Annotated in this window: 53 protein-coding genes (2 of these 53 cut by a window edge); 11 read left to right on the forward strand and 42 right to left on the reverse strand. The window is 65.1% G+C overall.

Annotated features, from left to right (window positions below; genetic code table 11):
• From F3N42_RS02430 to deoC, 20 genes are all read right to left on the reverse strand, one after another.
• A protein-coding gene (locus F3N42_RS02430) for an amidohydrolase (RefSeq protein WP_150862793.1) crosses the window boundary here: on the reverse strand, positions 1-67 show its beginning. 1,841 nt of this gene lie to the left of the window's left edge; 67 of the gene's 1,908 nt are visible here — the first part of the coding sequence; its start codon is at positions 65-67; the stop codon falls past the left edge of the window.
• A 25-nt stretch (positions 68-92) separates the two neighbouring features.
• Complete coding sequence (locus F3N42_RS02435; RefSeq protein WP_150862794.1) at positions 93-2,222, reverse strand: amidohydrolase family protein; 2,130 nt, start codon at positions 2,220-2,222, stop codon at positions 93-95.
• 157 nt (positions 2,223-2,379) lie between these two features.
• Positions 2,380-2,859 carry a type II toxin-antitoxin system VapC family toxin gene (locus F3N42_RS15880; protein ID WP_406600455.1) on the reverse strand — a complete coding sequence of 160 codons (480 nt, stop codon included), beginning with the start codon at positions 2,857-2,859 and terminating at the stop codon, positions 2,380-2,382.
• Positions 2,801-3,046 (reverse strand): FitA-like ribbon-helix-helix domain-containing protein, encoded by a 246-nt coding sequence (locus F3N42_RS02445; RefSeq protein ID WP_224784641.1) that lies wholly within the window; start codon positions 3,044-3,046, stop codon positions 2,801-2,803. Before F3N42_RS02445 ends, F3N42_RS15880 begins: the two co-directional genes overlap by 59 nt.
• Positions 3,047-3,345: 299 nt before the next feature.
• Positions 3,346-5,334, reverse strand: coding sequence for a hypothetical protein (locus tag F3N42_RS02450; RefSeq protein WP_191621194.1), 1,989 nt, complete (start codon positions 5,332-5,334; stop codon positions 3,346-3,348).
• Positions 5,335-5,363: 29 nt separating this feature from the next.
• Entirely contained in the window at positions 5,364-7,559 is a 2,196-nt protein-coding gene (locus tag F3N42_RS02455) for a hypothetical protein (RefSeq protein WP_150862796.1), read from the reverse strand.
• 689 nt (positions 7,560-8,248) lie between these two features.
• On the reverse strand, positions 8,249-12,112 hold the full coding sequence (locus F3N42_RS02460) for an ExeM/NucH family extracellular endonuclease (RefSeq protein WP_150862797.1): 3,864 nt from the start codon (positions 12,110-12,112) through the stop codon (positions 8,249-8,251).
• Positions 12,113-12,213: 101 nt separating this feature from the next.
• Complete coding sequence (locus F3N42_RS02465) at positions 12,214-14,238, reverse strand: hypothetical protein (protein ID WP_150862798.1); 2,025 nt, start codon at positions 14,236-14,238, stop codon at positions 12,214-12,216.
• A 116-nt stretch (positions 14,239-14,354) separates the two neighbouring features.
• Positions 14,355-15,416, reverse strand: coding sequence for an ACR3 family arsenite efflux transporter (gene arsB, locus F3N42_RS02470; protein ID WP_150862799.1), 1,062 nt, complete (start codon positions 15,414-15,416; stop codon positions 14,355-14,357).
• Between the two features lie 12 nt (positions 15,417-15,428).
• Positions 15,429-15,851 (reverse strand): arsenate reductase ArsC, encoded by a 423-nt coding sequence (locus F3N42_RS02475; RefSeq protein ID WP_150862800.1) that lies wholly within the window; start codon positions 15,849-15,851, stop codon positions 15,429-15,431.
• 23 nt (positions 15,852-15,874) lie between these two features.
• On the reverse strand, positions 15,875-16,207 hold the full coding sequence (locus F3N42_RS02480; RefSeq protein WP_150862801.1) for an ArsR/SmtB family transcription factor: 333 nt from the start codon (positions 16,205-16,207) through the stop codon (positions 15,875-15,877).
• A gap of 76 nt (positions 16,208-16,283) precedes the next feature.
• A complete protein-coding gene (locus F3N42_RS02485) occupies positions 16,284-16,805 on the reverse strand; it encodes a DUF411 domain-containing protein (protein WP_150862802.1) in 522 nt (173 codons plus the stop codon).
• Position 16,806: 1 nt separating this feature from the next.
• Positions 16,807-17,409: a hypothetical protein gene (locus F3N42_RS02490; RefSeq protein WP_150862803.1), complete on the reverse strand. Its 603-nt coding sequence runs from the start codon at positions 17,407-17,409 to the stop codon at positions 16,807-16,809.
• Positions 17,406-18,314, reverse strand: coding sequence for a hydroxymethylglutaryl-CoA lyase (locus tag F3N42_RS02495; protein WP_150862804.1), 909 nt, complete (start codon positions 18,312-18,314; stop codon positions 17,406-17,408). The genes F3N42_RS02490 and F3N42_RS02495 overlap by 4 nt, the downstream gene beginning before the upstream one ends.
• Before the next feature lie 67 nt (positions 18,315-18,381).
• A complete protein-coding gene (locus tag F3N42_RS02500; RefSeq protein WP_150862805.1) occupies positions 18,382-19,785 on the reverse strand; it encodes a sodium/proline symporter in 1,404 nt (467 codons plus the stop codon).
• Positions 19,786-19,840: 55 nt separating this feature from the next.
• Complete coding sequence (locus tag F3N42_RS02505) at positions 19,841-20,041, reverse strand: dodecin family protein (protein WP_150862806.1); 201 nt, start codon at positions 20,039-20,041, stop codon at positions 19,841-19,843.
• A 54-nt stretch (positions 20,042-20,095) separates the two neighbouring features.
• On the reverse strand, positions 20,096-20,671 hold the full coding sequence (locus F3N42_RS15710; RefSeq protein WP_224784642.1) for a LysM peptidoglycan-binding domain-containing protein: 576 nt from the start codon (positions 20,669-20,671) through the stop codon (positions 20,096-20,098).
• 65 nt (positions 20,672-20,736) lie between these two features.
• Positions 20,737-21,168 carry a YidB family protein gene (locus F3N42_RS02515; protein ID WP_150862807.1) on the reverse strand — a complete coding sequence of 144 codons (432 nt, stop codon included), beginning with the start codon at positions 21,166-21,168 and terminating at the stop codon, positions 20,737-20,739.
• Positions 21,169-21,311: 143 nt separating this feature from the next.
• Entirely contained in the window at positions 21,312-23,702 is a 2,391-nt protein-coding gene (locus tag F3N42_RS02520) for an aldehyde dehydrogenase family protein (protein WP_150862808.1), read from the reverse strand.
• 7 nt (positions 23,703-23,709) lie between these two features.
• Positions 23,710-24,708 carry a deoxyribose-phosphate aldolase gene (gene deoC / locus F3N42_RS02525; protein ID WP_224784643.1) on the reverse strand — a complete coding sequence of 333 codons (999 nt, stop codon included), beginning with the start codon at positions 24,706-24,708 and terminating at the stop codon, positions 23,710-23,712.
• Positions 24,709-24,770: 62 nt separating this feature from the next.
• Here deoC and F3N42_RS02530 point away from each other — a divergent pair, with 62 nt between their 5' ends.
• Entirely contained in the window at positions 24,771-25,127 is a 357-nt protein-coding gene (locus F3N42_RS02530; protein ID WP_150862809.1) for a hypothetical protein, read from the forward strand.
• Here the strand turns inward: F3N42_RS02530 and tadA are convergent.
• The 5 genes from tadA to F3N42_RS02555 all read right to left on the reverse strand — a co-directional run bounded on the left by tadA (position 25,047) and on the right by F3N42_RS02555 (position 31,691).
• Positions 25,047-25,619 carry a tRNA adenosine(34) deaminase TadA gene (tadA, locus tag F3N42_RS02535; RefSeq protein WP_150862810.1) on the reverse strand — a complete coding sequence of 191 codons (573 nt, stop codon included), beginning with the start codon at positions 25,617-25,619 and terminating at the stop codon, positions 25,047-25,049. The two genes, F3N42_RS02530 and tadA, sit on opposite strands and share 81 nt — an antisense overlap.
• A gap of 7 nt (positions 25,620-25,626) precedes the next feature.
• Complete coding sequence (locus tag F3N42_RS02540; protein ID WP_150862811.1) at positions 25,627-26,775, reverse strand: 2OG-Fe(II) oxygenase; 1,149 nt, start codon at positions 26,773-26,775, stop codon at positions 25,627-25,629.
• A gap of 11 nt (positions 26,776-26,786) precedes the next feature.
• Positions 26,787-28,364, reverse strand: coding sequence for a glutamine-hydrolyzing GMP synthase (gene guaA, locus F3N42_RS02545; RefSeq protein WP_150862812.1), 1,578 nt, complete (start codon positions 28,362-28,364; stop codon positions 26,787-26,789).
• 24 nt (positions 28,365-28,388) lie between these two features.
• Positions 28,389-29,846, reverse strand: a complete 1,458-nt coding sequence (guaB, locus tag F3N42_RS02550; RefSeq protein WP_150863144.1) for an IMP dehydrogenase — start codon at positions 29,844-29,846, stop codon at positions 28,389-28,391.
• Between the two features lie 147 nt (positions 29,847-29,993).
• Positions 29,994-31,691, reverse strand: a complete 1,698-nt coding sequence (locus tag F3N42_RS02555; protein WP_224784644.1) for an amidohydrolase — start codon at positions 31,689-31,691, stop codon at positions 29,994-29,996.
• Positions 31,692-31,719: 28 nt separating this feature from the next.
• On the opposite strand from F3N42_RS02555, the gene xseA reads away from it, so the two are divergent.
• From xseA to F3N42_RS02575, 4 genes are read left to right on the forward strand one after another with little or no spacing between them, the layout of a single operon-like run.
• Entirely contained in the window at positions 31,720-33,096 is a 1,377-nt protein-coding gene (gene xseA / locus F3N42_RS02560) for an exodeoxyribonuclease VII large subunit (RefSeq protein WP_224784645.1), read from the forward strand.
• Between the two features lie 33 nt (positions 33,097-33,129).
• Positions 33,130-33,726, forward strand: a complete 597-nt coding sequence (locus tag F3N42_RS02565; protein ID WP_224784646.1) for a sigma-70 family RNA polymerase sigma factor — start codon at positions 33,130-33,132, stop codon at positions 33,724-33,726.
• Positions 33,713-34,360 carry a hypothetical protein gene (locus F3N42_RS02570; RefSeq protein ID WP_150862814.1) on the forward strand — a complete coding sequence of 216 codons (648 nt, stop codon included), beginning with the start codon at positions 33,713-33,715 and terminating at the stop codon, positions 34,358-34,360. Before F3N42_RS02565 ends, F3N42_RS02570 begins: the two co-directional genes overlap by 14 nt.
• Positions 34,357-34,950 (forward strand): IMPACT family protein, encoded by a 594-nt coding sequence (locus F3N42_RS02575; RefSeq protein ID WP_150862815.1) that lies wholly within the window; start codon positions 34,357-34,359, stop codon positions 34,948-34,950. Before F3N42_RS02570 ends, F3N42_RS02575 begins: the two co-directional genes overlap by 4 nt.
• Before the next feature lie 16 nt (positions 34,951-34,966).
• Here the strand turns inward: F3N42_RS02575 and F3N42_RS02580 are convergent, their stop codons facing one another.
• From F3N42_RS02580 to recO, 10 genes are all read right to left on the reverse strand, one after another.
• Positions 34,967-36,013, reverse strand: coding sequence for a saccharopine dehydrogenase family protein (locus tag F3N42_RS02580; protein ID WP_150862816.1), 1,047 nt, complete (start codon positions 36,011-36,013; stop codon positions 34,967-34,969).
• Between the two features lie 18 nt (positions 36,014-36,031).
• On the reverse strand, positions 36,032-36,508 hold the full coding sequence (locus tag F3N42_RS15555; RefSeq protein WP_191621195.1) for a helix-turn-helix transcriptional regulator: 477 nt from the start codon (positions 36,506-36,508) through the stop codon (positions 36,032-36,034).
• 72 nt (positions 36,509-36,580) lie between these two features.
• Positions 36,581-38,638 (reverse strand): NADPH-dependent 2,4-dienoyl-CoA reductase, encoded by a 2,058-nt coding sequence (locus F3N42_RS02590; protein WP_150862817.1) that lies wholly within the window; start codon positions 38,636-38,638, stop codon positions 36,581-36,583.
• Positions 38,631-39,362 (reverse strand): S-methyl-5'-thioinosine phosphorylase, encoded by a 732-nt coding sequence (locus F3N42_RS02595; protein ID WP_150862818.1) that lies wholly within the window; start codon positions 39,360-39,362, stop codon positions 38,631-38,633. Before F3N42_RS02595 ends, F3N42_RS02590 begins: the two co-directional genes overlap by 8 nt.
• Positions 39,363-39,368: 6 nt before the next feature.
• Positions 39,369-39,935, reverse strand: a complete 567-nt coding sequence (locus tag F3N42_RS02600) for a hypoxanthine-guanine phosphoribosyltransferase (RefSeq protein WP_150862819.1) — start codon at positions 39,933-39,935, stop codon at positions 39,369-39,371.
• Complete coding sequence (nagZ, locus tag F3N42_RS02605; RefSeq protein ID WP_191621196.1) at positions 39,926-40,951, reverse strand: beta-N-acetylhexosaminidase; 1,026 nt, start codon at positions 40,949-40,951, stop codon at positions 39,926-39,928. The genes F3N42_RS02600 and nagZ overlap by 10 nt, the downstream gene beginning before the upstream one ends.
• Positions 40,948-41,418 carry a CYTH domain-containing protein gene (locus F3N42_RS02610; RefSeq protein ID WP_150862821.1) on the reverse strand — a complete coding sequence of 157 codons (471 nt, stop codon included), beginning with the start codon at positions 41,416-41,418 and terminating at the stop codon, positions 40,948-40,950. The genes nagZ and F3N42_RS02610 overlap by 4 nt, the downstream gene beginning before the upstream one ends.
• On the reverse strand, positions 41,418-42,743 hold the full coding sequence (rlmD, locus tag F3N42_RS02615) for a 23S rRNA (uracil(1939)-C(5))-methyltransferase RlmD (RefSeq protein WP_150862822.1): 1,326 nt from the start codon (positions 42,741-42,743) through the stop codon (positions 41,418-41,420). The genes F3N42_RS02610 and rlmD overlap by 1 nt, the downstream gene beginning before the upstream one ends.
• Positions 42,744-42,751: 8 nt before the next feature.
• A complete protein-coding gene (gene pdxJ, locus F3N42_RS02620; protein WP_150862823.1) occupies positions 42,752-43,477 on the reverse strand; it encodes a pyridoxine 5'-phosphate synthase in 726 nt (241 codons plus the stop codon).
• Positions 43,474-44,214, reverse strand: coding sequence for a DNA repair protein RecO (recO, locus tag F3N42_RS02625; RefSeq protein ID WP_191621197.1), 741 nt, complete (start codon positions 44,212-44,214; stop codon positions 43,474-43,476). Before recO ends, pdxJ begins: the two co-directional genes overlap by 4 nt.
• A 126-nt stretch (positions 44,215-44,340) precedes the next feature.
• Between recO and F3N42_RS02630 the strand changes: the two genes are divergently transcribed.
• From F3N42_RS02630 to asnB, 6 genes are all read left to right on the forward strand, one after another.
• Positions 44,341-45,627, forward strand: coding sequence for a Zn-dependent hydrolase (locus tag F3N42_RS02630; RefSeq protein WP_150862825.1), 1,287 nt, complete (start codon positions 44,341-44,343; stop codon positions 45,625-45,627).
• Between the two features lie 224 nt (positions 45,628-45,851).
• Positions 45,852-46,256: a hypothetical protein gene (locus tag F3N42_RS02635; RefSeq protein WP_150862826.1), complete on the forward strand. Its 405-nt coding sequence runs from the start codon at positions 45,852-45,854 to the stop codon at positions 46,254-46,256.
• Positions 46,253-47,686 carry a sodium:solute symporter family protein gene (locus F3N42_RS02640; RefSeq protein ID WP_150862827.1) on the forward strand — a complete coding sequence of 478 codons (1,434 nt, stop codon included), beginning with the start codon at positions 46,253-46,255 and terminating at the stop codon, positions 47,684-47,686. The genes F3N42_RS02635 and F3N42_RS02640 overlap by 4 nt, the downstream gene beginning before the upstream one ends.
• Positions 47,683-47,805, forward strand: coding sequence for a hypothetical protein (locus F3N42_RS15825; protein ID WP_263595888.1), 123 nt, complete (start codon positions 47,683-47,685; stop codon positions 47,803-47,805). Before F3N42_RS02640 ends, F3N42_RS15825 begins: the two co-directional genes overlap by 4 nt.
• Positions 47,793-48,869: an aspartate/ornithine carbamoyltransferase family protein gene (locus F3N42_RS02645; RefSeq protein ID WP_406600456.1), complete on the forward strand. Its 1,077-nt coding sequence runs from the start codon at positions 47,793-47,795 to the stop codon at positions 48,867-48,869. The genes F3N42_RS15825 and F3N42_RS02645 overlap by 13 nt, the downstream gene beginning before the upstream one ends.
• A gap of 15 nt (positions 48,870-48,884) precedes the next feature.
• A complete protein-coding gene (gene asnB, locus F3N42_RS02650; RefSeq protein WP_150862829.1) occupies positions 48,885-50,903 on the forward strand; it encodes an asparagine synthase (glutamine-hydrolyzing) in 2,019 nt (672 codons plus the stop codon).
• 55 nt (positions 50,904-50,958) lie between these two features.
• On the opposite strand, the gene era is transcribed toward asnB, so the two are convergent.
• From era to F3N42_RS02685, 7 genes are all read right to left on the reverse strand, one after another.
• Complete coding sequence (era, locus tag F3N42_RS02655; protein WP_150862830.1) at positions 50,959-51,891, reverse strand: GTPase Era; 933 nt, start codon at positions 51,889-51,891, stop codon at positions 50,959-50,961.
• Entirely contained in the window at positions 51,891-52,568 is a 678-nt protein-coding gene (gene rnc / locus F3N42_RS02660) for a ribonuclease III (protein WP_150862831.1), read from the reverse strand. Before rnc ends, era begins: the two co-directional genes overlap by 1 nt.
• A gap of 36 nt (positions 52,569-52,604) precedes the next feature.
• Entirely contained in the window at positions 52,605-52,973 is a 369-nt protein-coding gene (locus tag F3N42_RS02665; RefSeq protein ID WP_150862832.1) for a DUF4845 domain-containing protein, read from the reverse strand.
• A gap of 72 nt (positions 52,974-53,045) precedes the next feature.
• The gene (gene lepB, locus F3N42_RS02670) at positions 53,046-53,846 is read right to left on the reverse strand and encodes a signal peptidase I (RefSeq protein WP_150862833.1); all 801 of its coding nucleotides are present in this window, start codon (positions 53,844-53,846) and stop codon (positions 53,046-53,048) included.
• Positions 53,847-53,858: 12 nt separating this feature from the next.
• On the reverse strand, positions 53,859-55,658 hold the full coding sequence (gene lepA / locus F3N42_RS02675) for a translation elongation factor 4 (protein ID WP_150862834.1): 1,800 nt from the start codon (positions 55,656-55,658) through the stop codon (positions 53,859-53,861).
• Positions 55,659-55,792: 134 nt separating this feature from the next.
• Complete coding sequence (locus F3N42_RS02680; protein WP_224784647.1) at positions 55,793-57,241, reverse strand: DegQ family serine endoprotease; 1,449 nt, start codon at positions 57,239-57,241, stop codon at positions 55,793-55,795.
• Between the two features lie 43 nt (positions 57,242-57,284).
• On the reverse strand, positions 57,285-57,322 hold the end of the coding sequence (locus F3N42_RS02685; RefSeq protein ID WP_150862835.1) for a SoxR reducing system RseC family protein. Its footprint extends 442 nt past the window's final position; only the last 38 of its 480 coding nucleotides appear in the window; its start codon lies beyond the right edge, outside the window; the stop codon is at positions 57,285-57,287.

Here is a 57,322-nt window from a genome sequence, read left to right on the forward strand (position 1 = left end):
CGCCCCCCATCACAGTTGCAGCGACCCCGAGCAGCACGGGGAACGCGTGACGAATGCCGAAATTCATTTGCCTCTCCTCGGGGCGAAAGCCCTCATTCCGCGGCCTGGAAAACCGCGACGACCTTCCCGTCGCTCAAGAGGGTCAGTTCATCGCCGTGGACATGAAACGCGTCAACGGCCTTGAGCGTCCTCGCGAAGCTGCCTTCGAGTTCCATGAGATCCGGTGGACCGGCCATCCGTGTGCTGGCAAGATCGCCCATGGTCACGCTGTCGCGCACCAGGGCGTAAGACCCGGTCAGCCGGTTGACGCCACCAAAGATGGCGAGCCTGCCGCTTTCGAACAGCATCGTGGGCGGTTTCGCCACGTCGATCTGCGCGCCATTGAGCGCCGTCAGCGTCCAGGTACGGCCACCGGCGGTGTTCACACCGGCCATGTCGCAGACGTGGGTTGTCCACGAATAGGTCTTATCCGGGTCGGTCACGGTGACATTGAGCGGCGGCAGCTCGCCGGCGGACGCCGGGTAGATGGTGCGGCCCTCCTTGATCGTCTCCACGACCCGGATGTCCCTGATCGCCATCGGCTCCACCTGGAGCGGATCCCTGTCGAGGATCACGAGATCGGCGAGCTTGCCGACTTCGAGGGTGCCTTTGCTATCCTGTTCACCGTATTGCTCGGCCGCCCATTCGGTCATGGATTTCAAACCCTCATAGGCCGTTACCCGCTGGCTTGGGCCGATTTCCGCGCCAGCGCGCGACACCCGGTTTACCGCCGACCAGAGCATCATCATCTGGTCGAGGGGCGCGACGACGAAGTCCGTGTGGTTGGTCGGGCGCAGGCCGGCGTCGATCGCATCGCGCATCGGGCTGATGTAGCTGCCCTGTTCCTTGCCCCGATTCGCGATGTGCGTTTCGGCGAAGTAGAAGGTGTGCAGGGTGTAGAAAGACGGGCGGACCTTGTATTCGACGAACTTCGGGATCTGGTCCTTGCGCATGAACTGGGTGTGGATGGTGGTGACGTTCCACGGCCGGTCGTGGTTGCCGTCGCGGGCATACCCGTAGGCGTCGAGGAACATATCGATTGCGGCATCGCCATTGGTGTGAACGATGACCGGCACATTGAGGTCGTAGACCTTTTTCATCGCCTTGTTGACGAGGTCCTGCGGGAAGGTGGGCTCCCCGGTCCAGTCCTTCTCGCCGGCCGGCCCGCCCTGCAAGTAGGGCGTGGTGAAGAATGCCGTACGGCCCTGCGGCGAGCCGTCCAGAGTGATCTTCACGCCGCCGATCTTGAAGCGCTTGTCGTACCTGCCCCAGTCACTGACCGGAAACTCGGCGAGCACCTTGTCGAGATCGGTGATGAACGGGTAGGCGACTACGTCGATGATGTTCGCGCCTGCATCGGTGGCGCGCTTGATCGTCTGTAGCTGACCGAGATGTGTGGCTCCCTCATGGGCGGTCGTCATTCCAGCTTCGGCATAGAGCATCTGGCCCGCTCGGGTCCATTCAATCTCCTGCTGCGCGGTCAGCGGCTCGGATTGCTCGAAGACCGGCAGGAAGGCCGTCTCCATGATCAGGCCCCAGGGCTCCTCGGTGCCCGGCTTGCGCACGATCACGCCACCCGGCGGTGTCTCGGTTTCAGCGGAGATCCCGTACTTCTTCAGGGCAAGGCTGTTCATCACCGCGCCGTGCATCGAAACGTGGTCCACCCGCACCGGGTTGTCGGGAAACGCGGCGTCCAGGTCGTCGCGGTTTAGAAGCCGACCGTCCGGCATGACGGAATCGTCATACCCGTAACCGATGATCAGTTCGCCCTTCGGAATCTTCCGTTCGGCGGCATAGCGCTTCAGCTCGGCGATGATGCTCGATACGTCCTTCCCCGGTCCGGACGGCGGCGGATAGAGCTTGGCCTGGTTGGCGACCAGCAGCGAGTTTATGTAATGGCCGTGGCCATCGATGAAGCCGGGAAGCAAGGCCTTTCCCTCGAGGTCGACGACCCTCGTCGCCTCTCCTCGCATCGCCAGTGCCTGGTCCTTCGCCCCGGCGAAGGCGATCCTACCGTCCTTGACCGCGAGAGCCTCCACATAGGCCGGCTCGTCACCGACCATCGTCAGGATGCGTCCTCCGTGGTAAAGGAAATCCGCCGCTTGCTGTGCGTTTACCACGACGGGCGCGGCACCCGCGAGCACGAGCATCGACAGCGCCAGCCGTCGCATCAACCTTTTCATCCTCTTTCCCCCTTGGACCACCAGCCCCCCATACCGCCCTATGCGGGAGCGAGGCTCTGGCTCATTGATTGAAAGCCGCTTGACAACCTCCGAGCGCGAAAAATCGCGATACGCACCGATCGGCCAGGTCGCAGCAACCACACGGTCGATTCCTGCATCAAGGCGTGAACTCAAACGGATTGATGACTTCGATGCCGCAGTGCTCGAAGTCGAGGACATTCCGGGTCGCTATCGCCAGATGGTCGCGACGAGCGATGGCGGCAATCTGGCCATCAGGCACGCTCATCGGGAGCCCGAGTTCCCTGCGATCACCCATCAGCTCGCCATAGAGGCGCGCCGCGGGTTCGTCGTAGCTGAGCACCCGCTGATCAAAAGCCAGGGCAACAAATCGTTCGAATCGCTCGCGCAGGCCGGATCGGCGTTTGCCATCCGGCAGGATACGAAGTCCGTAGGCGATCTCACCGATGGTAACGGCTGAGAGTAAAGTTTCTCGGAGGGCTGACCGTTCAGCCAGGCCAGGACGGCTTCCGCCGGCCGGCTCTTCATCAGCTCTGAAACGATATTGGTGTCCAGCAGGATCATTCGGCCAGGTCCAGGGGCTCGTGCGCTGTCCTTTCAGGGAGCTGCAGATCGACACCGTGCTTCAGGCCAAAGATCCGAAGCGCGAGATCGCCGAGGTTTTCTGGAGCGCAGACGGCCTCCTTCAGGATCCGACGCGCCTCCTCCTCCATCGACACCCCATGCCGTGCGGCGCGGATCCGCAACCGCGACAGCGTCTCGTCGTCGAGTTTTCGGACACTCAAGCTCGCCATGATCGACTCCATAGATTTCCACAACACCAACGGCACAGATGCTAGCATATGCAGGCATTGCTTGCATATGGCAACAACAACGGCGTTTTCAGGTATCGCGAGTGTCGGAGGAGCGCTAAGATCGAGACGAATTAGGCGTTAGGACCAGTCGATGCGTTCTGGGGGTATTTATGGGGGCATTTCTGGCGTTTAGCACCGCAACCAATTGATTAATAAGGCGATGTGATTGTCGCCGCCTCCACCACTCAAGCACCAGTGGCCGCCGTTGCGAAATCAACGGCGGCTTTCTAGTTCAGTATTTTTCGAACGAATCAAGGCACCGTGGAGGTCAGGATGACCCTTCCCCTCAACACCTTGGCTATCTGATTCATGTCTCGGCGGCGCGCCGCTTGCGATTGATCACCAAAATCGCCCGAGTGGCCTTCGACTTTGATCGTCCAGCGCGCCCCACTCTCCGGCGAAGACACCGAGGCTTCGACCCAGTCGGCGCTGATATCTTCGAAACGGGGCCAGGACTCTACTTGCCATCCCTCAGGCACATTCAATTCGACTTCGCCCAGTAGCCGGGTCTGTTTAGCTGAACAGCAACGAGCCGAGCGAAAATCCGGCCCAGCCTCTTCATCTGACCACCGCGAGAAATCGTCATAACCTTCGAGTGGAATGTCGAGTGAAACCGCCAAGGCCTTCAGCAAGCCACCAACCGCATAGCGATCTCCCGATAATCGAGCCGCCGGAAGGTCAATGTAACCGGACATAACCAGGCTGGCCGGAGATGCTAAAAACTGATCCGCCGCCATGTACATAATTTCGTCAGGCACCAGGCCCGAAACGGTCATCGAGAACCGTTGCTGGATGATTCGCCGTGACCGATTTGTCAGTCGCCCTGAGGCCGCATCGACATGTTGGCCCACTAGTCGGACGAGCTCTGCTCCTCCGGTAATTTCCAGTCTGAATCGTGCTTTTTCAAACCCGTCCATGTCGACCGTCAGACGGGCATGTTGTTGGCTCGGCGGCGTACTGACTTCGATCTTGAACAGTCCGCCGCCCTCGCCCAGCCAGAGCCCCTCACTTCCGAGTAAACCATAGGGAGTTGCACCCAGTAGCGCGATCGGGTCCGTTGCATCGATCAACACGCTGCCCCGACCTGGCCCCTGTTTCAGCCGGGTTGACTCTTCAGGCATAACGCCATCATGGATCGCAAGAACGACGTGATTAAAAATCGAAACGGTCGGCGGTCCTGAGTAAGCCAGATATTGCTGATCCAGGCGCACAAGGACAGGTGTCGATGCAACGCCGATCTGTTCCAGCAAGCCGTGCAGGAGCAGGGTTTTTGCCTTGCAGTCCGCGCTCATGGTTCGAAGCACTTCCGTGGGATGATCAGGTGTATACGCTCCGGCACCCCAGGCAATGTTCCGATAGGTCAGCGACTGCACAAATGCCGTCAAAGCCGCGATCTTTTCGTCGCGACTTTCCAAATGCCCGCTAAGCTCATGCGCCAGGTTCGGATAGTCCGGACCGCCGTGATCTGCCTCCTCAAGTAACGCCTGATCAAACAGCGCCCGCACCCGCAAGGCCAGGTCCGGCCACGATTGCTTCGCGACATCACCGCGCATAACCGTCACGATCGGGAAGGCATCGAGTGGAGAACGCCGCCACGCATCAGCGCGGGCATCCGCTGGAGAGGCAGACGGCAACCCCCATAACTCCAGGCCACCGGTCGTGACATCTCGCACAGCCCCATCGACAGGATTGTAGAAGAGACGAACATTTGAATCGGCGGTGACCTTGAAGCGCTCAACAGAAAGTGTCTCCAGGGGAGAAAACACTCGAGTCGACGGAAATTCCAGGCGGTCTGTCAATGTCCAGCTTGCGGCCACGACCCGTCCCGGCGCGACTGCGTCAGTGGAAATGACAAGACGCCGCCCGCCGGTGACTAACGGTCCCGAGAGATCCGGAACGTCGACACTCTGGCCCTTCAGTTTCTGATTCTTCCAGGACCGCCGTTTCTGCACCCAAACCATCGGCCCGCTCAGCGCTTGCTGAGTGTCGTCATAGGGCAACAAGATGCTCAGCGACTGCTCTTTGAGGTCGTTCAGTCGCCATATTTTTCGGTATGTGAACGACAGTCGACCCTGCTCGTTCAGGGCAACGTGAATTTCACTACTCAGGATCGTCCACCCGACTTGGTCAGAACTGGGGACAGGCGCGTGGGACGAAACGTAGTTGATTTGTTCCTTCACCCAAGTCGGTGGACGGGCCGAGTGGGCCTTTACCGGCAACCCCAACAACACCAGGATCAAAACCCAGGCGATCCGGCATGGATACTGGGTCAATTCACAGACCTCACAAGCACAGGAGCGTTGGTCAATGCCTCTAGCTCCCGGAAAAACGCCGCTACCTCGAAATAATCCTGGACAGGCAGCACATAGGGCTGTGTCATGGACAGCATCAATACCAGGTTTCTCGCGGTGCCATCCCATTCGCGCCGGAGTTCAAATTGCAACCCGGTTGGCCCCGAACGCTTCACCGGCGGCATCGACTCCGGCACCCATCCTTCGGGCAATGTCCATTCCATGGTCACGTTGACTTCGCCACCCGGCAACCAGACAGGATGACGCCGGGTTTGTGCGACCAGGAGGTTTTCGAACAAGCTGACTCGCGGAAACGAAGGTAGTAATCGCTCGCCGTCCATTTCGAAAATGTCTGGCCGCCACTCAACATCACCAGCAATCCTGTAAGGCTCTGCCAAGTTGTCCCTCGGATCCGAGAGCTCGACTTCAGTTACGGCGCCTTGCTCCAACCCCATCCATGCTTTAACCCAAAGGTCGACTGCCAAATCCCGCCGCTCTTGCAACTCATCTGCAGTGAAGTTTTCATTCGGGTAACCCATCAGCCATCGCATCTTGTTATCGGCGCTACCGAGAAAACGTCCACTGAACTCAAGCGTCTGTTCCTCGTTGTCGATAAATTCAGGCATCTGTGTGCGAAAGGTGACATCGGTTCGGTCGAGCACACCAACATCCATAGGCATCCGCTCCAGTTCCCAGTTCGCTTCTTGCTCCGAAGGCTCCCGAAAGAACACGCCACCCAGGTAGCGCTCGTCCATGGACCGGGGCGTGGCCATCAGGTCATGTGGCTGAATATAGCGCCGCTGACCACCCGGGCCGGTCAACTCGAGATGGAGTTCGGAAGAATATGCGTCCCAAGTGTCAAATACGGGAACAAGAGGAACGGAATCTCGCGACATGAGCATGGCCATGCGACTGTCCATTCCGGCGCGGTCGAACACCCACTTTGCGTACCAGAACAACGGCAAGCCAGCGCCCCGACCTTGTTTCTTCAACCGGTCCAGCTTGGTTCGGTGCTTGGCTTCAGAATCCGGAACGACCTGTTCGCGAACATAATTAAAAATCCAGTCGACCTTCTCGTCCCAGGAAATGTCTTCGGGAACCAGGGCGTCCATATCGTCTGACCGTTCTCCGCGACGGTTATTCATTACGAAGGAACGGTAATTGGCGTCCAGGCTGCGCATCGACAGTTGCAAGGCTTCCATATCTCCCGCCAACGAAGGTGATACCGCCTGGAGCCCCAGGGAATCAATGCTGGCCAGAGGCTTGGTTGAAACGGGTGCAGATGCCCAGATCACATCATCACCTTCTTCCGACTCTGGAAATGGGGTTTCCGATGGCATCAGGTAAAGGTGATCTCTCCAGTCACCGCTGGTCATTTGCTGAGGCAGGATCCCAAGAAGCGCGCTCGTCCGGGATTCAGGTGGCGCGAACAACTCCGGCTCATCTACGGGAAGGTTTTCAGCCGTCAGGTGCATGTCGAGCTGGTTCGACATCCTGACAGTCATGCCCTCCGGCACCCTCGCAAGCAGAAACGGCACCCAGGCGAACTGGCCCGTACCGAGTAGAATCGACTTACCCAGGCCAATCAGGCGTCCCTGGGAGCGGACCTCCAGCTTTCGGACCGGAAACACCCCCTCCAGCCGGATGGTTTCGAAACCCGGAAGGTTTTTGGACGTTGATTCCCAGGCGAGATCAAGAACGGCTCCTGGTTCCACTCGGGGAAAATTGACAGTACGGAGTAAATCGTCGGCCTTGCCTTGAGCTCGAATATCAAGATTACGGATATCCTTTTCCGGGTCGACCAGATGAATCGTTCCGTCCGCGCTAATCGTCCTGCCCCGAATCTCACCAATGACCACATTCGATTCGTCACCAAAAAATGTGTGCTGTTTGAGCACTTCAACACCACCCTTAGCGCGAACCCAGAAACGCGCAACATGTCGAGTCGTGACTTCGCCCTGGACGCTCCAGTTTGAAATTTGAGATTCAAATTCGATTTCATGCAGCAGGACCACCACCCCGGCTTGCCGCTCTTCGGGTGTGTTGGCGACCAATTCTCCAGTATCAGGAGGGGGCGGAAATGGGGAGTTCTCGTTTGAGGCAAACAGATTGGTTGCAAGACTCGTGAGAGCAATCACCAAGGCCGCTGTGCCGACATGAATACGTTTAATCATTGTTATTTTCCTACGTGGTGCCACCCCCCCAAAATACACGCGCCACAATTCGTGCGGGACGAAATCATGACCATGTTCAGAACGAGTCAGGCGGGGTCGTGACGGACGTTCTGCAAAGTGTGGAACGATCGATACCCAACCCTTTGTGTTGAGGTCAAAAATCGCGACAAGTATGACGCGCTCGTGCCTGTCTCTCAAAACCATATTCTGACAAGCGGTACCGGTATCGTCGAAGTTCACATCGGGAATCATGTCAGTTATAACCAAATCAACACCAACGTTGCCTCAATGCCACTACGGCCGCTGGATAAGACAGACCCGCACACCACACGATGCGATACAAAATCAGCCCACCCCAATTGACGCAGCAATGGCGCGGTTCAGGGTTGGTCAGCCACCGCCAGTTGCCTTCCCTGCTCTTCTGAGAACCCCGCCCTTAAGCCGATGAACTAACTGGTTTCCAGTTACACGTCGGCCTCGATGGCCACACACCGATTCTCCCTTCAGCCAACCATGGACAACAACTTGGCAGTGCGGCGCCGGGCGCCGCGCAGTCATTCAACGTGGGGTTCCGCAAATACGCTATCCACGCTTGCGGATGCAGGTTCAATTCTCATCGCCACCACCACTCAAGAAAAAGGCCCCGTTTCCGGGGCCTTTTGTCGTTATGGGCGAGTGCCGAGTGACCGCTACTGCGCGGACACCCAGTCGCGGATCTCGCCAATGCTGCAGCCGAACTTCGCGTGGCCGGCGCCCAGGTCCGCGGCGGCGATGATCTGCTCGCAGGAGCAGCCGGCGGTGTCGTGGATCGTGAACGAGACGCCCGGGCCGCCACCTTCGGTGGTGTCGAAGACGCCGTCGTCGTCGAGCAGCGCGAAGCGGTTGTTGCCCAGGCCCCTGGTCGGCGGGGTTTCGGGGATGACCGTCGCCGGGCAGGCGTCGATCGTGTCCCAGACGCCGTCGTCGTCCTCGTCGTTGAACAGGCCGACGACCACGGCATCGTGGTCCGAGGCGCGGTACGGGTCGGGGCTGAACAGCACGTCCTGGTTGTGGTCGTTGTAGTCCAGCGCCGCGGGTTCGTCGGCGTTGATGTGCCAGGCGGTGGCGCCGGAGGCGTCGGCGGCGAAGGCCGCGCTGGCCAGGGCGTGGTCCAGGTAGCCCATCTGGCCGCCAAAGCCGTAGCTGTAGGCGCCATCGGCGTAGCCCACGCCGTTGTAGACCTCGACCAGGTCGACGAAGCCGGCGTCCTTCAGCACCACGATGGGATCTTCCTTGGCGTAGGCGTTCAGGTCGCCGATGATCAGCGAGCGCTCGCTACCGCTGCCGGTGGGGTCGGCGGCCAGCCAGGTGGCCAGGGCCGAGGCGGCGGCGGCGCGGATAAGGTTGCAATTACCCTGGCCGTCACCGGTGTCCGGGTCGCCCAGGCCGTCACAATCCGAGCCTTTCGACTTCAGGTGATTGACGGCCACGGTGAAGACCTCGCCGGTCGAGCCATCGGTGAACGACTGCGCCAGCGCCGGGCGGTTGGCGGTGTCGATAAACGCCGGGTCGTCACTGCTGTCGAGCGTCTCGAAACCACCCACGGGGGTGACCGCATCGGGCTTGTAGATCAGCGCCTGGCGGATCGCGTCAGTGCCGATGGCGCCGGTGGCGATGTAGGCGTAGGTGTCCGCGCCCAGGATGTCGTTGATACCGTCGACCAGGTCGGCCACCGGGCCGTCACCGGCGGCGTTCTCGACTTCCACCAGGCCGACCACGTCGGCGCCCAGCAGGCTGAGCGCGGCGACGATCTTTGACCGTTGGCGTTCAAACTCGAACGCGTTTTCGGCGCCACGGCAGTCCATGCTGGCCGAGGGCCCACACACGGGCGTGTTGTCATCCAGCGTGGTGAAGTAGTTCAGCACGTTGAAGCCGGCCACCGTGACCAGCGGGTTGCCCACGTCAGGCGCATCGTCCGGGCGCTCGTTCTCGCGGCTGAAGGCCACCACGTCGGTGGGGTGAATCTCGTATTCGCCAAAACCAAAGCCCAGCACACCGGTCACGGCGCTGGTCGCGTCACCCACGCGCAGTGTGCCGTCCGGCGCGAAGTACGGCGGCACCGGTACCGGGTTCTGCAGGCCGCTGCCGTCATCCAGCTGGATGCGGGACAGGTCGTTCTGGGCCTGCAGGGCCTGGGCCGCCGCACCGGGCGCGACCACGTTGGTGGGAATATCCAGCGGGCCACCCACGGCCAGCCCGACTTCGCCGTAGCGCCCCAGCGTGAAGTTGTCGGTCACGAACAGCGTCTGCGGCAGGTGCACGCTCATGCCCTCAAGGGCCTCGAGCGCGTCCGGGCCGGCCAGCGGCAGCAGGATGTCCTGCGTGTCCGCGGTGCCGGTGCCACAGGTGACCAGGTTGATCACCGGGCTGATCTCGGTCAGGTCGAAGAACTCGATGACCGTGCCCTGCACGCGCACCACGTCGCCGACATTCACGTCGACGCCGAAGTTCTCGTCGTAGACGAAGATGCCCTCGGAGGTGGCCGGGTCACCATCTACATCCGCTGACTCTTCCTGCACGAAGAAGCCGTTCAGGCGGTCGCCGCCCTGGAAATCACCGACAACCACGCCCTCGATGATCACGCCCGCCGAACCCGCGATCGGGCTGGCCAGGCCGTTGCCCTGCACGGCATGAATCTTCGTGGCCGCGTCACCGCAGGCGCCGAACTCGGGGATCAGCACCTCGCAGGAGTTCGCCACGCCCGGTGTGCCGCGGTCGCCGTCGCCATAGGGGTTCTGCGACTCGCACCAGTTGTTGCCGTCGTTGTTGTCCAGCGCCAGGTCGATGAGCGCCATGGACGCGCCGGTCGGGTCAGGCCACACCGGCCCGCCGTCCCAGGCGACGCCGTCGACTTCGAAGCCGGCCGCGTCGAACAGCACCAGTTCATCGTCGCCGTTGGCCAGGAACACGCCGCTGTAGGCGTAGTCCACGACCAGGCCGCCATTGCTGCCGCTGTCGGCGTTGTTGCCCAGCACCATGTAGCCACCCGCTGGCACCACCAGTGGGCCGCCGGCGTTGATGACGTGGCTGTCAGAGCCCAGGTCGGCGATGGTCCAGCCGTTGATGTCGACGTCGACATCGCCGGCGTTGTGAATCTCGAACCATTCACCGGACGAATCACCCACGGCCGCCGGGTTCTGCATGACCTCGGTGATGACCAGGTCCGGCGTCGGCGGCACGTAATCGCTGTTGGGTGACGGCGTCCGCGACGCCCAGGTCACGGACAGGTTCTCCGAGGTCTCGTCGGCGCCATTGACACCGTTGCCGCCCGACTGGGTCTCGCTGCCCTCGGTGAAATCAATGCGGGTGAACGACTCGCCAAACGCGTGCGCGCCGCCACTGATGACATCCTGGGACGCAATCGGCGTGTCCGCCGCGTACTCGGACACCAGGGTGTCGCCATCCGGGCCATCCAGCGCCACGCCGGTCTTGTCCACGGCCTCGTCCTTGTCACCCCAGACCGCGTAGTCCAGGTCCGCGACCAGGTCGCTGGACTCATCCCAGTGGTACAGCACCACGACCTCGCCGCTGTTGGTCAGGCCACCCTGGGCATTGATGCTGCCGGGCAGCGCTTCCCGCATGTCGGGGATGGCATCGGCCGCGCCGTCCTCGAACAGTTCGTAGGTGGGCTGCACGCCATACTCGGCGAAGAAGGCTTCCGACCCCGCCAGTGCGACGGTCTGGAAGCCGCCGGCCGGAATGCTCGCGCCGGCCGGGAAGCGGGCGTGAAAATCGCTGAAACCACCACCGCCGGCGTTCGCGCCCAGGACGATGTTGTAGTAATACGTGTTACCCCCGGCGAACGTGGCGTCGGTCAGGTAGACATCGGACAGGTCGACCGCCGAGCCGCCCGGGTTGTGAATCTCGATGAACTCACCTCCGGTGGGCGTGACCACCAGCTCGCTGAGCAGCAGCTCCGGCACTGACGGCTCGCCACCAAAGTCCTGGCCGGTGTTCGGCTGGCCCGGGGTGGCCGCCATGGCCTCGGCCCAGGTGAAGTCGTCGTAGGCCAAGCCCGCGCCTACCAGCTGCAGGGAATGGCCCACGGGGGTGCCGCTGCCCTCTTCCACGCCGATGTCGGTGCTGGTCATGCCGGCCGCCGGCCCGGAGGCCGCGGTGAATACGCCCTCATAGCTGAGGAACTGCACGACGTTGTTCGAGCCGTCCACCAGCGCCAGCCCATCCGGCGAACCGTTCTGGATGCCGGCCCGGTTAAATGCCAGCGTGCCCATGCCACCCGCCTGGTCGGCAAAGGTCCCGGACAGGTTGATGGTGTCGTACACATTCAGTTGCGAAGCGGAACCGTTGTACAGCGCCACCGTCCAGCCCGCCAGGCTGGTACCGGCCGGGCCCGCCAGCTCGACCATCTCACCGCTGTCACCGCTGACGTTGTCGTAATGCAGTTCGTTGATGAACACCTGCGCCTCAATTGGCCCGGCAAGCAAGAGCAGCGTCGATGTCAGTGCCAGGGAAAAGCGATGTCGGGAAGCAGTCGCAACAACGGTGGGTGTCATGTATCAGGCCTCGATAAGTGTGAATGTGAACGATGAAAATAGTTTCATCCAGCATGCCACATTCATGCTATCGGAGGAATATGACAGGATCAGGAAACTGGTTACTCCCTGGGGACCAGGGTCATGATTCCCGATCGTTCAGGCGGCGAATCCTGGCTGCCCGCCTGGTACAGGTTGATGAGCACACGGGCTCCGTCAGCAGACACATCCACCGAGCGAGAGTCGTAGCTGAACCCGTCCCATAATTCTGCATTCCCGCTTACCTCGTCATTCTTGAAGGCGAGCAGTTCAATCCCGGTTCGCTGTGTCCAGAGAAACGCCTGCACGCTCGCCGGCGCGGGCGTGGCCGGAATGAACAGCTCGGTAACGGTACCGACGATCTGGGTGCCGTCGCCGCTGATCGCCACCGGTTCCTGCTCAACGTTATCAATGCCAAGCGCGGGTTCAAGCACGCCGAACCGGCCGTCCGGTGTCCAGAACCAGGCCATCGGCGAGATCAGCCGCGGGTCATCGTTCTCGAGCCGGCTGAAGCCCTCACCAATAACGACGCTGCAGTCGGTGCTACAGCCGCGGGCGATTGACAGCGGAGTGTTATCCGGCGCACGCATGCGCCTGGCACCGGCATCCGACCAATGGACCGCATTAAACCCCGAGTACAGGGCGATCGGGGGTGGTGGCGTGCCTATGGTTGGAAAGGACCGATAGCCCACCGCGACGGCGGCGTCTGTTGCAGCGGCAACGGGTGTGTAACCCAGCGGGTCCGTTACATCGGTGAGCAGCGGTAATGCGCGCTGCCCGTCGACCGGGTCCCATATCCAGGGGTACTCATCCTGCGTGATGCCGCCGGCCCAGGCGTAACCGACCAGGACATTGCCTTCGCGGTCGCCGCCGGAAAGGACGGAGTGGTCGTCGTCGATGCCGTCCAGGTTTTCCCAACCGGAGTCCGCCCACCAGGCAATGGGTTCAAATGGATTCAGCTGATCCGGGTCAGGAACCTCGCTGGCGACCACGCGATCCGCGGATTCATTGCTCAACAACGGGCCGTCATTCCACACGACCTGGCTGTCCAGCGTCACCCATTCCGTGGCACCGGGCGAAAGCATGACCACTTCACCCTGGCCTTCGCCGGTTAAAGCACGCATGCCGATGACTGCGCCGGCATTGGTCAGCCGGCGAACGGAGATGCTCCCGTCTTCCGGCAGTGGAATCTCGGTCCACTGGAAAGTGTACAGGTCATCCAGGCCCGGCCTGTCATAAGGGCACGCCAGGCCGGCCAGGTTGCTCAGGCGTTGCAGGTCCTGGCTGCCGCTGCCAAAGTCAGCCAGGGCCGATTGGTAGTTCATGCCCCCATCGTTGCAGGCCAGGGACATGTCCATCTGGCCCCAGGCGATACGTTCAACTCCAGCCGGGTCAAAGGCCGATCCGAAAAGGCCACCCGTAGTGGTTGTCAGTTCGGGAACGACAATCACGCCGTCCTGCTCGTGGCCCAGTCCCGTCATCCAGACCTGGTTGCCCTGGCCGTCATAACTGAACCAAAACACCAGGGCCTGGTCACGGCTCAGCCACTGCACGGTGAAGCCCTCGCCGTCATGGGCCAGGTCAAACCAGTCGCCGCTCTGGCCAGCGTATACCTGGACCGGCTCGCCGGGAACGCCATTGATGGTTTCGCAATCAACGCCCATTGTGCGAGTCAGGCGGGTCAGGTTGGTGACAGCACTCTCATTAAACGCTGACCAGGCCACGGTACCGGACTGGCAATCGGGGAATCGGAAGGTGGCGCTACCGGCGACTTCCCGCACCACGTCATCGGGGTCGAAATCTTCCCCAAACACGGCACCGCGAGTAACCAGCAACTCCGGCACATCAATGTAATCACCATCGGCGTCGGACAGAACCTGCCCTGTACCGGTGAGCCAGCGCTGACCACCTGATTCGTCGTAGGTATACCAATACACTGAGGCGCGATCATCCTCGAGAATCTCGAGAACCCAGCCCTCACCATCGCGCGCCGGGTCGTACCAGGCAGCGGTATGGCCGGGGGTAATCCCGTTTGATTCAGCCTGCGCTCCCATCGCCGCGCAGACGGCGCAAAGCGCGAAGCCGGACATCCATTTTCCATTCGTCATGGGTCACCACCCTGTTGCATTCCAGTTCAAAATATCAGCTGCGCATGACATTTCAAGCATATTGGACATGCAACAAAGCCTGTTCAAACGGTCGCATCAATGGCCGACGACGGCGCCTAAAGCGTGTCGGTGATACCGGCACGGGCGTCAAATCGGGCCCGTGTCCGGTTGGCCAGCGCCACCAGCGACAGCATCACCGGCACTTCCACCAGCACGCCGACCACCGTGGCCAGCGCCGCGCCGGAGTTCAGCCCAAACAGGCTGATGGCCACGGCCACGGCCAACTCGAAGAAGTTGGACGTGCCGATCAACGCCGCGGGTGCCGCGGTGTTGAACGGCACCCGCCAGGCCCAGGCCCAGCCGTAGGCGATGGCGAAAATGCCGTAGGACTGGATCAGTAGCGGGATGGCGATCAGCACGATCACGCCCGGCTTCGACAGCAGGGTTTCGGCCTGCAGCGCGAACAGCAGCACCACGGTCGCGACCAGCCCCATCACCGACAGCGGCTTGACCTTCGCCGTAAAGGCGGCAACGGCATCGGCCGTGTCCTTACCCGCTCGGCCGGCGTGCTTTTCAAGCCAGGTGCGCGTCGCCCAACCAGCCGCCAGCGGCGTGACCACGTACAGCAGCACCGACAGCAGCAGCGTGTTCCATGGCACCACGACGTCGGCTACGCCCAGCAGCCAGGCGGCAATGGGCGCGAAGGCGAACACCATGATGATGTCATTCACCGACACCTGTACCAGCGTGTAGTTGGCGTCACCCTTCACCAGCTGGCTCCAGACGAACACCATGGCCGTGCACGGCGCCACACCCAGCAGGATCATGCCGGCGATGTACTCGCGCGCCATCGTCGGGTCGACCCAGTCGCGGAACAGCACCTCGAAAAACAATACGCCCAGCGCGGCCATCGTGAACGGCTTGATCAGCCAGTTGACGACCAGTGTGATGCACAGGCCCTTCGGCCGCCGGCCCACCTGCGCCAGCGAGCCGAAATCGACGTTGACCATCATCGGGTAGATCATCAGCCAGATCAGCACGGCGATGACCAGGTTGACGCTGGCGTACTCGAATCCGGCGATCAGCTGGAACACGCCGGGCATGACACTGCCCAGCACCACGCCCAGGATCATCGCCAGGCCCACCCAGACGGTCAGGTAACGCTCAAAAATGCCCATGGTGGTCTCGCCTCAGAGCAGCTCGGTTTCGACGCGCTCGCGCAGCATGCCAAAAGCCTGGTCGAAAGCGGCCTCGATCTCGGCCTCCGTGCCTTCCACGTGCGACGGATCCGGGGTGCTCCAGTGCTTGCGCTCGAACTGGCCCGGGAACAGCGGGCAGGTCTCGGCCGCGGCCGAATCACAGACCGTGATCACGTAGTCGAACGGCTGGTCGGCGTACTCGTTCCACGACTGGCTGACCGGCTCGCCCGGGTCGAAGCCATGGCGGCGGATGGTCTCGATGGCGCCCGGGTTGGTGCGGCCCAACGGGCGGCTGCCGGCACTGAAGGCCTGGTAGCGACCCTTGCCCAGGTTGTTGATCAGCGCTTCGGCCATCACGGAACGGCAGGAATTGCCGGTGCACACCACCAGCACGCGGCGCGGTGAATCAGTCATGTCATGTCTCTCCGGTTATCGAATCATGAAGGGGATTGCAGTCGGTCAAGCAGTGGCCCGCACACTTCCGGCGCGCCCTGGCAACAGTCTTCGAGCAGGTAGTCCAGCATCCGCCGGACACCCTGGAAATCGGCCTGGTAGAACACGTTGCGCCCTTCCCTGCGTGAACTCACCAGCCCCGCGTTGGCGAGGATCGACAGGTGGGTGGACAGGGTGTTGGCGGGCACGCCCAGCTCGCGAGCCAGGTCGCCCGAAGGCAGGCCCTCGGGGCCGGCCTGGACCAGTCGCCGAAAGGCCGCCAGCCGGCTGTCCTGGGCCAGCGCCGAGAATGCGCGTGTGGCTTCATTTATTTCCATATTTCCAGAATAATGGAAATATTAACGCCAGGCAACAGGTACGGGCCGCCTCGCCCGCTTCAGTCAGTGAGTCTGTTCAGGATCCGGCGGTGGACGGGTACTGGTCCGCCGCGGTTTCGACGCGGGCGAACACCGTGGTCGTGCCGTCGGCCATCAGCAGTTGCACATCGTAGGGCATGAACCGGTCGCCCACCTCCATGCCAGGGCTGCCGACGGGCATGGCCGGCACGGCCAGGCCGATCGCATTGGCCGGCGGGTCGGCGAGGAACTGCAGGATAAAGCGCGCGGGCACGTGACCCTCGAACACGTAGCCCGACGGTGTAACGCCGGTGTGGCAGGAACGGCTGCGGGCCGGGATACCCTTGTCGTCCTTCAGCGCCAGCAGGTCCGCCGGGTGCTCCGTGGTGGCCGTGAACCCGGCGGCCTCCACGTGATCCACCCACTTGACGCAGCAGCCACAGGTGGGGCTCTTGTACACCACCATGGTGTTAGCGGCTTCGGTGCTGGCTTCACTGGCCAGGCCGGTTGATGCCACAAGGACGGACGCGGCGACCAGGGCCAGTGAGCAGGCAAACAACCGGCGTTTCAGTACGTTCATATCAAGCCTCTTCAACAATCACGGATTCAACGTAAACGATCTCGCAGGCGCCGTCGCCCAGGTCATCCCGGCTCAGTGATGTGCGCCAGCGAAAGCCATTCTCATGGTCGACATCGACGAGGTAACCCTTCAGCGTGACCACCTGGCCGGGCCGGACACCCTTCAGCGCCTTTGCCTCGTAGCTTGTGGCAGGCACCATGTGCATATTGCCGCTATGCCCCATCAAGACATCTGCCGCCAGCGGGGGTTCCCGCTCCCAGCGCAGGTAGTACCAGCGACCGGACTGCGAGACCTTGATCCCGTCCAGCACCGCACTGTCGGACATCGGCCCCCAGCCCAGCGCCAGGTCGACCGGTGACAGGTCGGCGCCCTGCCCCAGGCGGTAGCGCTCCTTGCCCAGCACCCGCGCGCGGATTTCGAAGCGGGCGCGGCGCGTGAGGATATAGTCGTCCACGGCGAACACGCTGCCACCGGCCGCCTGCTGCACGGGAATGGCCGGCGCCAGTACGCCGGGGGGATGTTCGATGGGCCGGTGGTCCCAGCGCCAGGCCAGCATCAGCGCCAGCGCGGCCAGCGCCACCCAGAACAGCCGCTGGTGGCTCACCCTGCCCCGTCCGCGTACGCCTGCGTCAGCCAGGCTCGCGCGCGTCCGCCGGGCGCCGTCCCGGTCAGCTCATCGGCAAGGCGCGATGCCGCCAGCAACCCGGCCATGTCGATGCCGGTATCCAGGCCCAGGCGCTGCAGCAGCATGACCACGTCCTCGGTGGCCACGTTGCCAGTCGCACCGGGGGCAAAGGGACAGCCCCCCAGGCCGGCGATCGAGGCGTCGAAGTAGCGCACACCGGCCTGGGCCGCGGCGTAGACATTGGCCAGGCCCAGCGCCCGGGTGTCGTGGAAGTGGCACCCCAGGCGATCCGCGCCGTGTCGCCCGACCATGTCGCCCATCATCGCGCTGACCGCGTCCGGCGCGGCAGCGCCGATGGTATCGGCGACGACGAACCGCTCGGCACCCAGTGCCAGCATTCGATCGGCGGCATCATGAACCACGGCGGCCGGCACCGCGCCTTCGAATGGACACTCGAACGACACCGAGATCGTCGTCAGCACTCGGACGCCATCCTCGCGCGCCCTTGCCAGGATATCCGCCGTCGCCGCGTCGACCTCGGCACGATCACGCCCGACATTGGCCCGCGCCATGCCGTCGGTGGCGTAGACCACCATGACCATGACCCGCGCGCCGGCCGCCAGCGCCAGCTCGTAGCCCTTCATGTTGGGAACCAGCACTGACAGGGTCGCGTCGGTGCCGGCGAGTTCGGCAACGATCTCGGCCGCACCGGCCATGGCTGGCACTGCCTTTGGCGAGACGAAGGCCGCGGTCTCGACATGGTCCATGCCCGCGTGCAGAAGCGCCCGGACCAGCCGGACCCGGTCCGCCGGCGCCAGGTGGCGAGCCTGGTTCTGCAGGCCGTCCCTGGGGCCGACATCGTTAACGATGACCCGGTCATTCATGGCGTGTACTCCGGAATTTTTGCGATGCGACACTGCGGCCTATTTTAGGGCAGCCGGTCACCGTGGGTCAGCCACGCCGCCGCGCCGCCAGCGCGATGGCCAGGGCAATAAAGAATGGCGCCAGCCGCTCCAGCGCGTCACCCGGCGCATTGGGCAGCAGGTAAAACGCCACCGAGAAGCCGAAGCCGGCCAGCATGGACGCCAGCACACCACCCGGGCGCAAGGGCCAGCCCGCCAGGCGCAGGAACACCACGGGCCCGAAGGCCGCGCCCAGGGCATTCCATGCGAACAGCACGCGGCTGAAAATCTTCTCTGGGAGGTATAACGCCACCAGCACGGCGGCAACGACAATGACAACAATCGCCAGGCGTGACCGCATCAACGCGCGCCCGGCCTTACCCCGTGACGGATCCAGGTCGTGAGCGACCGCGGATGCCGCCACTAGCAACTGGCTGTCGGCCGTCGACATGATGGCCGACAGCACGGCCGCCAGCAGCACGGCCGCGACCACCGGCGGAAACAACTCCGCGGTCAGGGTAAAGAATACGGTCTCCGGGTTGGTCGCGTCCGCCACCAGCACCCGCCCGGCCAGGCCCAGCACACACATGCCGGTGAACACGATGGCATACCAGGCGATGGTGATGGCGCGCGCCTGGCGCAACGCCCGCGCGTCTCGCAGCGCCATGAAGCGAACCAGCAAGTGTGGCTGGCCATAGGTCCCGAAACCGATGCCGAGGGCGCCACCGATCACCAGCAGGGCCGTGATCCCACGCGCGCCGCCCGTCCATGACAGGTACTCCGGCGGCTGCTGTTGCAACGCCTGGACCAGTCCCGCCGGCCCGCCCACGGCCACCAGGGCCGCAACCGGCAGGACGATGGCCGTCACCGCCATCAGCAGTCCCTGGACCGTATCGGTCACGCTGACCGCCCAGAACCCGCCCAGCAGCGTGTACACCATGATGATCACCGCGCCCAGCAACACCGCGGTCTGCGGGCGCATGTCGAAGGTACTGGCAAAGGTATTGCCGGCACCCTGGAACTGGGCGGCGACATAGAACACGAAGGTCAGCAGGATGATCAGCGACGCGGCGATGACAATGGCCGCGCGTGGCCGGCCGGTTGCGTTGCCGGCCAGGAACTCGGTGACCGTCAGTTGCCGGCGCTCATGGCTGTGCAGGCGCAGGCGAGGACCAATCCAGAACCACGCCACCAGCATGCCCGAGCAAGACCCCATGGCGACCCAGATCACGCTGGGCCCCATAACCCAGGCGGCACCGCTTAGGCCCAGCAGCGTCCAGGCCGAGGAGGCGCTGGCGGCATAGCTGATGGCGGCCACCCAGGGGCCCAGCTGGCGGCCGCCCAGGAAGAAGTCTTCGTTGTCGGATGTGCGCCGGCTGGCCCACAGGCCAATCGCCACCAGGCCTGCGAAGTACAGGACCAGGGTGGCAATGACAATATTCGCGTGTTCCATTCCGTCGACCGGTCGAATTGTGGACCGGCCGACAGCCGGGCATTAACGCCTGGAGCTAGTTGAGAATGAAGGTGACTTTCAGGAGCACCCGGTACTCGGTGATCTCGCCGTCCTCGACGGTGACATCCTGGCCGGCAACCCAGGCGCCCTTGACCTTGTCGAGCGTCGCGTTGGCGCGAGCCACGCCCTGCTTGATGGCGTCGTCGAAGCTGACCGTGGATGCGGCCTTGATTTCAGTGATCTTGGCAATGGACATCGTGCAATCTCCCCCCGCTATCGCGGTTGACTGAACGTGTGAATGGCCCGGATGTCAGTCTTCGAGATCCGGGATCTTGAGTTCCTGGCCCGGGTGAATGCGATCCGGGTCGTCCAGGATGTCGCGGTTGGCCTCGAAGATGGCCGTGTACCGCGCACCGCTGCCATACATGGCCTCGGCAATTTTCCACAGGCTGTCACCGGCCTGCACGGTGTAGGTCCGGCCGGTGGCGGCATCGGCGGTGTCCGCCGGGGCCTCCATGCCAGCGGGTGCGGCATCGGCGCTGACCGGCTCGGCTTCGGGAGACGCCACATCGGCAACCGAAGTCACGGGTGGCTCGGGGGCCGGCGCCTCGGGGACCGGGTCGGGCGCGGGCGGCGCGCCCACGACCAGCTTGTTCTCGACACCGCTGACCTGGGGAATGCCGTCCAGCAGCTCGACGATGCGGTCGGCATCGGCCTGGCTGGCCACGTGACCGCTGACCGCCAGGCTACCATCACCGCGAATGTCGAAATCGAGTCCTGAAGGATCGATACCCGCTTCGCGCAGGACCATGGAAGGCCCCTTGACCGTTTCCGGTTCGGCGGCGCCGCCACCCAGTGCCTTTTTCAACGAATCAAATAAACCCATGGACACCCTCCTTGTTTCTCGATTGGTTTTTAAATCGGAATTCAGTGTACCGCTTTTACCGGAACTTACCCAAGAAACGACTTGGCGGCATTCAGCAGGCTGCCGATATCGCCGCCCTGGCCGCCGGCAAACTCGTCCTTCAATGCACCACCCTGGCTGGCCTTGTCCATGATCTGCGGCAGCACCTGGGACAGCGTGCCGGCCAGGTCCTGCTCACCGGCGCCCAGGGCCCCAGCCAACTGCGACAGCTGCGCCTTGCCAAACAGGTCTTCGATGCCGGTCGCCGATATCGATGCGTTGTCGCCGTCACCCAGCCAAGATTCCAGCACGCTGCCGAAACTGCCGCTGTTGGCCATCTGCGCGGCCACCTTCGACAGGTCGAGACCGCCCTTGCCATCACCCATTACGCCCGAAAGCGCCGCCTGCACGGTGGCAGGGTCGATATCCACGCCCAGTTTCTCGGCGATCATTTGTGCGCCCATTTCCATTAGGTCCATGTGACTTCTCCTTTTAGTGGGTGAGGAGGGAGGAGGGAGGAGGGAGGAGTAAGAGCACCTTTTGGTGCGCACTTCCGAAAACCAGGCGCGAGTCACGCGCTTCCCTCTCTCCTCTCTCCTACCTCCTCACTCCTCACTCCTCACTACTCCCCATAGGGGACCCAGATATTCTTGATCTCCACCGCGTGGCGCAGGAACTCCTCGCCCTGCCCCTGCTCGGCGTCGAACCAGTCGTGGTAGCGGCCGTGGTTGACCCAGGTGCGTTTCATCGACTCGGCCGCGGCTTTTTCGACGAAGGCGCTGCCCTCGGCGTCGCCCCAGTACCACAGGCCCTCGAGGCCCAGGTGCGTGGCCAGCTCGCGGGCCAGCGGCTCGCGTTCGCCGGTGACGATGTTGAGGGCGCCACCTGGCAGGTCGGACGTGTCCAGTACCTGGTACAGGGACGTGGCCAGGGGTGAATAGCGCAGCGATGGCACCAGCACGACCCGGTTGCCCATGGCCAGCGCCGGCATCACCGTCGAGACCAGGCCCACCAGGCCCGCCTCTTCCGGCGCCACCACGCCCAGCACGCCCAGCGGCTCGCGCATCGCCAGCGTGACGTTGCGCGCCGGCGTGGCGTGAACGCGGCCATCGTACTTGTCGGTCATTGCAGCGTAATGAAAGACGCGCCGGACACAGGTTTCGAGCTCGCCCCGGGCAGCATCCGCATCATGGCCCGACAGGCGCGCAAGCAGGCCCGTGAATTCATCGCCCCGGGCCGCCAGGTTTTCGGCGATGTAATACAGCACCTGTGCGCGGTTGTGAGCGGTGGTGGTCGACCAGCCAGGCGACTTGGCCGCCGCCTCGACGGCGTTGCGGATGTCCTTGCGGTTGCCGGCCGGAATCTCCGCCACGAACTGGCCCGCTGCATCGTGCACGGGCAGCGAGTAGCCGCCATCGGGCCGCTGCTGCCGGCCGCCGATATAGAGCTTGGCGGTGCGGTCGATGTCCATCGGCCCGCCCTGTGACGGCGGCACCGGGTCAGCCGGCTCCACCACCGGGTAGACCGGTGTATTCGACAGCGCCGTCTCCCAGTCCGCGCGCACGTATTCGTACAGGCCTTCCTTGCCGCCCTCGCGGCCGAAGCCGGATTCGCGATAGCCACCGAACCCGGCCGCGGCATCGAACTGGTTGGTGCAGTTCACCCATACCGTGCCGGCCTTCAGTTTGGGCGCCACGTCCAGGGCCAGGTTGATGTTCTCGGTCCAGACGCTGGCCGCCAGGCCGTAGCGGCTGTTGTTGGCCAGTTCCACGGCCTCGGCCGGCGTACGGAAGCTCATGCTGACCAGCACCGGGCCAAAAATCTCTTCCTGCGCCAGCGTCGCCGCGGGCTCGACGCCGGTCAACAGCGTCGGCGGGTAAAAACAGCCCTCGGCCGGCATGTCCAGCTCCGGCTGCCAGACCTCGGCGCCCTCTTCGCGGCCCAGCGCTACCAGCTCGCTGATGCGCTCATGCTGCACCGGGTCGACCACGGCGCCGATATCAATGCTCTTGTCGAGCGAGTCGCCGATCACCAGCTTGGCCATGCGCGCGCGGACCTTCTCCAGCAGCGCCGGCGCCACGGACTCCTGCACCAGCATGCGCGAGCCGGCGCAGCAGACCTGCCCCTGGTTAAACCAGATGGCGTCGACCAGCCCCTCGACGACGCTGTCCAGGTCGGCGTCTTCGTAAACGATAAAGGGCGACTTGCCACCCAGTTCCAGTGTGAGTTTTTTACCCGTGCCGGCGGTGGCGCGCCGCAGCAGGCGGCCGACCTCTGTGGAGCCGGTAAAGGCGATTTTGTCGACGTCATCGTGTTCCACCAGCGCCTGGCCGGCCTTGTGGTCCCCCAGGACCACGTTCAGTACGCCCGGTGGCAGCCCCACGTCACGACACAGCTCCGCCAGCAGGGCGGCGGTCAGCGGCGTGTACTCGGCCGGCTTCAGCACCACGGTATTACCCATGGCCAGCGCCGGCGCGATCTTCCATGCCGCCATCAGCAGCGGGAAGTTCCACGGAATGATCTGGCCGACCACGCCCACCGCCTGGTAGCCCGCCATTTCGGTGTCCATCAGCTGCGCCCAGCCGGCATGGTGATAGAAATGCCGCGCGACCAGCGGGATGTCGATATCACGCGTCTCGCGGATCGGCTTGCCGTTGTCCAGCGCCTCCAGCACCGCCAGCAGCCGCGAGTGCTTCTGCACCTTGCGGGCGATGGCGTACAGGTAGCGGGCACGCTCGAAGCCGTCCAGCGCGGCCCAGGCCGGCTGCGCCGCGCGGGCCGCCGCCACCGCGGCGTCGACATCGGCGGCGTCACCATCGGCGACATCGGCCAGGTCCACGGCACGGGCCGGCGACCGGGTCTTGAAATACTCGCCGGTGGCGGGCGCCCGCCACTCGCCGTTGATGAAGTGTTCCAGGCGGCTGTCACGCGCGGCCAGCCAGGCCTCCGCCTCGGCCGTCGACTCCGGCGCATGGCCGTAGTCCATGGTTTCAAAAATGTCCTTGACGCTCATACGGGCCTCAGCTCATGGGGTGGCGGTGGGCGGCGGAATAGGCGCCGGTCAGGTGGTGCTCCAGCTGCCGCTCGATATCGCCCAGCAGGCTGCTGGCGCCAAAGCGGAACAGGTGCGGGTCCAGCCAGTCGCGGCCCAGTTCCTCGCGGATCAGCACCAGGTAGGCCAGCGCGTCCTTGGCCGTGCTGATGCCGCCGGCCGGCTTGTAACCCACCTTGTAGCCGGTCAGGCGGTGGTAGTCGCGAATCGCGCGGGTCATGACCAGGCTGAACGGCAGCGTGGCGTTGACCGACTCCTTGCCGGTACTGGTCTTGATGAAGTCGGCGCCGGCCTGCATGCACACCCAGCTGGCCCGGGCGACGTTGGTCAGCGTGGCCAGTTCGCCGGTGGCCAGGATGGCCTTCACGTGCGCGTCGCCGCAGGCCTCGCGGTAGGCGCGCATTTCCTCGTACAGGCCGCGCCAGTCGCCGGTCAGCACCTTGGCACGGGAAATGACGATGTCGATTTCCTTCGCGCCGGCCTTTACCGAGGCCTCGATTTCCGCCAGCTTCAGCTCCAGCGGGATCTGCCCGGCGGGAAAGCCGGTCGACACGGCGGCCACGGGAATGCCCGAGCCGGCCAGCGTGTCGACGGCCGTTTCAATGAAGTTGTGGTAGACGCAGACGGCGCCGACGGTCAGGTTCAGGCCTGAAACCCCCAGGCCTTCCAGGATATCGGCGCGCACCGGCCGCATGGCCTTGTGACAGAGCCGCCGCACCTTGCCGGGGGTGTCATCGCCGGCCAGCGTGGTCAGGTCGATGCAGCTGATCGCTTTCAGCAGCCAGGCCGCCTGGTGGTCTTTCTTCACGGAACGCCTGGCGGGCAGTGTCGCCGCGCGGCGCTCCACGGCGCTGCGGTTGATCCGCAGGCGATCGAAGCAGGCCGGGTCGAACCCCATGCCGGGGTTCCGCTCCAGGCCTTGGTCCGGCGCCGGGTCGGACGCGCGGATGGAAAAGACGTTGGTCACTTGAAACCTCCCTCCCCTGGGACAGGAGAGTATATCAGCGCGCCGTGTGGCAGACTTGGCGCATGAAAGTGTTCGCCGAGCTGGTCCGTCGCAACATCTTCCGCGTCGCGTTGCTTTACGTGGCCTCGGCCTGGCTTGTTCTTGAGATTCTGTCGCTCGGCGTCGACTACGCTGGCCTGCCCAGCTGGATCTACCGCTTTGCGGTGGCGCTGGGTATTATCTGCTTCCCGCTGGCCATGGTGTTTTCCTGGCTGTTCGAGATCACGCCAGAGGGCCTGGTGCGGGAAACCAAGGTGGAACCGTCGCGCTCGATCACGGTGCGCACCGGTCGCAAGCTGCTACGGCTGGCGATTCTCTGCGTCCTGGGCGTCGCCGGCCTCAACCTGCTGCGCTTCGGGCTCGACGCCTGGATCGGCTGAACCGGCTGAATCGTCCTCCACGGCCAGTGCCGCACCACCGCCACGCCGGGCGCGAAAGAACCCACGCAACAACGCCGCGCTCTCGTCCTCCAGCAATCCGCCTTCGACGATGAGTTGGTGGTTGTGTTGCGGGTGTGGCAACAGGTCAAACGCGCCACCGGCCGCCCCGGTCTTGGGGTCGGGGGCGGCGAACACCACACGGGCCACCCGCGCGTGGACGATGGCTCCGGCGCACATGCAGCAGGGCTCCAGCGTGACGTACAGCTCGCAGCCCGGCAGTCGGTAGTTGCCCAGGGCCCGCCCTGCTTCGCGCATGGCCATGATCTCGGCATGCGCGCTGGGGTCGTTCAGGCCGATGGTGCGGTTCCAGCCACGGCCGACGACCTCGCCGTCCTGCACCACCACGGCGCCCACGGGGACCTCGCCCTCGGACTCGGCAAGGCGCGCCAACGCCATGGCCTCGCGCATCCACTGCTCGTCGCCTGGCGTCATGACGGCTTTACCGCTGCCCGGAAATCAGTCGTTTGAAGCCCCGCAGCGGCCGCGTCACTCTCCACGACGTCGATGATTCGAGCTCACGCACCCGCATCGCCAGCCGTGCCGCTTCGGCCTCACGCCGGCCCAGGGCCGCCTCCAGCGCCTCCAGGCGCTGCTCGGCCGAGCGCTCGGCATCGTCTTCGGTCGCGACCGGCTCGCCGGTTTCCGGCGCCACGCCCGGCGGTGCCTGTATGCCGCGTGATTCCTTCAGCGCGTTCAGCTCGGTGTTGATGCGCTTGATGTCTTCGTACAACCGCGTCAGGTGCTGGTCGCGGCTGGCGATCAGGTTGCGCACGTGCTGCAGCTGCTCACCATCCAGGGTGATGCCCGGCTGCCAGCTCTCCGGCAGGTGCTGCTCCACGTAGATGGTGGAATGTTCGGGCCCCAGTTCTTCCGCCGGACGGGTTTCCGTGTAGTAGTACAGCGCGAAACTCTTGCGCGACAGCCCGCGCTTGTCTTCCGGCAGTTCGATGCGCGGAAAGCCATGCCACGACGTCTCGGTGGTCTCGAAAATCACGCAGCGGTTGAACAGCGGCGTGATGGTGACGATCTCGTCCTGCGACGGCGGCAGGTGCGGGTCGCGGTGCAACTGGATCGAACCACCCCACTCGTCCTGCCATTCCTCGGTCAGGTAGAAGATCATGTTCAGGCGACGGTGCTGGCGCGTCTTCGGGTGGAAGTTGAAATCCACGTGCGCGTCCAGCCCCTGGCCATGCAGGTTCTCGTGCGTGCCACCGCCAAAGTAGTATGGGTCGTACTGCAGGTCCGGGATGCCGGTCAGCTGGCTGACCAGGTCGCGGAACTCGCGGCTGCTCACCAGCTGGTCCAGGCGCTGGTAGACCGGGCCCAGGCCGGTCACTTTCTCGTTGACCGCCTTGCCGCCCACCTGGCCGTTCTCGTTCATGGCCAGCTTTTCGTCGAAAGCCGGGAAGGCGGCCAGCAGTTCCGTGGCCACCTCGGGGCGGAAAAAGCCATCGACGGCCACGTGCCGGAACGGGCTGGCCGTTCGAAACGCCTGGCCGAGCGCGTCGGCGCGTTCCAGCACCTCGGCGGAAACCATCTCCGGCACCGCCACGGGCGCCGCACCTGATGCTGTGTGATCCTGGCCCATGCTGTTGACCTTTACTCCCACTCGATGGTCGCGGGCGGCTTGCCCGAGATATCATAAACCACACGAGATATACCATCTATCTCATTGATAATACGTAATGATACTTTTTCAAGGAATTCGTAAGGCAGGTGCGCCCAGCGCGCCGTCATGAAGTCGATGGTCTCCACTGCTCGCAAAGCAACCACCCACTCATAGCGCCGCGCGTCGCCCACCACACCAACGGACTTGACCGGCAGGAACACGGCAAATGCCTGCGATGTGGTGTCGTAATGACCATCGCGTCGCAGTTCCTCGATAAAGATATGGTCGGCCCGTTGCAGCGGCTCGACGTATTCCGGCTTGACCTCGCCCAGGATACGCACACCCAGGCCCGGGCCTGGGAACGGGTGGCGATAGACCATCTCGGCCGGCAGGCCCAGTTCCACGCCCAGCTTGCGGACCTCGTCCTTGAACAGCTCGCGCAGCGGCTCCACCAGTGCCATGTCCATGCGCTCGGGCAAGCCGCCCACGTTGTGGTGTGACTTGATCACGTGGGCCTTGCCGGTACGGGCACCGGCCGACTCGATGACATCCGGGTAAATGGTCCCCTGGGCCAGCCACTTCGCGCCGCCAGCGGCCTTGGCCTGCTCCTCGAAAATCTCGATGAACAGGTTGCCGATGATCTTGCGCTTGGCTTCCGGGTCGTCCTCGCCGGCCAGGCGGGACAGGAAACGCTCACCGGCGTTGACGCGGATGACGTTGACGCCCATGTGCTGCGCGAACGTGGCCATCACCTGGTCGCCCTCGCCCAGGCGCAGCAGGCCGGTGTCGACAAAGATACAAGTCAGCTTTTCGCCGATGGCCTTGTGCAGCAGTGCGGCCACCACGCTGGAATCGACGCCACCTGACAGGCCCAGCAGTACCGTGTCATCGCCCACCTGCTCGCGCACCCGGGCCACGGAGTCGTCGATGATGTTGGCGGCGTTCCACAGCTTTTCGCAGCCGCAGATGTCGGCGACAAAACGCTCCAGCAGGCGTGCGCCCTGCGGCGTGTGCGTCACTTCCGGGTGGAACTGCAGGCCGTACCACTGGCGGTCCTCGTCGGCCATGATGGTGATGGGCGCGGAGCTGGTCTGGCCCACGGCGCTGAAGCCGTCGGGCAGCTCGGTGACCTTGTCGCCATGGCTCATCCACACGTCCAGCATCGCCACGCCGTCGGTACCCACGTGGTCCTCGATGCCGTCGGTCAGCGCGCACGCACCCGCCAGGCGTACCTGGGCGTAGCCGAACTCCTTCTCGTCAGACGTCGAGACGCGGCCGCCCAGTTGCATGGCCATGGTCTGCAGGCCGTAGCAGATGCCCAACAACGGCACCCCCAACTCGAACACCACGCCGGGCGCCTTCGGGCCGTCCAGGGCGGTGGTGGATTCGGGGCCGCCGGACAGCACGATGCCTTTCGGCGCGAAGGCGCGGATCTCGTCCTCGGGCATGTCCCAGGGGAAGATCTCGCAGTAGACGCCGATCTCGCGCACACGGCGCGCGATCAACTGCGTGTACTGGGATCCGAAATCGAGAATCAGGACCCGGTCCTGGTGAATATCCTGGCGCATGGTGTCCCGTCTCCTGGTGTGGGTTTAACCGAGCTTGTAGTTCGGCGCTTCCTTGGTGATTGTGACATCGTGGGCATGGCTCTCGCGCACGCCGGCGTTGGTGATCCGCACGAACTGCGACTCGGTGCGGAAGCGCTCGATGGAGTCGCAACCCATGTAGCCCATGGACGAGCGCAGGCCGCCGAGGAGCTGCAGGATCACGCCGGACAGCGCACCCTTGTAGGCCACCCGGCCCTCGATGCCTTCCGGCACCAGCTTGTCGGCCTCGGTCTCGGACTGGAAGTAGCGGTCCTTGGAGCCCTGCTGCATGGCGCCGATGGAGCCCATGCCGCGGTAGGACTTGTAGGACCGCCCCTGGTACAGCTCGACATCGCCCGGCGCTTCCTCGGTGCCGGCAAACAGGCTGCCGATCATGACCGTGTTGGCGCCGGCGGCGATGGCCTTGGCCAGGTCGCCGGAGTAGCGGATGCCGCCGTCGGCGATCATCGGCACACCGGTGCCCGCCAGCGCCTCGGCCACGTTGACGATGGCGGTGACCTGCGGCACACCCACACCGGCGACGATACGCGTGGTGCAGATGGAACCGGGGCCCTGCCCCACCTTGACGCCGTCGGCGCCGGCCTCGACCAGCGCCAGCGCGCCTGCGGCCGTGGTGATGTTGCCACCGATGACCTGGACGTCGGGAAACTGCTTCTTGACCCAGGCGACACGGTCGATCACACCCTTGGTATGGCCGTGTGCGGTATCCACCACCACGGCATCAACGCCGGCCTCGACCAGCGCGGTGACGCGTTCTTCGGTGTCACCACCCACGCCCACGGCCGCGGCCACCAGCAGGCGCTCCTGCGTGTCCTTGGCGGCGTTCGGAAAGTCGGATGACTTCTGGATGTCCTTGACGGTGATCAGGCCGCGCAGTGCGAAGGCGTCGTTCACGACCAGTACTTTCTCGATGCGGTGCTTGTGCAGCAGGTCCAGCACCTCGTCCTGGCTGGCGTCTTCGCGAACGGTGACCAGCTTGTCCTTGCGGGTCATGATGTTGCGGACCGGATCATCAAGGTTGCGCTCGAAGCGCATGTCGCGGCTGGTGACGATGCCGACCAGCTCCTCGCCGTCGACTACCGGCACACCGGAGATGTTGCGACGACGGGTCAGGTCGATGACTTCGCGGATGGTGGTCTGCGGGCCCACGGTGATCGGGTCCTTGATGACCCCGGCCTCGTACTTCTTGACCACGCGGACCTGCTCGGCCTGCTGCTCGGCGGTCATGTTCTTGTGAATGACGCCGATGCCGCCGGCCTGCGCCATGGCGATGGCCAGGCGCGCCTCGGTGACGGTATCCATTGCCGCCGAGAGCAGTGGCATCTTCAGGGTCAGGTCGCGGGTGACGCGGGTCTCCAGGCTGGCGTCCCGGGGCAGGATGGCCGAGTAGGCCGGAACGAGGGAAACGTCGTCAAAAGTCAGTGCTTCGCCAATCAATCGCATCATTAAAACTCCTGCCTGTGCCGGCGCCGCGCGCGGGGCGTCCGACCGAGATACGCCGACGCCCGGGGGAGGCCCGGGCGTCGCTGGGTAGCGCGGCATTATACCTTTTTGCGTGTCGCGCTGGCCAGTTCCGGGCGCGATGGCCGGCTATTGCGGCCGTTCGTAGACGCGCCGGCCGTCGATCCAGGTTTCCAGCACGCGGATGGCGGCGATGTCTTCGGCCGGCACCGTCATCAGGTCGGCGTCGAGAACGATAAAGTCAGCGCGTTTGCCCACCGACAACGAACCGATATCGGCTTCCATGAATGCGGCCCAGGCGGCATCCAGCGTGAAGCCGCGCAGGGCCTCTTCGCGGCTCATGCGCTCGCCCGGGAACCAGCCGCCCGGCGGCCAGCCCTTGACGTCCTGGCGGGTGACGGCGGCGTGCAGGCCCAGGAACGGGTTGATGGCCTCGACCGGGAAATCAGAGCCCAGCGCCAGCCGTGCGCCGCTGTCCAGCAGGCTGCGCCAGGCATAGGCGTAACGGCTGCGTTCCGGGCCCAGGCGCTGTTCGGCCCAGTACATGTCGCTGGTGGCGTGGGTGGGCTGCATGGCCGCGATCACGCCCAGTTCGGCGAACCGCGGCAGGTCGGCGGCCGTCAGCACCTGGGCATGCTCGATACGATGGCGGCCGGGGTTGTCCGGGTGTGCGCCCATCGCTGCCTGCAATGCGTCCAGGGCCACCCGGTTGGCGCGATCACCAATGGCGTGAATACCGGCCTGCAGGCCGCAACCCAGCACGCGGTTGACCTGGGCGGTGAGCGCTTCGGGGTCGTGGAACAGCAGGCCGGTATTGCCGGGCTCATCGCTGTAATCGGCCAGCAACGCCGCGCCGCGACTGCCCAACGCGCCGTCCTCGTACAGTTTCACCGCGCGCATCTGCAAGCGGCCCGAGGGGTGGGTGTAGGCGCCGTTGTCGCAGAGCCAGTCCAGCGTCTCACCCATGCCATCCGCCATGCCATGCACGCGCATGTCGAACTCGCCGGCGTCGACCAGGTCACGATAGCGAGCCAGCGTGGCGCGATCGATACCGGGGTCATGCACGCCGGTAATGCCCACTTCGTGCAGGTTACGTATCGCCAACCGCAGCGCGTCGCGCATCAGTGATTCCGGCGTGGGTGGCACCTGCGGACCGACCAGGCCCATGGCGGCATCGATCAGGATGCCGGTGGGCTGGCCATCGTCGTCGCGGTGAATGTAGCCGCCGTCGGGCTGCCAGTCACCGGACATGTCGCGGTCGACCCGGGCCAGCGCGGCCGAGTTGGCCCAGCCGGCGTGGCCATCGATGCGGGTCAGCCAGACCGGCCGGTCCGGGAAGCGCTCGTCCAGCACCGCGCGGTCCGGAAAGGCCTGGCCCGGCCAGTCGTTCTGGTCCCAGCCACGACCGAGCAACCAGTCGTCTTCACCCAGCGTTTCCGCCTGCGCCTCGAGCCGCTGCATGACCTCGGCCAGGTCCTGCGCACCGTCCAGTTGCGCGCGGGTCAGCGACACCGCGTAGCCACTCAGGTGCGCGTGCGCGTCGACCAGGCCGGGAATGACAACGGCGCCGTCCAGGTCGACGCGCCGCACGTCGTCAAAACGGGCCGCCAGGGCCGCGGTTTCACCGACAGCCAGGATGCGGCCCTCGTCATCAAATACCAGGGCCGAGGCCTTTGGCAGGTCTTCATCGACCGTGTGGACAACGGCGTTGTGCACGAGCGTGGTACCGGCCAGGCCGTCGGCGAGCGCCGGTAGCGTGAAGGTCATGGCCGTGAACAGCAGCGCCAGCAGGCGGCTGGCCGGAACAGTCTCGGGGCGTCGGGTCATGCGACCTCCGTTCGTTTATCATCGCCGGGTGAATCGTGAAGTCTACACACCAAGCGAACTCAATCGCGAGGTCCGCGTCCATCTCGAGGCCGGCTTTCCGCGCCTGTGGCTCGAAGGCGAGATCTCCAACCTGGCCCGGCCGGCGTCGGGCCACCTGTATTTTTCGCTGAAGGATGACCGCGCGCAGATCCGCTGCGCACTGTTCCGCCAGAATGCCCGCAGCATCGGCTTTCGGCCGGAGAATGGCCAGCTGGTACAGGTCCGTGGCCGGCTGAGCCTGTACGAGCCGCGCGGCGACTACCAGCTGATCGCCGACACCATGGAGGCCGCCGGCGAAGGCCGCCTGCGCGCCGCCTGGGAGGCGCTGCGCAAACAGCTGGAGTCCGAGGGACTGTTCGACGTCGCGCTGAAGAAGCCCCTGCCTGCCTACCCCCGACGCATCGCCGTGATCACCTCACCCAGCGGTGCGGTGATCCGCGACATCATCAACGTGCTCGGTCGGCGCTGGCCTTTGGCGCGCGTACGGCTGTACCCCGTTCCGGTCCAGGGTGACGAGGCCCCGCCGGCCATCGTCCGTGCGCTGGCCGCTGTCGACCGGCACGGCTGGGCGGACGCGGTGATCGTCGGCCGTGGCGGCGGCTCGCTGGAGGACCTCTGGGCCTTCAACGACGAGGCCGTCGCCCGCGCGATCGTCGCGGCCAGCACGCCGGTCATTTCCGCGGTGGGACACGAGACTGACACCAGCATCAGCGATTTCGTTGCCGACCTGCGCGCGCCGACTCCCAGCGCCGCGGCCGAATTGCTGACACCCGACGGCTACGCCATGGCCAACGAGTTCGCGCGCCAGCAGCGGCGCCTGGCCCGCGCCGTCGAAGACGGTATCCGACGCCGTGCGCAACGCCTGGACGAACTGTCCACGCGGGTCACGCGGCAGCATCCCGGTCGCCAGCTGCGTGAACGCCAGGGCCAGCTCGATGCCGCGCGACGACGGCTGCGCGTGGCGCTTGCGCGCATCGCCGCCGACCGGCAGGCGCGACTGGCGGCGCTGGCCCAGCGCCTGCGCAACGCCGGCGGGCGCACCATCCCCGCCCAGGCCAGCCAGCTGGACGCGCTGGCCCGGCGCCTGCGTACCGCCGGCCAGCGCCTGGTGCCGGACCGCCACGCGCAACTGCAGGCGCTGGCGCGAACCCTGAACGCCTACAGCCCGCTACCCACGCTGCAGCGCGGCTACGCGATCGTCACCACGAGCCCCGGCGGTGAGGCCATCACCCGGCCGGCCGACGTGGCACCCGGCGACACGCTGTTTACCCGCGTCGCCGGCGGCGAGATCGTCTCAACCGTGACCGAAACGCGCGATAACCCACCCACGGACACCACGTCCGCCGGCAAATCGCAAAAGCGTTAACCCCTTTTCCCCCGCCCGTGCGTCATTATCGGTATGGACGCGATCGCCCTGCGACTTGGCCCGGGCCCACGCGTGGGCTACGCTCCGCGAATGCGCGAGGATGCCGATGAAGAACTGATGTGCCGCTACGCGGCCGGCGACGCGCGCGCCTTCGAGGTGCTGTATGACCGTTGGCGCGGCCCGTTGTACCGCTATTTCCTGCGCCACGGCGGCGCTGAGAGCGTGGCCGCCGACCTGTACCAGGGTTGCTGGGAAAAGGTCATCCGTGGCCGTGACCGGTTCGAACCCGGCACGCCCTTCCGGGCCTGGCTGTTCCGGGTTGCGCACAATCACAGGGTGGACCATTACCGCCGCGTCCGGCCCGAGCAGCCACTGACGGCGGAACCGGAGGCACCGGACGAGGCCGGCCCCGGCCACGACCTCGACGGTGACCAGCAGCGCGACCGGCTAAGGGCGGCTGTCCTGGCACTGCCGGCCGACCAGCGCGACGCGATGCTGCTGAAGCTGGAGGGCGACCTGGGCCTGGACGAGATCGCCATCGCCACCGGCGTGGGCCGCGAGACCGTCAAGAGCCGGCTGCGCTACGCCACGCGAAAACTGAAGGAGGTGCTTGCCAATGACACCCGGTGAACACACGGGCCGGCGCCCGGACGACGACACCGTGGACGGGCTCGAGGCCATCGAGCGCGCCTGGAAAGCCTCACCCGCCGATGAACCCCCGGCCGACGTGGACATCAACGTGCTGCGCCAGGCCCGCGCCGCCGTGGCCACCCCGTCACGGCGTGCCTGGCCGTGGACGCGCCGCTGGACCCGGCAACTGGCCACGGTGGCCGTCGCCGCCGTGGCCGTGACCCTGGTCCTGCAACTGCGGCAAACCACGGCGCCCGCGGCACCGCCGGTCATGGCGCCGGCGCCCATGGGTGCTTCCGACAACGATCAACACGTGCGCAGCGAAGCCTTCGACGCCAGCCCCGCGCGGGCACAGGCCGACCTGATGGAAGCCGCCCCGGCAGCCTCGCCAGCGCCTGCACCCGAGGTTCGTGAGCTGCGAAAAGTGATGCCTGCGCCCGAAGAGGAGGACGCCGGCCTGCGCGCCCGGCAATCATCGTCGTTCGCGGATGAGCCCGGTCCGGAAGCCTGGCTGGCCCGCATCGAGGCGCTGAAAGACGAAGGCGACCCGGACTGGCGCGACGAACTGGCGCGGTTCAGGGCCGCCTGGCCGGACTATCCTGTACCGCAAACCCTGCTGGAGGATGACGGATGACCGTCACCCTGGCGGCGCCGGCAAGCCACGAGGAAATCATCAGGAAGAGCCGCTTTATCGCCCACGCCGCGCCGGTGCGCAGCGAGGCCGATACGCTGGCCTTCTTCGAATCGGTGGCCGACCCCACGGCCAACCACAACTGCTGGGCCTGGCGACTTGATCACCGGGTGCGGTTCAACGACGACGGTGAGCCCGGCGGCACCGCCGGCCGCCCCATCCTCAGCGTGATCGAGGGGCGCGAACTCGATGGCGTGATGGTGGTCGTCACGCGCTGGTTTGGCGGCATCAAGCTGGGCGCGGGAGGGCTCGTGCGTGCCTACTCAGGTTCAGCGGCGAAATGCCTGGACGGGGCAGAGCTGGTGCGCAAGCACACGATGGCGACCTGCGTTATCGCAGCCGGCTTTGAGCACGCCGCGGCCCTGCATGCCCTGCTGGAAAAAGCACAGGCGACCCATATCAAGGAGCACTACAGCGCCGACGGCGTGGAACTGGGTTTCAAGGTTCGCGCGGACTGGGTGCCGCGGCTGGAAACTGTGGTTCGCGATACCTGCCGTGGCCAGGCGCGCTTCAGCCACGACACGGACGGCTGACCGGCACCACCGGGGCTCAGCTCAATTCAACGGCTCGCGCGCTCATCCCGGGCAATGATGCGGCGAAGTCCTTGCCCATCAGCAGTGACGGTGTGTAGTAGCCCCCCTCCAGCTGGCCCGACAGCAGCCGCTCAACGATGGCAAGCGACGCCGTCACCGTGATGTCATAGCCATTCGGGCCACTCATTGTCAGGGTTGCCCTGCGGCCATCCGCGCTTTCGACCTCACCCCACAGCTCCACGCCCGTGGCCGCCCGGGTTTGCGCGTCGGGCCCCGGCGGTGCGGCATCAACCCGTCGCCGCAGCAGGCTTTGTACCGGCCCCAGGCGCAACAGGCCCTGCAGTTTCGCCATCCAGCGCAGCCGCCGGATGGCCGCTGGCGGAACCGACATGTAGACCTCGATATCAGGCACACCGGTGCTGACCCAGGCGGTGAAGACGTCACCCCAGGGAATCGTCACGGCCTCGCGCTCGGCATGGTTGAACGGCACCCGGCGGGTTTTCCATGCCAGCGGCACCCGGACCAGTTCACCATCGCGACGCACGCGACCGCCCTGCCCCAGGCCTTCGACACTGGTGCGGGCCGTACCACGGCTGAAACCGCCGCCGCCCTCGAATGCCAGCGCCAGGCGAACCGCCGCGGGCAGCGCATCCACCAGTGTCGCGGCCATGCAATCGGTAGGCACAACATCGAAGCCGACGCCGGGACAGACCACGACATCCGACAGGCGGGCGCGCTCATCATGTGCCCAGGCCTGGGCGAACACATCGATCTCCCCCGTGATGTCGAGGTAATGACAGCCGCCGTCAAGGCAGGCCGACAGCATCGGCGCGCTGGTCCGCGAGAACGGGCCGGCGCAGTGCAGGACAAGGTCGATATCGTTGAGGCTGTCGCCGATCGCGTCGAGCGCGAAGGCCCGTGCGTCCAGGCCCAGCTCAGCAGCCAGCGACTGTAGCCGGCCCGCGTCGCGGCCGGCCAGTACCGGCGTCATGCCACGCGCCACCGCCTCCCGGGCGATCAGCTCACCGGTGTAACCGTATGCTCCGTAGATCAGCCAACGCATCGGGGCCGCCCACCACGATCAGAACAACGAGCCCTGTTCGCCGCCGTCCTTCTCTTCCTTCTTTGGCGATTTGGGCTTCGGTTTGGGCTTGGGCTTCGCTTTCGGTGCCGGTGCCGGCTCAGGCTTGGGGGTCGGTTTTGGTGCGGGCTTCGGTTTCGGCTTCGGCTTGCTCACCGGCTGGGCAGTGGCCTCGGAGGGCGGTTCAGACTGGATCGGCCCGGCGCCGTTGGCGACCAGGTCGACCAGCTGGCCCACCCGGCAATGCGCCTCGAGCTCGTGCCGCAACGGCGCGCTGATGTTGATGGTGTAGCTGTTACGCCGGCCCTTGCGGACCACCTGGACGACGCCGGAGTCCTGCATGTCGCGAACGATCTTCTGCACGGCGCGCTCGGTGATGCCGACGCTCTGGGCCACGTCCCGCAGCCGCGCGTCCGGCGCACGTGACAGGAACAGCAGCACGTGGCCGTGATTGCTGAAGACGTTCCACTGGCTCATGACTCGGTCGTTGCCCCGGCATCCCTAAATTTCTCATGAATTGTAGTTCGTGTTTATGGATGCGTGCAATGTTCACAGCGCCGTCGCCGCCAGCGTGCCCTGGCGAATCGCGTGCTTGGCGTCCAGTTCCCGCGCCTCCAGCGCGCCGCCAACCAGCGTGTACTCGATACCCGCCGTATCCAGGTCACCGGCCAGGTCGCGGTTGGGCTCCTGGCCGGCGCAGATCACCACGTTATCGACGGCGAGCACCCGTGGCGCGTCGTCGACCTCGATGTGCAGGCCCTCATCGTCGATGCGCACATAGCGCACGCCGCTGAGCGCGTCGATGCCACGGCGGCGCAGGTCCAGGCGATGAATCCAGCCCGTGGTCTTGCCCAGGCCGGCTCCGGGCTTTCCGCTCTTGCGCTGCAACAACGTGATCTCGCGCGCCGCGGGCGCCGGTTCGGCGGCCACTCCCGCCACGCCACCGCGCGCAGACAGGTTCATGTCGATGCCCCATTCGGCGGCAAAGTGCTGCGGAGAAAGGCTGGGCCGCGGCGCGCCCTCGGCGTGCGCCAGGAACTCGGCAACGTCAAAACCGATACCGCCGGCGCCGATGATGGCCACTCGCCCGCCGACGGTCACCCTGCCGGTCAGCACGTCGACGTAGCTGACCACGCTGGGATGGTCGATGCCCTCGATACCCGGCCGCCTGGGATGAACGCCGGTGGCCAGGATCACGCCGTCGTAACCGGCAAGGTCGGCGGCACCAACCCGTGCACCGGTACGAAGCACAACGCCGGTCTCTTCGATTCGCTGGCGGAAATAGCGCAGGGTCTCGTCAAACTCTTCCTTGCCCGGCACGCGCCGGGCCATGTTGAACTGGCCGCCGATACTTTTCGCGGCGTCAAACAGCTCAACCCGATGGCCCCGCTCGGCCGCCACCGTGGCGCAGGCCAGCCCGGCGGGCCCGGCACCCACCACGGCCACGCGGCGTGGGCTGGACGCGGGTGTGATGACAATCTCGGTCTCGTGGCAGGCTCGCGGGTTCACCAGGCAGGTCGCGGTCCGGTTCTTGAAGGTGTGATCCAGGCAGGCCTGGTTGCAGGCAATACAGGTATTGATGCGATGGGACTCACCGGCGGCGGCTTTGCGCACAAATGCCGGGTCGGCCAGCAAAGGCCGGGCCATCGACACCATGTCGGCATCACCATCGGCGAGCACCCGCTCAGCGACTTCAGGGGTATTGATGCGATTGGTCGCCACCAGCGGCACCCCCACCTGCCCTTTCAGCGCCCGCGTCACCCAGGTGAACCCGCCGCGCGGCACCATCGTCGCGATGGTCGGAATCCGCGCCTCGTGCCAGCCAATACCGGTGTTGATCAGGGTGGCGCCAGCCGCCTCCACAGCCTTCGCCTGCGCCGTGATCTCGGACCAGTCGTTGCCATCGGGCAGCAGGTCGAGCATGGACAGGCGGTAGATGATGATGAAGTCAGGGCCCACCGCCTGGCGGATCCGGGCAACGATTTCCTCGGCAAAACGGTAACGCGCGACCGCCGAGCCGCCCCATTGATCGCTGCGCCGGTTCACGTGCGGTGTCGTGAACTGGTTGATCAAATAGCCCTCGGAGCCCATCACCTCCACGCCGTCGTAGCCGGCCTCGCGGGCCAGTCGCGCAGCGCGGACGAAACCCCGGATCTCCCGCTCCACGCCACGCGCCGAGAGCGCCCTGGGCCGGAACGGCGAAATCGGTGATTTTGTCGCACTCGATGAAACCACGAACGGGTGGTAGCCGTAGCGGCCGGCGTGCAGGATCTGCATGCAGATACGTGCGTCATGCGCATGCACGGCGTCGGTCACCTGGCGGTGCCTGGGCAACTGCCGGCGGCTGAGCATCGACGATGCGAACGGCGCCAGCCAGCCGCGTCGCGTGGGGGCCATGCCACCGGTGACCATCAGCCCGACACCGCCCTCCGCGCGCTCAGCGAAATAGGCGGCCAGCCGTGGGTAATGGCGGGCGCGGTCCTCAAGGCCAGTGTGCATCGAGCCCATCAGGACGCGATTCTTCAGGGTCATGAAGCCCAGGTCCAGCGGCGCCAGCAGGTGCGGGAAGGCTTGGCCGTTCACGGTCCCGGACAAGGCGTCAGTCATCGGGCAGGTGGTCCAGCAGCGCGTGAACCCGGCCGATCGCGTTAGCCATCGTCGCGCTGATCGCTTCCATCGTCACCGGCTCCGCTTCCAGGCCCGCGGCGCGGTTGGAGACCACTGCGATGGCGGCGTAAGGCAGCGACAGTTCCCGCGCCAGCGCGGCCTCGGGCATGCTGGTCATGCCGACCAGGTCACAGCCGTCGCGCCGCAGGCGGCGAATTTCGGCCGCCGTCTCCAGGCGCGGTCCCTGTGTCACGCCCAGGCAACCACCGGTTTCGACGGCCACGCCGGCGTCCGCGGCTGCGGCCACCAGGCCGGCGCGGACGACCGCATCGAACGGCTGGGCAAACTCGATGTGCTGCAGTGGCTCGTCGTCATCATCACTGAAGGTCTGCGCCCGGCCCCAGGTGTAATCAACCAACTGGTCAGGCAATGCCAGCACGCCGGCATCATAGCGCTCGGTAATCCCACCCACGGCGTTGACGGCGATGATCCGCTCGACCCCCACCTTCGCCAGCGCGGCGATATTGGCGCGATAGTCAACGCGGTGAGGCGGGATACTGTGGTCACGACGATGGCGTGCCAGGAACCAGAACGTGTGAGACCCGGCCTCGTATCGCATCAAGGCGTCCGAGGGCGCGCCCCAGCGTGTGGCCACCACGCGCGCCTCGGCCGGCTCGCCCCAGTGGTCGAAACCGGTGCCGCCCACCAGGCCGATGACCGCCATCGCCGCTCAGTCCTCCGCCAGCGCCATGATCCGGTCCAGCTGGCGCCACTCCTCGTAAGCGTCCATGCCGCATCCGAAGACATATCGATCAGGCACATCGAGGCCGACGAAGTCGCACCATTCGCGATCCAGCCCCCGGTCGTGCAGTTTGCGCGCCAGCACCGCGGTCTTCACCGTGGCCGCGCCACGTTTCTCCAGCGAGCCGCGGATCGCCGCCAGTGTGTGACCCTCGTCGAAGATGTCGTCAACGACAAGGACATCCTTGCCATCCAGCGCCATGCGTGGCGGCACCCGGTACTCGAGTTCATCGCCGTGCAGGCCGCCGCGGTATCGCGTGGCATGGACGAAATCCATCACCACCGGCATGGCCAGCCGCGTCGCCAGCCAGGCCATGGGCAGGATGGCGCCGGTCATCACCCCGATCAGCACGATCGGGCGGTCGCCGTAATGGGCATTGACGGCGGCTCCCAGCGCGTCCATCGCGGCACTGACCGCCTCGCGATCATGCACCACGTCAGCACTTTCAAGCAGCGCCACCGGGTTCGGATGGCGGCCGTTGTCGGTCAGGCCCATTGCGACTGCTCCAGCGACAGCAGCGACTGCTGCCAGTGACGCCACTCGCTAACGGTGGCGAGTTCCTCGCGGGTGACCGAAACGACGCCGGCCAGGCGCGCCAGCGCCGGGCACGGCGCGACATCACCCAGACGTGGCAGCAATTCGGCCACCTCTTCGTGATGGCAGACCAGTGCCGCGTCACAGCCGGCCTCCAGCGCCAGCGCGAGACGGTCTGCAATGCCACCGGCGAAACCGGCCGCCTGCATGCCCAGGTCGTCGGAGAACACCACGCCGCCGTAGCCCAGCTGCCCACGCAGAATGTCACGAACCCAGCGGCCCGAGTAGCCGGCCGGCCGTTCATCCACCTCGGGATAGATCACGTGCGCCATCATCAGCGAGTCCAGTTCCGGCAACAGCGCCTGGAACGGCTTCAGGTCACTGGCGGCGATGGCGTCCCAGCCGCGCGGGTCGGTGACGGTATCGACATGTGAATCGGCCCGCACGGAGCCATGGCCGGGAAAGTGCTTGCCGCAGGCCTTCATGCCGGAATCGTGCAGCCCGGCCAGGTAGTGGCGGCCCAGCGTGGCCACGACCTCGGGGTCGGCACCGAACGAGCGATTGCCGATCACGCAGCTTTCAACGTCCAGGTCCAGCACCGGCGCGAAGCTCAGGTCCACACCGGCCACCAGCAGTTCCGTGGCCATCACCCGCGCGTGGCGGTAGGCGAAATCGGCCGCCGTATCCGGCGCGTCGGCGTACATGCGCCCCAGCAGCGCCAGCGGCGGCAGGCGCGTGAAGCCGTCATGGAAGCGCTGCACGCGACCGCCCTCGTGGTCGACGCAGATCAGCATTGGCGCCACGGCGGCTTCACGGATGGACGCGTTCAGGGCCTCGAGTTGCCCGATATCGGCGTAATTACGCGCGAACAGGACCACGCCGCCCACGGCGGGATGGGCAAGCCAGTCGCGCTCACGCGCGCTCAGTTCGAGGCCCTCGACCCCGATCAGGACCGGTCCGGGAACAGCTTCACTCATGCCTGGCTCCATTGGCTGTACGGATGCGTGGCCAGGGCCACGTTGTAGTAGCGTTCTTCGTCGGTGACCTCGGCGCCCAGCCAGTCGGGATGGACGAACACCTGGTCCGGGTCGTCCAGTTCGATCTCGGCGACCACCAGGCCGGCGTTGTCGCCCTCAAACTCGTCGATCTCCCAGAGCACGCCGTCGCGGCGTACGTAGTGACGAGTCTTCTCGACGCGGCCGCCGCCGGCGAGTTTCATCAGTCGCAGGCCGTCGGCCATCGGCACCGGGTACTCGAACTCCTCGCGCGCCATGCCCAGGCGGTTCTGCTTGATGTTGATCAGCGCCCGGTCACCGGCGATGCGCACGCGGACCGACACGCCCTGCCCGCCCAGGTAACCCTGGTGCATGGGCACAGAACGCTCGACCTCGTCGCGCCAGGCGTCGGAGGCGAGCAGGAACTTCCTTTCAATTTCCAGCGCCATCAGTTTTTCTCGAACAGGGCCATGGCCTCGATATGGGCCGTCTGCGGGAACATGTCCATGATACCCGCCGTAGCCAGCCGGTAGCCGTGAACCTGGATCAGTTCGCGGGCGTCACTGGCCAGGGTTTCCGGATTGCAGGACACGTACAGCAGGCGGCGGGCGCCCGTGGCCGCAACCCGCTCCAGCAACGGCCCGGCGCCCGGGCGCGGCGGGTCCAGCAGGACCGCGTCAAAGGCGCCGGTCACCGGCCATTCCACCGAGGCCGGATCCGCATACAGGTCAACCGCGTGGTAGTCGACGTTGTCGATGCCATTACGTTTCGCATTGTCGCGGGCGCGCCCAACCAGCGATTCGGCGCCCTCCAGGCCGACGACATGATCACAATGGCGCGCCAGCGGCAAAGTGAAGTTGCCCAGGCCACAGAACAGGTCCAGCACGCGGTCGCTCGCCGACAGCTCCAACAGCGACAGCGCCTGGTCGATCATCGAGCGGTTCAGCTCGCCATTCACCTGGACGAAGTCCAGCGGCTCGAACACCATCTCGATGTCGTGGGCGGGCAGCGTGTAGCTCAGCCGTGACGGCCCCTCCACCAGGGGGGTGACGGTCTCCGGGCCCTTGGACTGCAGGTAAACACGCAGGCCCGTGTCGGCTTCAAAACGCTGCAAACGGTCCAGGTCGTTGTCGGACAGCGGTTCCATGTGGCGAAACACCAGCGCGCATTCACTGTCGCCACAGCTGGCCTCGATCTGCGGCAACTGCGCGCGCGCCTCGAGTTCGCCCACGAGTTCTGAAATGGCGGGCAACCGTGACGCGACCGGATCGGCCAGCGTATGGCATTCATTCATGTCCATGACGAAACGGCCGTCGCGCTCACGAAAACCCACCAGTACCCGGCCCTTGGCCGGCACGTCCCGGACCGATAACCGGGCCTTACGGCGATAGTGCCAGCGCCCGGCGCTGAGCGGTGCGAGCGGTGATTCGGGCGCACCGGCGCCGGCCTCGTCCAGCATTGTGAACAGTCGCTGTTGTTTGAACGCGAGCTGGTCATCATCGTGCAGGTGCTGGAACGCGCAGGCGCTGCAGGTGCCGAAGTACGGGCAGCGCGGTGTGACGCGGCGGGCGCTGGCCTCGAGCACCTCCAGGGTCTCGGCCTGGCCACGAAACCGACGCCCGAACAGGTGCCGCGCCATGACCCGCTCACCCGGCAGACCGCCCCATACCCGCAGCTGGCGCTCATTGTGCGTGGCCAGCCCGGCGCCATGGCCGTCCAGCGCGGTGACCTCCGCTTCGAAGGGCTCAGCCGGTAGCCGCTGTTTCCGTCCCATGAGCCGCGTCAGCCCCGGTCCATCAGCGCGCGCATTTCGCGCACGGCCCGGTCGAGGCCGACAAACAGCGCACGCGCGACGATGGCGTGACCAATGTTCAGCTCCACCAACTCCGGAATGGCCACCATCGGCTGGACATTCTCGTAATGCAGGCCGTGCCCGGCGTTCACCTGGATGCCCAGGCCATGACCGTAGCGCGCAGCAACAGCCACCCGGGCCAGTTCATCGCGTTGCGTATCGCCGGCCGCGTCGGCGTAAGTGCCGGTGTGCAGTTCCACCACCGGCGCGCCACAGGCGGCGGCCGCATCCAGCTGGGCCCGGTCCGGGTCGATAAACAGCGACACGCGGATGCCCGCCGCGGCCAGGCGCTCGCAGGCCGCTTTCACCGCGGGCAGCTGCCCGGCCACGTCCAGGCCACCCTCAGTGGTCAGCTCCTGGCGCTTTTCCGGTACCAGGCAGACATCCGCGGGCTTATTGGCCTCGGCAATGGCGAGCATTTCCTCGGTGACCGCCATTTCCAGGTTGACGCGGGTGCTCACCTGCCGGCACAGCGCCTCGACCTCGGCGTCCTGGATATGACGGCGGTCTTCGCGCAGGTGCACGGTGATGGCGTCCGCGCCGGCCGCCTCCGCCACGCGCGCGGCCTCCAGCACCGAAGGGTAGTCGGTACCGCGGGCCATCCTGATGGTGGCGACGTGGTCGATATTGACACCCAGCAACATGGGTCTGCTCATGCGGATTCTTCCTCCAGGGTACGGCGCCCGGTTGGTTTCGATGGCCGGTATAGCGCATCGCTCGCCAGTGGCCGGTCGCCGAGGTGATGACGAATAACGGCGCGCATCATAGCGCGCAATCCGGGCAGGTGCTCGCCCTGCGGCTCGCCGGCTTCCAGTGCCATCAGGGCGGCGCCACTGACGACCCCCCGGTCGCTCGCGTCACGGTTGACGCGCACCGCGCCTTCACCCGGGTGGTAGACATAACTGGCCTCGAAGCGCAGCGGCGTGTCCGACCCGGCCTCGCAGGCCAGCGAGAGCCCGAAACCCGCCGCGTCCAGCAGGTTTTTCTCGAAAACACGAAGGGTAGCCTGGATGTTTTCGCCACCGGCAAGCGCCGCGACCGTACCGCGATAGTGCTCAAACAATTCGGGGTGAGGATCGCCGCGGTGGACCAGGCGGACCAGCAGTTCGTTGACATACAGCCCGCTGAACAGGGCGTCGCCCAGCAACGGCGGCGGCGCCGCCACCTGGTCCGCGCCGGTCAGCGTGGCCAGCTCACCGCGGCCCTGCCAACTGGCCAGCAGCGGCCGGAAGGGCTGCAACACCCCACGCCATCGTGACCGCGCGCCGCGCGCACCGCGGGCGACCACGCCGACACGGCCATGGTCACGGCTGAACATTTCCAGCAGCTGGCTGCTCTCACGGAACGCCCGCCCATGCAGGACGTAGGCCGGCTGCAGTTGAACTCTCGACATGCCCTGAACGATAGGCGCTTGAGTGTGGGGCAGCAACTGGTTTTGGCCTGTCGCGACACCCACGGGGGTTGCGGCTGACCACCGACGAGTGTTTATGATGAAGTCCGCACGAACCAAACGAACCGAATGACTGAAGAACGCCGCGCGCATGACCTGCCCGAAGGGCTGCCTCCCACACCCGATATCGATATTGATCGCCTGAAGGCAACGCTGCTGAAACTGGCCGAGTTCGGCTACGACGACAGCGTCAACGCGGTCAGTCGCCTGGGCTTCGGTGAGGCTGACATGGCGGCCCGTCGCTGGCTGATGGAACTCATGGAGGCCGAGGGGTTCAGCGCCCGCATGGACGGCGCTGGCAATGTCTATGGCCGCCTGGGACCGAAGGAAAAAGCCTCGGTCACCATGGGCTCACACCTGGATTCGGTGCCTTCCAGCGGCATTTTTGACGGTGCCCTGGGCGTCATCACCGCCCTCGAGATCCTGCGTACGTTCAAGGCGGCCGGAATCGAGCCTAACTGGCCGCTGGAACTGGTGGCCACCAGCGAGGAGGAAGGCCGTTTCGGCGGCATGCTCGGCGCCCAGGCCATCTCCGGCGACGTCACCCCGGAGTTCCTGATGGGCGCCCACGACGCTGACGGCAACCGCCTGGCCGATGCCATGACCGCGGCCGGGCTGCCGCCGCTGGGCGCACTGGAGGCCCGCCGCCCGCCGTCGAGCATGCGCGCGTTCATCGAATTGCACATCGAGCAGGGCCCGGTGCTGGACACCGTCGGCAAGACCATCGGCGTGGTGGAGTCGATTTCCGGCGTGTGGAAGTGGATCATCCACCTGCGCGGCAAGGCCGACCACGCCGGCACCGCACCCATGGACATGCGCTCCGACGCCTTCATGGGCCTGGCCGACTTTGCCCACGCCATCCCCCGCATCATCGACGAGCACGGCACCGACAAGTCGCGGCTCACGGTGGGCAAGGTTGAGTTGAAACCCGGCAACCCGCACACCATCCCCGGCGAGGCGATCTTCACACTGGTCGGCCGCGACAGCGACGCCCAGGTCATGCGCGAGTTGCAGGACGCGTGCAACCGCTCATTGTCGGCCATCGCCCGGCGGCACGGGCTGCGCTTCGAGTATGAGCAGGTCAGCTGGCTCGACCCGATGGACTGCAGCGGCCGCATCACCGACCTGTTCGACACGCTGGCGGCCCGGCGTGGCCTCAGCTACCAGCGCATGCCCAGTGGCGCCGGTCACGACACCCAGTTCCTGACGCGGATCACCGACGCCGGGATGATTTTCGTGCCCTCCGTGGGTGGTGTCAGCCATGCGCCGGATGAACTCACCCATTGGGAGGACATCGAGACGGGCGCCCAGCTGCTGGCCGATGCCGCCTGGATACTGGCCCACGAACCCGGCTGAACCAGTGGCCGGACGGCCCGGCACAGACCGCCACCGGGTTTGAAGGGCCGCTATGGGTTTGTTAGGATGATCGCTTGCCCCGCTTGACTGGTTCACGCGGGGCTTTTTCGTTTTTGGGCCGTAACAACGGCGGAACCGGCGAAGCCTGGTTCCCCCTGACTGGAGAGGATGTGCACCCCGAAGGTGACACGACAAGCAGGCTTCGCCGACAGGCGTGGCCCGTCATGCTATTGCTGGGCCTGTGCCTGCTGGTTACCCCGGCACTGGCGCTGGAACTGGCCGTCACCGACGACGGTCGTACGGCCGGCTACCTGACCCTGGGCTGGGATGCCGACGGCGACGTCGAACTGCAGCAACGCGGCGCTGGTGGCGACTGGGTGACTATCTATCGCGGCCCCGACGCCGCCACCACCCTGTCCGGCCTGGCCAACGGCGAGATCACCTGGCGCGCACGAACAGTCTCCAACAACGGCGCCACGACCGGCGCCTGGGGCCCGACCCTGAGTATCCAGGTCGCCCACCACGCCATGGGCCGGGCACTGGCTGTCTTTATCACCGGTGCGGTCATGTTCCTGGTCCTGCTGGCCTGCATTGTCATGCCATGGCGTGAAAAGGAATCCAGCGCATGAATCCGGACGCCGTACTCTCGACACCCATAGCCGTCACCATCGTCGTGGTGTTCAGCGTACTGTGGGTCGCGCTCGGCTGGTGGCTGGGCCGCGCCAACCGCTCGCTGGAAGACTACATGCTGGCCGGGCGCCATGTCGGCATGGGCCTGGCCACGGCCACCGCCATGGCTACCTGGGTCACGGCAAACACCACGATGACGGCACCGCAACTGGCCTACCAACTGGGTATCTGGGGCATGGTGGGTTACTCGCTGGGCGCAGTCGGCCTGCTGCTGTTCGCGCCGATGGCGAAACGAATCCGGGAAATGATTCCCAACGGCTATACCAGCGGTGACTTTATCCGGGTGCGCTATGGCAAGTTCGCCTGGCGGGTGTTCCTGTTGATTTCGCTGTTCTACGCGCTCGGCTGGCTGGTCAGCCTGGCCATGGCCGGCGGTATCCTGGTCGAGTCCCTCAGCGGCATACCCTATGCCTGGGGCATGACCGTCATCGTCGTGACATGCACGCTGTATACGGTGTTTGGCGGGCTGCGTGCGGTCATCGGTACCGACTTCGTGCAGACCGTGATTATCCTGGTGGGGCTGGCGTTGCTGGCCGGCCTGGTCATTACCGAGGTCGGCTTCGAGCCGATGCACCAGCGGCTGGCTGAAGAGCGCCCGGGCCTGCTGAACCTGCTGCTGCCGGCCTCGCTGATGTTCCTGTTCAACAACCTGTTTTTCGGTGTCGGTGAAATTTTCCATTCCAATGTCTGGTGGTCGCGGGCGTTTGCGTTCGGGGAAGGCGTGGGATTCCGCGCCTACCTGCTGGCCGGCCTGATGTGGCTGCCGGTGCCCATCGTTGCAGGGTTTATTGCCCTGGCGGCGCCCGTGCTGGGCGTCAATGTGCCTTCGCCGGACATGGTCGCGCCGCTGGTCGCCGCGCACCTGATGGGCGAAGTAGGCGCGATCGTGGTGTTCATCGTCGTGTTTGCCGCCCTGGCGTCCAGCCTTGACTCATTGCTGGCGGCGACCTCGGACCTGCTACTCAACGATATTTACCGTGGTCACCTGCGACCGGCCGCCACAGACGTGGAACTGCGCCGCGCCGCGGCATGGATCATCGTTGCACTGGGCGCGCTGGCCTGGGCGCTGGCCATGCCGCGGGTCAATACGCTGGCGGCCCTGCTCTACCTGACCGGCGCCTTTGTAGCCAGCACCATCTGGCCGATTGTCTTTGGGCTGCGCTGGCGTCGCGGCAGCGGCGCGGGCGCGTCGGCGGCGATGATCCTGGGCACAGCCTGCGGGCTCATCGCCTATAACGTCATCGGTTTTTACGTGGCGGCACTGGTATCGGCGGCGGTATCGCTGCTGGTGACCGCCGTCACGTTCTGGTTCAGTCGCCAGCGTTTTGCGTTCCGCGAACTGGCCGCAACCCGGGCGGCGGGGCCATGATGCTGTCCGCCGCCGGCCTCACATTCCTGGTTATCACCGCCCTGGCGGCGGTGGTGATCTCGCCTTTCATCCTGATCGCACTCCTGGTCAACGACCTGAGGAAGAAATCATCATGGTAAACATGGCCACCGAGGATTCGGTGACATTCGACCCGGACCTGCCCGACGTCTACGGCGACGCGCAGCCCAAGCAACTGTTGCGCACCATCATCGAGGAACACGAGCAGCTCCAGACGCTGGCCAACCGGCACGTGATCTCGTCCGGCCAGTTCAGCCGCGACGTCATGTTGCAACTGTTCCGGCTGGCGGCGAAGTTTGAGTGCAATCCGGAGCGTTTCAACTCACCGCTGGCGGGCAAGCTGCTGATCAGCGCGTTCTACGAACCGTCGACGCGCACGCGGCTGTCGTTCGAGAGCGCCTGGCACCGCCTGGGCGGCGACATCATGTCCATCGCCGACCGCTCCACCACCGGCATCGCCAAGGGCGAGTCCTACGCGGACGTGGCCGAGATGTTCAACAACTACGGCGACTGCGTGGTGCTGCGCGATTCCGACCCCGAGGCCGTCTACCAGATGGCCCGTAGCCTGCGCATACCGATCATTAATGCCGGCAACGGCATCATGGAGCACCCGACCCAGGCCCTGGCCGATGTCTACACCATCCTGAAGTGGCGCCCGGAGCTGCTGACCGACGACGCCAAACCGATTCGCATCGGCGTGGTGGGCGTGCCCAAGCGCATGCGCACCGTGCGCAGCCTGCTGACTTTGCTGTCACAGTTCTCCGACATCATCGAGGAGCTGGTGGTCATTTCCGACCGGCCGGCCAAAACGGCCTTCGCCGACGGCCAGCTCGAGGCCCTGGAAGAAGCGGGCCTGAACGTGCGCCTGTCCAATGAACTGGACGGTGAACTACCGGAGTTGGACGTCGTGTACATCAACGCCATCGCCTGGGTGAAGAACGCCCGTGAAGTGATGGGCAACGCGTTCAGGCTCGATGACCAGTCGCCCCTGAAAGAGGGCGCCATCATCCTGCACCCGCTGGCCCGCGGCCCGGAGCTGGACGTGTCGCTCGATACCACGCCGCACAATTGGTACTTCGCGCAGGCCCGCGGCGCCGTGTTCGTGCGCAAGGCCCTGCTCACCTGCATGACCCAGCGCACCGAGCGGGTCATGGACGTCGTTTGAGGAATAACTGAATTTATGTGTGGAATCGCAGGCATTTACCATCGCGACCGGCAGCGCCCGGTCGATTCCCAATTGCTCGCCAACATGGCGGCGATCCAGTATCACCGTGGCCCGGACAACTTCGGCGTGCAGGTGATGGATGAACGCGGCGTGGGCTTTTCCCACGCCCGGCTCAGCATCATTGACCTGGACGAGGAGCGGGCCTGCCAGCCCTTCGTGTCCGACGACCGCAAGCGCCTGCTGGCGCACAATGGCGAGTTCTATGACTTCAAGCGGCTGCGCGCCGACCTGACCAGCCGCGGTGCCACCTTTCGCACCAAGAGCGACTCGGAACTGGTGCTTCACCTGTTCCCTCGCTTCGGCCTGGATCGTACGCTGGAGGAGCTCCGGGGCGAGTTCGCCTTCGCCATGTACGACGACGAGGAGGACGCGCTGTATCTTGTCCGCGACCGTTTCGGTATCAAGCCCTTGTACTGGACCAACACGGGCGACTCCATTGTCTTCGGCTCCGAACTGAAAGTTCTGTTCGCCGACCCGGGAGTGAACCGCCGTTTCAGCGAGGAAGGCCTGCTGCACCAGCTGATCCAGGTCTTGGTGCCCGGCAGCACGGCGTTTGAAGGCGTGCACCAGGTCAAGCCGGGGCACTTCCTGAAAATCCGCCGCCGCGACGGCGGCTTCCAGGTCGAGGAGCGGCGCTACTGGGACCTGGAGTTCCCGAACGCCGCCGACCACCAGAACGACCGCGACGAGGCCGACAGCGTGGAGGCCGTTCGCGCCGGCCTGGTCGAGGCCGTCAACCTGCGCCTGGAGGCCGACGTGCCGGTAGGCTGTTATCTATCCGGCGGCATCGACAGCTGCGCCATCCTGGGCCTGTCCGCCGCGGCGCGCCAGGACCCGGTGAAGGCCTTCACCATCGGTTTCGACGACACGGCCTACGACGAGACGCCGATTGCCCGGCAGATGGCCGACGCCACCGGCGCCGACCAGGAGGTCCTGACGCTCAAGGCTGAGGACCTGTATGGCCATTTCGAGCGCACCCTGTGGCACACCGAGCGCACCATCTATAACACCCTGGGCGTGGCCAAGCTGCTGATGAGCCGCCGCGTACGCGACATCGGCTACAAGGTGGTGCTGACCGGCGAGGGCTCGGACGAACTGTTCGCCGGCTACCCGTCGTTCCGCCGCGACCTGTTCCTGCATGGCCTGCCGGACCTGCCGCCGGACGAACGACGCCAGTGGGAATCGATGCTGGGTGAGAGCAATGCCCTGTTCAAGGGTGCGATGCTGTCCGAGGACGAGGTCGACGACCCGGCCCTGACTGCCGCCATCGGCTTTACCCCCAGCTGCCTGCAGCCCTGGTTGGCCTGCACGCCCACGGCGCGCGGCCTGATGCTGCCGGAGTTGCGCGAGCGCCTGGCCGGCTACCACCCCGGCACGGCGATCGCCGATGCGCTGGACGCGGGCATGGTCGAAGACCGCCACCCACTGGACCGCGCCCAGTACGTCTGGGCCAAGACCATGCTGGAGGGCCAGATCCTGACCTGGGGCGGCGACCGCGTCGACATGGCCAACTCCATGGAGGCCCGCCCGGCATTCCTGGACCATCACCTGGCGGAGACCGCCGTCAACATCCCGCCACTGCACCGCATCCGCGAGCGCCGCGAGAAACACGTCCTGCGCGAGGCGATGAAGGGCCTGCTGCCGAAAGTGCTTTATGAGCGTGAAAAATTCGCTTTCATGGCGCCGCCGGCGCACACCGACCCGGGCAAGTGGAACTCGATGATGGCGCTGGCTGAACAGCACCTGTCCCATGAGGCCATTGGTCGCGCGGGCATCCTGGATGCGGCCGCAGTGGACACGATGCTGGCAGAAGCCTCGGCAACGGAAACGTCTCGGGCCCGCAAGGTCCAGCTGGACGCCATCATCAACCACGCGCTGGGTGTTCAGATCCTGCACCGTGAGTTCATCCAGGGTGACATTCCCGCGAAAGCCGCGGCAATGGCCGAAGAACTGGGCTGGAAGGTCGCGGCCTGAGTTGCCGCAAGGCGCCGGGCCGTTGACTGGCCCGGCGTGAAAGTCCTGCTTAGGGCTATTCGTCGAAGCCCATGCGCTCCATGGCCCGCTCGCTGCGTGACCAGTCCTTGGCCACCTTGACCCAGGTCTGCAGGAAAACTTTCTCGTCGAGAAATTCTTCCATCGCCTTGCGCGCCTGCTGGCCCACCTGTTTGAGCACCTGCCCGCCCTTGCCGATGACAATCTGCTTCTGGCTGTCACGCTCGACCCAGATAATCGCGCCGATACGCACCATGCCGCCCTCGCGCTTGAAGTGCTCGATCTCCACGTTCAGGGCATACGGCAGTTCCTGGTGCAGGCGCAGCGTCAGCGCCTCGCGCAGCAGTTCCGCGGCCAGGAAGCGCTCGCTGCGATCGGTGATCTGGTCCTCGTCGTAGAACGGCATCGAGAATGGCAGCAGGTCCATCAACCGCTTCTCGACATCGGCCACACCATCGCCCTTCAGCGCAGAGATCAGGAAGACCTCGTCCCAGTCCCCTTCCGCACTGGCTTCGGTGACGTAGGCCAGCAATTCCTGCTTGTGCTCGACCTCGTCGACCTTGTTGATGACCAGGAACACCGGGATATCGAGCGCCGACAGCATCTTCGCGATCTTGCGATCCTGGCGCGTCAGCCTGCCGGCTTCGAGCAGGAACAGCACGGCCTCGACATCACGGAAGGTCGCCAGCGCCACCCGGTTCATGTACTGGTTCAGCGCCCGACCACCGGACTGGTGGATGCCCGGCGTGTCCAGGTACACCACCTGGCCCTGCGCCGTGGTCTTGATGCCGGCCACGCGCTGGCGCGTGGTCTGCGGTTTATGCGTAACGATGCTGACCTTCTGCCCAAGAATCTGGTTCAGCAGCGTCGATTTGCCCACGTTCGGGCGGCCAATCAGGGCGACGTAGCCAAAACGGTAGTCGCTGTCTTCACCGCCTTCGGGCGGCAACTGGAAATCAATGGGGTCCATCAGGAAGCACCTTCACATTCATCGAGCACCTGCCGCGCCGCGGTCTGCTCCGCGCCACGACGGCTGCGGCCACTGGCCGAGGCATCGAAGCCCGAATCCGGCAGCCGGCAGCGGACGTGAAACAGTTTTGCGTGATCAGCGCCCTCCTCGCCGACCAGGGTGTACTCCGGCAGCGGGCGCCCGCGGGCCTGCAGCCATTCCTGCAGGCGGGTTTTCGGATCTTTCAGGTCTTCGCCATCCGGCAGCGCGTCGATCACGGGGTCGAAGATCGCCCGGACCACGCGCTCGGCGGCGTCGAAGCCGGCATCCATGTACACCGCGCCGATGATGGCCTCGAGCACATCGGAAAGAATCGACGCACGACGGTGACCGCCGGTATGCAACTGGTCGCGGCCCAGCCGCATATGCTCACCCAGGCCGATGTCACGGGCCACCCGCGCCAGTGTTTCCTGCCGAACCACGCGGGAGCGCAGCCGGCTCAGCGAGCCTTCATCATCACCCGGCCGAACCTCGAACAGGCGCCGCGATACCACTAGCGCCAGCACCGAGTCGCCCAGGAACTCCAAGCGCTCGTAGTTGCGTGCGTCGAGGCTGCGATGCGTCAACGCCTCGAGCAGCCACTCAGGCCGCTCGAAGCGATGGGGAATTCCGGGAATTTCGTCAGGCCGTGCGGGCATGGGGTCGTGTTCCGGTGGCCCCGGCACGCGCCGAGGTCAGTTCGATAATTGCGCCGTTCGGTCGAACGAAGCGACCACGTCCAGGTTACCGATCACCGGTTTTCGGACCTCGTACTGGACACGGATCTGCACACCGTTGTTGCGGACAATCTTGACGTTCTCCGCCTTGACGTTGTTGTTGGAATAGCTGACCCACAGGCGGTTCAGGAACTTGTCCTTGAGCTCAAACGGTGTGTACCTGGCGCTACCGGGCTCCTTGGAGATGCCGTCCATCGCGCTGACAACGGAGTAATACTCGAGATAGATCGGCGTAATCCGCATGCCCAGGTAGACAAAGAACACCACCATCGACAACACGATCAGAAATCCGATCAGGCTCATCCCACCCTGTTTACGCACCCTCATGATCCCCTTCCTCAAAGTTCTTGTATAAGTCTATGTTATCCCGCTTGCTGGTGGATTGCACATATCCGCGGGTTAATCGATACCCTCTCCAACGCGGCCCCAGTCTGCGCAACCCTTGTTCAGGTCGAAGTTCAGCCAGATACCTACCGCGCGGCCCACCAGGTTCTCTTCCGGCACGTAACCCCATTCGCGGCTATCGTTACTGCGGTCGCGGTTGTCGCCCATCATGAAGTAATGCCCCTCGGGCACTTCCCATTGGCCGTTTCTGCCGGAAATGCCGTTGTGAATGAGGATATCGTGGCGGGTGTTACCCAAATCTTCCCGGTAGCGCATGGCATCGCGCCGCGGCGTGCTGCACTTCACTTCGCTGCTGACATAAGGCGCGCCACCCTGCTCTCCAACTTCTTCACCATTGATGAACAGGCGTTTGTCGCGATAGGCCACGGTATCGCCCGGCAGGCCGACTACGCGCTTGATGAAATTGACGCCGGGGTCGACAGGGTAACGGAATACCACGACATCGCCGCGCTCCGGCTCGCCAATGGGCACGACCTTCTTGTTCAGCACGGGCAGGCGCAGGCCATAGGAAAACTTGTTGACGACGATGAAGTCACCAATCAGCAGCGTCGGGATCATCGACCCCGAGGGAATCTTGAATGGCTCGAACAGGAACGACCGGAAAACCAGCACCGCGAACAGGATCGGAAACAGCGACCGTGAATATTCCACCGCCACCGGCTCGTTGACCTCGGCCTGGCCGGCCCGGGCCGCGCGGTCGGCGCGCTTTTGCCGGAACAGCAGCGTGTCGGCCGCCCAGATCAGGCCGCTCAACAGGGTCAGCACCACGAGTACCAGGGCAAAATCCAGGTTCATTGTTATTCCTCTTTAGTTCTTGTCCTGCTGGAGCACCGCCAGGAAGGCTTCCTGAGGAATCTCCACGCGGCCGACCTGCTTCATGCGCTTCTTGCCGGCTTTCTGCTTTTCCAGCAGCTTGCGCTTGCGCGTGACGTCACCACCGTAGCACTTGGCGGTGACATTCTTGCGCAACGCCTTGACCGTGGCACGGGCGATCACCTGCGAGCCCAGCGCGGCCTGGATCGCGATATCGAACATCTGCCGCGGAATGAGCTCCTTCATGCGTTCCGCCAGCTCGCGGCCGCGACGCTGGGCCTGTTCGCGATGCAGGATCAGGCTGAGCGCGTCGACCTTTTCCTGGTTGATCAGGATATCGACACGGACGAACGGCCCGGCCTCGAAGCGCTTGAAGTGGTAGTCAAACGAGGCGTAGCCGCGACTGACCGATTTCAGGCGGTCGAAAAAGTCGAGCACGACTTCGGACATCGGCAGCTCGTACTGGATATTCACCTGTCCGCCCAGGTACTGCATGCCTTTTTGCATGCCGCGTTTTTCCTCGCACAGGCCGATCACGGCGCCCACGTAGTCCTGTGGCACCAGGATATTGGCCTCGATGATCGGCTCGCGGATCTCGGCGATCTTGTTCACCGGGGGCAGGCTGGCCGGGTTCTCCAGGCTGATGACCTCGCCGTCGGTCATTTCGATCTCGTAGATCACCGTGGGCGCGGTGGTGATCAGCTCGACGCCGTACTCGCGTTCCAGCCGTTCCTGGACGATGTCCATGTGCAGCAGGCCCAGGAAGCCACAGCGGAAACCGAATCCCAGCGCCTCGGACGTTTCCGGCTCAAACTGCAGGGCCGCGTCGTTAAGCTGGAGCTTCTCCAGCGCTTCGCGCAGGTCGGCAAAATCGTCGGCATCGGTAGGGAACAGACCGGCGAATACGCGCGGCTGCATGGTGCGGAAGCCCGGCAGCGGCGCATCCGCCGGCTTGCCCGCGTGGGTAATGGTGTCACCCACGGGCGCGCCGTGCACGTCCTTGATGCCGGCCACCAGGAAGCCCACTTCGCCGGCCTCCAGGGTATTGGTGGGCTTTCGCTTGGGCGTGAACACGCCCACCTGCTCGACCTGGTGCTGGTCACCCAGCGACATCAGGCGGATCTTGTCACGCTTGGACACACGCCCTTCCATGACACGAACCAGGGAAATAATGCCCAGGTAGTTGTCGAACCAGGAGTCGATGATCAGCGCCTTCAGGGGCGCCTCGCGATCACCTGACGGTGGCGGCACCTTGGCCACCAGTTCCTCGAGCACATCCTGCACGCCGTTGCCCGTCTTGGCGCTGACGGCCAGTGCATCCTGCGCCTCGATGCCGATGATGTCCTCGATCTCGGTCTTGACCCGGTCCGGCTCGGCCGACGGCAGGTCGATCTTGTTCAGCACCGGGATGACCTCCAGGCCGAGTTCGACAGCCGTGTAGCAATTGGCGACACTCTGCGCCTCCACGCCCTGGGCCGCGTCCACCACCAGCAGTGCGCCCTCACAGGCGGCCAGCGACCGGGACACCTCGTAGGAAAAGTCCACGTGCCCCGGCGTGTCGATGAAATTCAGCTGGTAGGTCTGGCCGTCCGCCGCGGCGTAGTCCAACGTCACGCTCTGGGCCTTGATGGTAATGCCGCGTTCGCGCTCGATGTCCATGGAGTCGAGCACCTGGTCCAGCATTTCACGCTCGGTCAGGCCACCGCAGATCTGGATGAAACGGTCGGCCAGCGTGGATTTCCCATGGTCGACATGGGCGATGATGGAAAAATTGCGGATGTATTTCTGGTCCATGGTGACGCATCAGGCGGCGAAATTCGGCCGGGAACTAGGGTTGGCTGTGGCGCCGGGGCGCCGTTACAAAAAGGCCACCCGCCAGGCGGGCGGGTGGCCTTACTGTTCATCCGGTCATTATAACCGATGGCGACTCAATCCATGTCACCCTCGTCCGGGGTGTAGGCCAGGAACGAGGTATTGCCATTGCGCCAGACACGCAGGGCCACCGCCCGCCCTTCGGGCAGGTCTTCGACGATGTCCTGGAAATCGTCAACGCCATCGATCGGGCGAGTGTTGATCATCAGGATCAGGTCACCGGGGCGAATCCCGGCCCGCCATGCCGCGGCGCTTTCGACCTCGGCCACCAGCACACCCCCTTCAGGGGCTTCGGCCCGCCGGCGGCGGTCTTCACCCAGGTTTTCGACGGCCAGGCCCAGCACGTTGCTGCTCGCCGGCTCCTCTTCCTCGTCACCCAGCAGCGTTTGCTCGTCTTCCTCAAGCGCGTGCAATACGACATCAAACTCGCGCTCACGGCCGTTGCGACTGACCAGCACGGTGGCCTCGGTGCCGGGCGGGTTGGCGCCCACCAGCGGCGGCAGGTCGTTCCAGGTTTCGATCGACTGGCCGTTGAAGGCCAGGATGATGTCACCCGGCTCAATGCCGGCCTCTTCCGCGGCGCTGTCGTCGGTCACGTCGTTGACCAGCGCACCCACGGGGCGATCCAGGTCCAGGGCCTCGGCCAGCTCTCGGGTCACTTCGCCCACCTGCACGCCCAGCAGGCCACGGCGCACGGTGCCATGTTCGCGCAACTGCGAGGTCGTGCTGACCGCAACATCGGCCGGAATGGAGAACGACAGGCCGATATAGCCGCCACTGGAGCTGAGAATCCACGAATTCACACCCACCACCTGGCCGTCCATGTTCAGCAGCGGGCCGCCGGAGTTGCCGCGATTAATGGCCACGTCGGTCTGGATGAACGGCACGTAGGCCTGGTTGGCATTGCTGCGCCCGGTGGCGCTGACGATACCGGCAGTCACGCTCTGGTCGAAGTTGAATGGTGAGCCGATGGCAATCACCCATTCGCCCTGGCGCAGGGCGCCCGAATCACCCCACTCCAGTGCCGGCAGGTTGGCAGCCTCGATCTTCAGAAGAGCGATATCACTGAGCGGGTCGGAACCGACCAGTTCGGCCTCGAACTCGCGCCGGTCGGCCAGGCGCACGATAATCTCGTCCGCGCCGTCAACCACGTGATGATTGGTCACCACGTAGCCACTTTCGTCAACGATGAAACCGGAACCCGCGCCGGACCGGTCCGGCTGGGAGAACCCGCGCCCATCCGGGGTGCCGAAGAAGCGACGGAAAAATTCGGGCACGTCTTCCTGTCCGTACGGCGACGGTTGTGCGTCCGGGTCGGTGTTTTGCTGGCGCAACTGGTTTTCGGCCTGGTCGCCAAACTGCGTGACCCGAATATTCACGACCGCCGGGCCGACATCCTCAACCAGCTCGGTGAAATCGGGCAGGCCGGTGACCCGGGCCTGGGCCGCGGCGGCCATCAGCAAGGCGGCGCCCAGCGCCAGCATACGCATTACGTTCTTTTCCATTTTCACGGTTGTCCTCTTCGTGAATTCAGGCTTGGATGAATCTTCAATGGTGGTTGGTGACCGCACAATCAAGCACCGGCG

The organism is Marinihelvus fidelis, assembly GCF_008725655.1.
Classification (GTDB): domain Bacteria; phylum Pseudomonadota; class Gammaproteobacteria; order Xanthomonadales; family SZUA-36; genus Marinihelvus; species Marinihelvus fidelis.

Excerpts from the sequence above, each read along its gene's own strand:
- F3N42_RS02435 (WP_150862794.1), bottom strand. The coding sequence starts at position 2,222 with ATGAAAAGGTTGATGCGACGGCTGGCGCTGTCGATGCTCGTGCTCGCG.
- F3N42_RS02445 (WP_224784641.1), bottom strand. The coding sequence starts at position 3,046 with ATGGAGTCGATCATGGCGAGCTTGAGTGTCCGAAAACTCGACGACGAG.
- F3N42_RS02455 (WP_150862796.1), bottom strand. The coding sequence starts at position 7,559 with ATGATTAAACGTATTCATGTCGGCACAGCGGCCTTGGTGATTGCTCTC.
- F3N42_RS02460 (WP_150862797.1), bottom strand. The coding sequence starts at position 12,112 with ATGACACCCACCGTTGTTGCGACTGCTTCCCGACATCGCTTTTCCCTG.
- F3N42_RS02465 (WP_150862798.1), bottom strand. The coding sequence starts at position 14,238 with ATGACGAATGGAAAATGGATGTCCGGCTTCGCGCTTTGCGCCGTCTGC.
- arsB (WP_150862799.1), bottom strand. The coding sequence starts at position 15,416 with ATGGGCATTTTTGAGCGTTACCTGACCGTCTGGGTGGGCCTGGCGATG.
- F3N42_RS02475 (WP_150862800.1), bottom strand. The coding sequence starts at position 15,851 with ATGACTGATTCACCGCGCCGCGTGCTGGTGGTGTGCACCGGCAATTCC.
- F3N42_RS02480 (WP_150862801.1), bottom strand. The coding sequence starts at position 16,207 with ATGGAAATAAATGAAGCCACACGCGCATTCTCGGCGCTGGCCCAGGAC.
- F3N42_RS02485 (WP_150862802.1), bottom strand. The coding sequence starts at position 16,805 with ATGAACGTACTGAAACGCCGGTTGTTTGCCTGCTCACTGGCCCTGGTC.
- F3N42_RS02495 (WP_150862804.1), bottom strand. The coding sequence starts at position 18,314 with ATGAATGACCGGGTCATCGTTAACGATGTCGGCCCCAGGGACGGCCTG.
- F3N42_RS02500 (WP_150862805.1), bottom strand. The coding sequence starts at position 19,785 with ATGGAACACGCGAATATTGTCATTGCCACCCTGGTCCTGTACTTCGCA.
- F3N42_RS02505 (WP_150862806.1), bottom strand. The coding sequence starts at position 20,041 with ATGTCCATTGCCAAGATCACTGAAATCAAGGCCGCATCCACGGTCAGC.
- F3N42_RS15710 (WP_224784642.1), bottom strand. The coding sequence starts at position 20,671 with ATGGGTTTATTTGATTCGTTGAAAAAGGCACTGGGTGGCGGCGCCGCC.
- F3N42_RS02515 (WP_150862807.1), bottom strand. The coding sequence starts at position 21,168 with ATGGACCTAATGGAAATGGGCGCACAAATGATCGCCGAGAAACTGGGC.
- F3N42_RS02520 (WP_150862808.1), bottom strand. The coding sequence starts at position 23,702 with ATGAGCGTCAAGGACATTTTTGAAACCATGGACTACGGCCATGCGCCG.
- F3N42_RS02530 (WP_150862809.1), top strand. The coding sequence starts at position 24,771 with ATGAAAGTGTTCGCCGAGCTGGTCCGTCGCAACATCTTCCGCGTCGCG.
- tadA (WP_150862810.1), bottom strand. The coding sequence starts at position 25,619 with ATGACGCCAGGCGACGAGCAGTGGATGCGCGAGGCCATGGCGTTGGCG.
- F3N42_RS02540 (WP_150862811.1), bottom strand. The coding sequence starts at position 26,775 with ATGGGCCAGGATCACACAGCATCAGGTGCGGCGCCCGTGGCGGTGCCG.
- guaA (WP_150862812.1), bottom strand. The coding sequence starts at position 28,364 with ATGCGCCAGGATATTCACCAGGACCGGGTCCTGATTCTCGATTTCGGA.
- guaB (WP_150863144.1), bottom strand. The coding sequence starts at position 29,846 with ATGCGATTGATTGGCGAAGCACTGACTTTTGACGACGTTTCCCTCGTT.
- F3N42_RS02555 (WP_224784644.1), bottom strand. The coding sequence starts at position 31,691 with ATGACCCGACGCCCCGAGACTGTTCCGGCCAGCCGCCTGCTGGCGCTG.
- F3N42_RS02565 (WP_224784646.1), top strand. The coding sequence starts at position 33,130 with ATGGACGCGATCGCCCTGCGACTTGGCCCGGGCCCACGCGTGGGCTAC.
- F3N42_RS02570 (WP_150862814.1), top strand. The coding sequence starts at position 33,713 with ATGACACCCGGTGAACACACGGGCCGGCGCCCGGACGACGACACCGTG.
- F3N42_RS02575 (WP_150862815.1), top strand. The coding sequence starts at position 34,357 with ATGACCGTCACCCTGGCGGCGCCGGCAAGCCACGAGGAAATCATCAGG.
- F3N42_RS02580 (WP_150862816.1), bottom strand. The coding sequence starts at position 36,013 with ATGCGTTGGCTGATCTACGGAGCATACGGTTACACCGGTGAGCTGATC.
- F3N42_RS15555 (WP_191621195.1), bottom strand. The coding sequence starts at position 36,508 with ATGAGCCAGTGGAACGTCTTCAGCAATCACGGCCACGTGCTGCTGTTC.
- F3N42_RS02590 (WP_150862817.1), bottom strand. The coding sequence starts at position 38,638 with ATGACTGACGCCTTGTCCGGGACCGTGAACGGCCAAGCCTTCCCGCAC.
- F3N42_RS02595 (WP_150862818.1), bottom strand. The coding sequence starts at position 39,362 with ATGGCGGTCATCGGCCTGGTGGGCGGCACCGGTTTCGACCACTGGGGC.
- F3N42_RS02600 (WP_150862819.1), bottom strand. The coding sequence starts at position 39,935 with ATGGGCCTGACCGACAACGGCCGCCATCCGAACCCGGTGGCGCTGCTT.
- nagZ (WP_191621196.1), bottom strand. The coding sequence starts at position 40,951 with ATGAGTGAAGCTGTTCCCGGACCGGTCCTGATCGGGGTCGAGGGCCTC.
- F3N42_RS02610 (WP_150862821.1), bottom strand. The coding sequence starts at position 41,418 with ATGGCGCTGGAAATTGAAAGGAAGTTCCTGCTCGCCTCCGACGCCTGG.
- rlmD (WP_150862822.1), bottom strand. The coding sequence starts at position 42,743 with ATGGGACGGAAACAGCGGCTACCGGCTGAGCCCTTCGAAGCGGAGGTC.
- pdxJ (WP_150862823.1), bottom strand. The coding sequence starts at position 43,477 with ATGAGCAGACCCATGTTGCTGGGTGTCAATATCGACCACGTCGCCACC.
- recO (WP_191621197.1), bottom strand. The coding sequence starts at position 44,214 with ATGTCGAGAGTTCAACTGCAGCCGGCCTACGTCCTGCATGGGCGGGCG.
- F3N42_RS02630 (WP_150862825.1), top strand. The coding sequence starts at position 44,341 with ATGACTGAAGAACGCCGCGCGCATGACCTGCCCGAAGGGCTGCCTCCC.
- F3N42_RS02635 (WP_150862826.1), top strand. The coding sequence starts at position 45,852 with ATGCTATTGCTGGGCCTGTGCCTGCTGGTTACCCCGGCACTGGCGCTG.
- F3N42_RS02640 (WP_150862827.1), top strand. The coding sequence starts at position 46,253 with ATGAATCCGGACGCCGTACTCTCGACACCCATAGCCGTCACCATCGTC.
- F3N42_RS15825 (WP_263595888.1), top strand. The coding sequence starts at position 47,683 with ATGATGCTGTCCGCCGCCGGCCTCACATTCCTGGTTATCACCGCCCTG.
- asnB (WP_150862829.1), top strand. The coding sequence starts at position 48,885 with ATGTGTGGAATCGCAGGCATTTACCATCGCGACCGGCAGCGCCCGGTC.
- era (WP_150862830.1), bottom strand. The coding sequence starts at position 51,891 with ATGGACCCCATTGATTTCCAGTTGCCGCCCGAAGGCGGTGAAGACAGC.
- rnc (WP_150862831.1), bottom strand. The coding sequence starts at position 52,568 with ATGCCCGCACGGCCTGACGAAATTCCCGGAATTCCCCATCGCTTCGAG.
- F3N42_RS02665 (WP_150862832.1), bottom strand. The coding sequence starts at position 52,973 with ATGAGGGTGCGTAAACAGGGTGGGATGAGCCTGATCGGATTTCTGATC.
- lepB (WP_150862833.1), bottom strand. The coding sequence starts at position 53,846 with ATGAACCTGGATTTTGCCCTGGTACTCGTGGTGCTGACCCTGTTGAGC.
- lepA (WP_150862834.1), bottom strand. The coding sequence starts at position 55,658 with ATGGACCAGAAATACATCCGCAATTTTTCCATCATCGCCCATGTCGAC.
- F3N42_RS02680 (WP_224784647.1), bottom strand. The coding sequence starts at position 57,241 with ATGGAAAAGAACGTAATGCGTATGCTGGCGCTGGGCGCCGCCTTGCTG.